General features: G+C 27.7%; 49 protein-coding genes (1 of these 49 running past the window's edge). 39 read left to right on the forward strand and 10 right to left on the reverse strand.

The window, feature by feature from the left end:
- Nucleotides 1–252: 252 nt before the first annotated feature.
- Nucleotides 253–759 carry an ImmA/IrrE family metallo-endopeptidase gene (locus KGF38_RS02315; protein ID WP_074179692.1) on the reverse strand — a complete coding sequence of 169 codons (507 nt, stop codon included), beginning with the start codon at nt 757–759 and terminating at the stop codon, nt 253–255.
- Between the two features lie 76 nt (nt 760–835).
- Complete coding sequence (locus KGF38_RS02320) at nt 836–1,177, reverse strand: helix-turn-helix domain-containing protein (RefSeq protein ID WP_054270708.1); 342 nt, start codon at nt 1,175–1,177, stop codon at nt 836–838.
- 444 nt (nt 1,178–1,621) lie between these two features.
- On the opposite strand from KGF38_RS02320, the gene KGF38_RS02325 reads away from it, so the two are divergent.
- The 20 genes from KGF38_RS02325 to KGF38_RS02420 all read left to right on the forward strand — a co-directional run bounded on the left by KGF38_RS02325 (nt 1,622) and on the right by KGF38_RS02420 (nt 27,232).
- Nucleotides 1,622–2,986, forward strand: coding sequence for a zinc ribbon domain-containing protein (locus tag KGF38_RS02325; protein ID WP_074179735.1), 1,365 nt, complete (start codon nt 1,622–1,624; stop codon nt 2,984–2,986).
- 21 nt (nt 2,987–3,007) lie between these two features.
- Nucleotides 3,008–3,499 (forward strand): zinc ribbon domain-containing protein, encoded by a 492-nt coding sequence (locus tag KGF38_RS02330; RefSeq protein ID WP_074179736.1) that lies wholly within the window; start codon nt 3,008–3,010, stop codon nt 3,497–3,499.
- A gap of 275 nt (nt 3,500–3,774) precedes the next feature.
- Entirely contained in the window at nt 3,775–4,446 is a 672-nt protein-coding gene (locus KGF38_RS02335) for an N-acetylmannosamine-6-phosphate 2-epimerase (protein WP_054270705.1), read from the forward strand.
- A 69-nt stretch (nt 4,447–4,515) separates the two neighbouring features.
- On the forward strand, nt 4,516–5,397 hold the full coding sequence (locus KGF38_RS02340) for an N-acetylneuraminate lyase (protein WP_074179737.1): 882 nt from the start codon (nt 4,516–4,518) through the stop codon (nt 5,395–5,397).
- Nucleotides 5,398–5,429: 32 nt separating this feature from the next.
- Nucleotides 5,430–6,932 (forward strand): sodium:solute symporter, encoded by a 1,503-nt coding sequence (locus KGF38_RS02345; RefSeq protein ID WP_054270703.1) that lies wholly within the window; start codon nt 5,430–5,432, stop codon nt 6,930–6,932.
- 135 nt (nt 6,933–7,067) lie between these two features.
- Complete coding sequence (locus tag KGF38_RS02350; RefSeq protein WP_054270702.1) at nt 7,068–7,520, forward strand: YhcH/YjgK/YiaL family protein; 453 nt, start codon at nt 7,068–7,070, stop codon at nt 7,518–7,520.
- Between the two features lie 160 nt (nt 7,521–7,680).
- Nucleotides 7,681–8,484 carry a sialate O-acetylesterase gene (locus tag KGF38_RS02355; RefSeq protein WP_074179738.1) on the forward strand — a complete coding sequence of 268 codons (804 nt, stop codon included), beginning with the start codon at nt 7,681–7,683 and terminating at the stop codon, nt 8,482–8,484.
- A gap of 57 nt (nt 8,485–8,541) precedes the next feature.
- Complete coding sequence (locus KGF38_RS02360; protein ID WP_074179739.1) at nt 8,542–9,429, forward strand: ROK family protein; 888 nt, start codon at nt 8,542–8,544, stop codon at nt 9,427–9,429.
- 18 nt (nt 9,430–9,447) lie between these two features.
- On the forward strand, nt 9,448–10,293 hold the full coding sequence (locus KGF38_RS02365; RefSeq protein ID WP_054270699.1) for a MurR/RpiR family transcriptional regulator: 846 nt from the start codon (nt 9,448–9,450) through the stop codon (nt 10,291–10,293).
- 66 nt (nt 10,294–10,359) lie between these two features.
- Nucleotides 10,360–11,049, forward strand: a complete 690-nt coding sequence (locus KGF38_RS02370) for a Crp/Fnr family transcriptional regulator (protein ID WP_054270698.1) — start codon at nt 10,360–10,362, stop codon at nt 11,047–11,049.
- Between the two features lie 180 nt (nt 11,050–11,229).
- Entirely contained in the window at nt 11,230–13,869 is a 2,640-nt protein-coding gene (locus KGF38_RS02375; RefSeq protein WP_074179740.1) for a diguanylate cyclase domain-containing protein, read from the forward strand.
- 109 nt (nt 13,870–13,978) lie between these two features.
- Entirely contained in the window at nt 13,979–16,843 is a 2,865-nt protein-coding gene (locus tag KGF38_RS02380) for an EAL domain-containing protein (protein WP_054270696.1), read from the forward strand.
- A gap of 174 nt (nt 16,844–17,017) precedes the next feature.
- A complete protein-coding gene (asrA, locus tag KGF38_RS02385; RefSeq protein ID WP_054270695.1) occupies nt 17,018–18,025 on the forward strand; it encodes an anaerobic sulfite reductase subunit AsrA in 1,008 nt (335 codons plus the stop codon).
- Complete coding sequence (gene asrB, locus KGF38_RS02390) at nt 18,026–18,817, forward strand: anaerobic sulfite reductase subunit AsrB (RefSeq protein WP_054270694.1); 792 nt, start codon at nt 18,026–18,028, stop codon at nt 18,815–18,817. It begins immediately after the preceding gene.
- 12 nt (nt 18,818–18,829) lie between these two features.
- Complete coding sequence (gene asrC, locus KGF38_RS02395; protein WP_054270693.1) at nt 18,830–19,798, forward strand: sulfite reductase subunit C; 969 nt, start codon at nt 18,830–18,832, stop codon at nt 19,796–19,798.
- A gap of 60 nt (nt 19,799–19,858) precedes the next feature.
- Nucleotides 19,859–20,635, forward strand: coding sequence for a formate/nitrite transporter family protein (locus tag KGF38_RS02400; RefSeq protein WP_054270692.1), 777 nt, complete (start codon nt 19,859–19,861; stop codon nt 20,633–20,635).
- 272 nt (nt 20,636–20,907) lie between these two features.
- A complete protein-coding gene (locus tag KGF38_RS02405; protein WP_054270691.1) occupies nt 20,908–22,926 on the forward strand; it encodes an FUSC family protein in 2,019 nt (672 codons plus the stop codon).
- 221 nt (nt 22,927–23,147) lie between these two features.
- Nucleotides 23,148–24,008: an alpha/beta hydrolase gene (locus KGF38_RS02410; RefSeq protein WP_054270690.1), complete on the forward strand. Its 861-nt coding sequence runs from the start codon at nt 23,148–23,150 to the stop codon at nt 24,006–24,008.
- A gap of 96 nt (nt 24,009–24,104) precedes the next feature.
- Nucleotides 24,105–24,974 carry a radical SAM protein gene (locus KGF38_RS02415; protein WP_054270689.1) on the forward strand — a complete coding sequence of 290 codons (870 nt, stop codon included), beginning with the start codon at nt 24,105–24,107 and terminating at the stop codon, nt 24,972–24,974.
- Between the two features lie 257 nt (nt 24,975–25,231).
- Nucleotides 25,232–27,232, forward strand: a complete 2,001-nt coding sequence (locus tag KGF38_RS02420) for an FAD-dependent oxidoreductase (protein WP_074179742.1) — start codon at nt 25,232–25,234, stop codon at nt 27,230–27,232.
- Nucleotides 27,233–27,396: 164 nt separating this feature from the next.
- Here KGF38_RS02420 and KGF38_RS02425 read toward each other — a convergent pair whose 3' ends face one another.
- Nucleotides 27,397–28,029 (reverse strand): CatB-related O-acetyltransferase, encoded by a 633-nt coding sequence (locus KGF38_RS02425; RefSeq protein ID WP_054270687.1) that lies wholly within the window; start codon nt 28,027–28,029, stop codon nt 27,397–27,399.
- Nucleotides 28,030–28,445: 416 nt separating this feature from the next.
- Between KGF38_RS02425 and eis the strand changes: the two genes are divergently transcribed.
- Nucleotides 28,446–29,657 (forward strand): enhanced intracellular survival protein Eis, encoded by a 1,212-nt coding sequence (eis, locus tag KGF38_RS02430; protein WP_074179743.1) that lies wholly within the window; start codon nt 28,446–28,448, stop codon nt 29,655–29,657.
- A gap of 66 nt (nt 29,658–29,723) precedes the next feature.
- Here eis and KGF38_RS02435 read toward each other — a convergent pair whose 3' ends face one another.
- Nucleotides 29,724–30,614 (reverse strand): LysR family transcriptional regulator, encoded by an 891-nt coding sequence (locus tag KGF38_RS02435; protein ID WP_413926743.1) that lies wholly within the window; start codon nt 30,612–30,614, stop codon nt 29,724–29,726.
- A 297-nt stretch (nt 30,615–30,911) separates the two neighbouring features.
- Between KGF38_RS02435 and aroD the strand changes: the two genes are divergently transcribed.
- Nucleotides 30,912–31,679, forward strand: coding sequence for a type I 3-dehydroquinate dehydratase (gene aroD, locus KGF38_RS02440; RefSeq protein ID WP_074179745.1), 768 nt, complete (start codon nt 30,912–30,914; stop codon nt 31,677–31,679).
- 67 nt (nt 31,680–31,746) lie between these two features.
- On the opposite strand, the gene KGF38_RS02445 is transcribed toward aroD, so the two are convergent.
- From KGF38_RS02445 to KGF38_RS02455, 3 genes are all read right to left on the reverse strand, one after another.
- Nucleotides 31,747–32,424, reverse strand: a complete 678-nt coding sequence (locus tag KGF38_RS02445) for a hypothetical protein (RefSeq protein WP_054270683.1) — start codon at nt 32,422–32,424, stop codon at nt 31,747–31,749.
- A gap of 150 nt (nt 32,425–32,574) precedes the next feature.
- Nucleotides 32,575–32,901, reverse strand: coding sequence for a helix-turn-helix domain-containing protein (locus KGF38_RS02450; protein ID WP_227832136.1), 327 nt, complete (start codon nt 32,899–32,901; stop codon nt 32,575–32,577).
- Nucleotides 32,902–32,913: 12 nt separating this feature from the next.
- Entirely contained in the window at nt 32,914–33,252 is a 339-nt protein-coding gene (locus tag KGF38_RS02455) for a helix-turn-helix domain-containing protein (RefSeq protein WP_054270682.1), read from the reverse strand.
- 714 nt (nt 33,253–33,966) lie between these two features.
- On the opposite strand from KGF38_RS02455, the gene KGF38_RS02460 reads away from it, so the two are divergent.
- From KGF38_RS02460 to KGF38_RS02505, 10 genes are all read left to right on the forward strand, one after another.
- Nucleotides 33,967–34,533, forward strand: a complete 567-nt coding sequence (locus tag KGF38_RS02460) for a beta-class carbonic anhydrase (protein ID WP_054270681.1) — start codon at nt 33,967–33,969, stop codon at nt 34,531–34,533.
- A 308-nt stretch (nt 34,534–34,841) separates the two neighbouring features.
- Complete coding sequence (locus tag KGF38_RS02465) at nt 34,842–35,303, forward strand: MarR family winged helix-turn-helix transcriptional regulator (protein ID WP_054270680.1); 462 nt, start codon at nt 34,842–34,844, stop codon at nt 35,301–35,303.
- 67 nt (nt 35,304–35,370) lie between these two features.
- A complete protein-coding gene (locus KGF38_RS02470) occupies nt 35,371–37,617 on the forward strand; it encodes an ABC transporter ATP-binding protein (RefSeq protein ID WP_074179746.1) in 2,247 nt (748 codons plus the stop codon).
- Nucleotides 37,610–39,442 carry an ABC transporter ATP-binding protein gene (locus KGF38_RS02475; protein ID WP_054270678.1) on the forward strand — a complete coding sequence of 611 codons (1,833 nt, stop codon included), beginning with the start codon at nt 37,610–37,612 and terminating at the stop codon, nt 39,440–39,442. The genes KGF38_RS02470 and KGF38_RS02475 overlap by 8 nt, the downstream gene beginning before the upstream one ends.
- 639 nt (nt 39,443–40,081) lie before the next feature.
- The gene (gene hflX, locus KGF38_RS02480) at nt 40,082–41,347 is read left to right on the forward strand and encodes a GTPase HflX (protein ID WP_176702534.1); all 1,266 of its coding nucleotides are present in this window, start codon (nt 40,082–40,084) and stop codon (nt 41,345–41,347) included.
- 670 nt (nt 41,348–42,017) lie between these two features.
- On the forward strand, nt 42,018–42,509 hold the full coding sequence (locus tag KGF38_RS02485; RefSeq protein WP_227832137.1) for a MarR family transcriptional regulator: 492 nt from the start codon (nt 42,018–42,020) through the stop codon (nt 42,507–42,509).
- 50 nt (nt 42,510–42,559) lie between these two features.
- Entirely contained in the window at nt 42,560–43,099 is a 540-nt protein-coding gene (locus KGF38_RS02490; protein ID WP_054270675.1) for a flavodoxin domain-containing protein, read from the forward strand.
- A 290-nt stretch (nt 43,100–43,389) separates the two neighbouring features.
- On the forward strand, nt 43,390–44,754 hold the full coding sequence (locus tag KGF38_RS02495) for an aldehyde dehydrogenase (RefSeq protein ID WP_223152882.1): 1,365 nt from the start codon (nt 43,390–43,392) through the stop codon (nt 44,752–44,754).
- Between the two features lie 149 nt (nt 44,755–44,903).
- Nucleotides 44,904–46,070, forward strand: a complete 1,167-nt coding sequence (locus tag KGF38_RS02500; protein WP_054270673.1) for an AI-2E family transporter — start codon at nt 44,904–44,906, stop codon at nt 46,068–46,070.
- 118 nt (nt 46,071–46,188) lie between these two features.
- Nucleotides 46,189–46,971, forward strand: coding sequence for an alpha/beta hydrolase (locus KGF38_RS02505; protein WP_054270672.1), 783 nt, complete (start codon nt 46,189–46,191; stop codon nt 46,969–46,971).
- Between the two features lie 118 nt (nt 46,972–47,089).
- On the opposite strand, the gene KGF38_RS02510 is transcribed toward KGF38_RS02505, so the two are convergent.
- Together KGF38_RS02510 and KGF38_RS02515 are read right to left on the reverse strand one after the other, a co-directional pair.
- Nucleotides 47,090–47,743 (reverse strand): TetR/AcrR family transcriptional regulator, encoded by a 654-nt coding sequence (locus KGF38_RS02510; protein ID WP_054270671.1) that lies wholly within the window; start codon nt 47,741–47,743, stop codon nt 47,090–47,092.
- A 23-nt stretch (nt 47,744–47,766) separates the two neighbouring features.
- Nucleotides 47,767–49,131 carry a sodium:solute symporter family protein gene (locus tag KGF38_RS02515; protein WP_054270670.1) on the reverse strand — a complete coding sequence of 455 codons (1,365 nt, stop codon included), beginning with the start codon at nt 49,129–49,131 and terminating at the stop codon, nt 47,767–47,769.
- Between the two features lie 659 nt (nt 49,132–49,790).
- Here KGF38_RS02515 and KGF38_RS02520 point away from each other — a divergent pair.
- The 7 genes from KGF38_RS02520 (at nt 49,791) to KGF38_RS02550 (ending at nt 57,252) form a co-directional block, all read left to right on the forward strand.
- Complete coding sequence (locus KGF38_RS02520; RefSeq protein WP_054270669.1) at nt 49,791–51,221, forward strand: MFS transporter; 1,431 nt, start codon at nt 49,791–49,793, stop codon at nt 51,219–51,221.
- A gap of 104 nt (nt 51,222–51,325) precedes the next feature.
- Nucleotides 51,326–52,429, forward strand: coding sequence for a histidinol-phosphate transaminase (gene hisC, locus KGF38_RS02525; RefSeq protein WP_054276961.1), 1,104 nt, complete (start codon nt 51,326–51,328; stop codon nt 52,427–52,429).
- Between the two features lie 32 nt (nt 52,430–52,461).
- A complete protein-coding gene (locus KGF38_RS02530) occupies nt 52,462–52,680 on the forward strand; it encodes an indolepyruvate ferredoxin oxidoreductase subunit alpha (RefSeq protein WP_021385063.1) in 219 nt (72 codons plus the stop codon).
- A 16-nt stretch (nt 52,681–52,696) separates the two neighbouring features.
- On the forward strand, nt 52,697–53,746 hold the full coding sequence (gene vorB / locus KGF38_RS02535) for a 3-methyl-2-oxobutanoate dehydrogenase subunit VorB (RefSeq protein WP_021385064.1): 1,050 nt from the start codon (nt 52,697–52,699) through the stop codon (nt 53,744–53,746).
- A gap of 1 nt (nt 53,747) precedes the next feature.
- On the forward strand, nt 53,748–54,488 hold the full coding sequence (locus KGF38_RS02540) for a thiamine pyrophosphate-dependent enzyme (protein WP_054270667.1): 741 nt from the start codon (nt 53,748–53,750) through the stop codon (nt 54,486–54,488).
- A gap of 2 nt (nt 54,489–54,490) precedes the next feature.
- Nucleotides 54,491–55,030, forward strand: coding sequence for a 2-oxoacid:acceptor oxidoreductase family protein (locus KGF38_RS02545; RefSeq protein ID WP_054270666.1), 540 nt, complete (start codon nt 54,491–54,493; stop codon nt 55,028–55,030).
- A 122-nt stretch (nt 55,031–55,152) separates the two neighbouring features.
- On the forward strand, nt 55,153–57,252 hold the full coding sequence (locus KGF38_RS02550) for an acetate--CoA ligase family protein (RefSeq protein ID WP_227832138.1): 2,100 nt from the start codon (nt 55,153–55,155) through the stop codon (nt 57,250–57,252).
- A gap of 262 nt (nt 57,253–57,514) precedes the next feature.
- Here KGF38_RS02550 and KGF38_RS02555 read toward each other — a convergent pair whose 3' ends face one another.
- On the reverse strand, nt 57,515–57,671 hold the 3' end of the coding sequence (locus KGF38_RS02555; RefSeq protein WP_021385062.1) for a ferritin. The gene runs 359 nt beyond the window's last position; 157 of the gene's 516 nt are visible here — the last part of the coding sequence; its start codon lies off the right edge, out of view; its stop codon occupies nt 57,515–57,517.

Raw genomic sequence — 57,671 nt, forward strand, 5'->3', positions numbered from 1 at the left:
AATTAATATTAAATGAATTTTTCAATTAGTATTTTATTATAATTAAGTTTTATATTTATATAAAAGAGCAGATTAACTGCTCTTTATATATTTTTTTTATGTACAATATTATATGAATCTTTTTTATTCAGTTTATACTATGATATTATATTGATATTCTTACAATTACCTAGTTTTTATATACATTTTATTATAATTATATTTAAATATGTATTTGTTAAATAATAAACTATAAAAGTAGAATAAAAGAGTTTAAAAAATATCCTCATATATGTAGAAATTTGGTAAGCTAGTTAATACTAGGAATCTATTATTTCCTAAGTCTAACATGTTTTTCTTTCTTGATAGAAATTCTAATCTTTTTAATAAGAATTTTACACTAACTTGTAATTCCTCAGCTATTTCATAGACATTTGTGGCATATGAATTAATAACATGTATTATCTCTTCTTCTGCTAAAAGAAATTCACCTGCCCATCTTAGAGCTTTTTCTTCAGTTTTATCTATCAATATTTTATTTTTGTAGCTGTTTTCTGAAGATACATAATCTCCTACACTGGTAAAATGATGTCCTAATTCTTCTGCTAAAATTTCTATTAGTTTAGTCTTATTTTGTTTTAATGAATTAAGTAGTGATATAATTTTTAGCCCTTGTTTGTTTATATACAATCCTTTTATGTCATCTGTTATTTTGTCAGTGTAGTAAATTTCTATTTCTTCATTTTTTGCTAAATCTAAAAGTGCGTCTAGTTTATTCATGGAAATCCCCCTATAAAAAGAATGTATTTTTGAGTTTTGTTATATATAAAGAGCAGGTGTGAACTGCTCTAAATATTTATTTTTTATATTTGCTTATTAAAAATTCTATATAATCATTAAGTTGCTCTTGAGCTTCTTCTGGTAAAACTTTGTTAGGATTAGATTTATGCGTTGCTACAGTATCTATGTGATTTCTAACAAGAGTTCTCCCTAAAAGATAATCAATAGATACATTAAAAAAATCTGCCCAATTTTCTAAAACGTTTATTTCTGGTTTTCTTTTGTTATTTTCATACTGTGATATTGTTGATTTATTAAAACTCGTAAGATAAACTTTATTAAATTTTTCAACAAGTTCCTCTTGAGTTAGATTCATTTCTGTTCTTAAAAGTTTAAACCTCTCACCAAAAGTTGACATAAATAAAACCCCCTTTATAAAAAGTATAGCATAAGTTTATGACAATGTTAACTTATTTCGGAAAAGTTAACAGAAAAGTGCATTTAAATATTGATAAGCTTTGTTTGTATTAAAACATAAACTATGTACTAAATTTATATAGTTATAAGTAACATAATAATAACTATTTATAACTTAATTTTGGAATCAAAAATAAATGGTGGCAAAACCTAACTTGCCATCATCTTGCCACTGAAAATAAAGAATAGAATAAATTTAAATTAAGCATAATAAAACATAAACAACAAAACTGACATTAATAAATTATTGAAATACCAACACTTGTTAAAAAATAACAACAATAAACAAATAAAATAGATAAATATATCCAATTAAGGTATAATTAAGTTTTATATGATATAGTTATATTTGATAATTTACAACAGTAAAACTTGGAGGGAAAAAATGGATGAAAAAAAAATAAATAATATGAATTATTCACATAATAACTATTCCAAAACAACAGGCGAACTAACTAGAAAAATAAAAAATAACAACTTCACACTTAAAAAGAAAGAAGAAAAAATTTGTCCTAGTTGTAGCAAAGAAAATAATTCTAAAGATAATTACTGTAAATTTTGTGGAAATGAGCTTTATGAAGTAGCATCTTTAAAACCATTTGAAACAAAATTAGACTTAAAATCTAAAATAAAAGAGCTTTCACATCATGCAAATACAAGAGGAATATTTTTAACAACCTTTACAAATGTATTTATATTATTTATTATTGCATTGATATTTAAAGCTGTAATAACTATTCAATTTAATGATATTAGTTATTTAATAAATCCAGCACATATAATTCTAGCTCTTAACTTGGGTCAGATTAGTGTATCTATGTCTACTATGATGGGTTCTGGATTTATAAATGCTAATATAGGATTGTTAATATTACTTATAATCCCTATTCTAGGATTAATAATATCAAATTTAATTTTTATGAGAAAAAGATGTAAAGACTCAAAAACTACATTAGCAAATTCATTAGGAGTTGGGATTCTTTATGGATTAATTTTAGCTGTTCTATCTGTTTTTACTAATGTAAAGACTGGTTCACATAGTATGTTAGAGTATGGCTATGCACTAGAATATAGTTATCAGTTTTTTAGTGTTCTTTTAAATGGATTTGTATTAGGATTTATATGTACATATATAACTAATTACAAAAAGAGTTATGAAAAAGAAAATATGTATATGTCTCTTTTTTCAAATTCTATAAAGATATTTATATTAGGATATGTTTTAGTATTGGCAATCCTATTTGTACTAACTGTATCTGATAGTAGCTACTTAAACGAATTAGATATGAGTAGTTACTCAAATGGAGCAAACTTATTTGCTATACTGCCACAAATAGCTAGTTATATGTGGGCTTTTGCAAATGGAATTTCAGTTACTATAATAAATTCAACAGTATCAATATTTAGTTTGGGCTCATCATCTCTATTTGGAGATACTAAATTAATGTTTTATGCAATGGGAGCTTTATCTGCATTAATACTATTGTTAAATGGATATAAATTGAGATTTAAGTATAACACAGATAATATCAAGCCTGTAATAGTGTTTAGTGTGTATTATGCATTTTTAATGGGTATGCTGGCTTTATTTAGCACATTTATACTTGATAGTAATATTAATTTCTTTAATACAACTAGTTATGGTGCAACTTTAATAATGCAATTTAAAGTATTCCAAACTATTATAATTTCATTTATATATAGTTTTGTGATATCTTTAATAGGGTATAAGCTAAACTCAGCTGATTAAATATGATTGGAGGAAATTTCTATGGAAGAAAATACTAAGAATACAGTAGACGATAAGTTTTCTAAAGTTAAGAAAAAATTTGGTAACGGAAAATTTAAAGTTGAATTATATAAAGAGAAATCAAAGATAAATAGAGAGATTGAGGATATTCAAGAAAAGAAAGCAAAGATATTCTTAGAAATGGGAATACTAACATATCAAAAAATTAGAGAAGATTCTCTTGATGATGAAAGTTTTGATAAGTTTTGTGATGAATTACTAGAACTCGATAAGATAATCTATGAAAAAAATATAGAAATTAATGAAATGGAAATCGCAGAAAGTAATGTAACTTGTGAGTGTGGTTATGTTGGAAGTGTAAATGATAAATATTGTGCGGAATGTGGTAAAAAATTTGAGTTAGAAAATGAATCTGGTGATTTTATAGTTTGTGGTTACTGTGAAAGTGAAATAGATTCAGAGTCTGAATTTTGTCCATGCTGTGGTAGAAAAATTATAATGGATTTAGAGTAATATTGGGAAACCTATGTATAGTGTACATGGGTTTTTTTATTGAAATAATTTAAAAGGAGTATTTATAAGAATACTTATATAAAATGAAAATAAACACCAAAAAAATGAAATAAAATTTCTTTTAAATATGAAAAACAAGCTAATACATGGAATAAACTGGTAAAAATATAGAAACAAGAAAAAAATATGAAAAAATATTGCAAAGAAAAAGTTTTCATGTTATTATTAATACATAAATCAAGAAAATAAATTTCAGAAATGAGGTAATTGAAAAAATGCTAGATAAGGTAAAGGGTAAATTAATAGTATCATGCCAAGCTTTAGAAAATGAACCTCTTCATAGCCCTTTTATAATGGGTAGAATGGCTAAGGCTGCTATGGAAGGTGGAGCTGTTGGAATTAGGGCTCAAGGGGTTGATGATATTATTGAAATAAAAAAAGTTACTGGACTTCCTGTTATAGGTATTATAAAGAGAAATTATGAAGATTCAGATATATATATAACACCAACTAAAAAGGAGGTTGATGAGCTTCTGACAACAGGGTGTGAGATGATAGCTTTAGATGCCACTAATAGAGTTAGACCAAATAATGAAGATTTAAAGGAAATTATAAAGTATATAAAAGAAAATGGGGTTTTAGTAATGGCAGATGTTTCAAACTATGATGAGGCTGTTAAAGCTCAAGAGTATGGTGTGGACTGTGTTTCAACTACACTATCTGGGTATACTCCATATACAGAAGTTTTAGAAGGTCCAGACTTTGCACTAATGGAAAGATTAGTTAAAGATTTAGAAATACCTGTAATAGCTGAAGGAAAGGTAAATACTCCTCAAGATTTAAAAAAGGTATTTGAGTTAGGTGTTCATTCATCAGTAGTAGGCTCAGCAATAACAAGACCACAACTAATAACAGAAAAGTTTGTTAAAGCAATTGAAATTAATTAAAAATTAATTTATAAATTAAAAAATTATTATATTTAACTATATTTAAAAACTAAAATTGGAGGTAAGGATATGAGAACAACAGATATGAAGGGAATTTATTCAGCATTATTAGTTTCATTTGATAAGGAAGGAAATATAAATGAAAAAGGGTTAAGACAAATAATTAGACATAACATAGATGTTTGTAAAATAGATGGTCTTTATGTAGGGGGAAGTACAGGAGAAAATTTCATGCTTTCAACTGATGAGAAGAAAAGAATATTTGAAATAGCTAAAGATGAAGTAAAAGAAGAAATAAAATTAATAGCTCAGGTTGGTTCAGTTAATTTAAAAGAAGCTGTGGAACTTGCTAAATTTACAACTGATTTAGGATATGATGCTATAAGTGCTGTTACACCTTTTTATTATAAATTTGATTTTGAAGAAATAAAACACTATTACAATACAATAATAAATTCTGTAGATAATAGATTAATAATATATTCTATACCATTTTTAACTGGTGTTGATATGAGTTTAGAGCAATTTGGAGAATTATTTGAAAATGAAAAAATAATAGGTGTTAAATTTACAGCAGCAGATTTCTATTTATTAGAAAGAATGAGAAAAACTTTCCCAAATAAATTAATATTTGCAGGATTTGATGAAATGATGTTGCCAGCTACAGTTTTAGGAGTAGATGGAGCAATTGGTTCTACATTTAATGTAAACGGTATCAGAGCCAGACAAATATTTGAATTAACTAAAAATGAAAAAATATCAGAAGCACTTGAAGTACAACATGTGACTAATGATTTAATAACAGATATATTAGGAAATGGTCTATATCAAACAATTAAATTACTACTTGAAGAGCAAGGTGTTGAAGCTGGATATTGTAGACAACCTATGAAAGAAGCAACTGATGAAATGAAATCAATAGCAAAAGAAATATACAGAAAGTATTTTTAATAAAATACTTTTAGTATGGGAGGATTAGTAAAATGGTAGGATTTACTTGGATAGATTTTGCAATACTGGTAGTTTACTTATTGGCAGTTTTATTTGCAGGGTTGTTATTTTCAAAAAAGGAAATGAAAGGAAAAGAGTTCTTCAAAGGTGATGGGACTATTCCTTGGTGGGTTACATCAGTATCAATATTTGCCACATTATTAAGTCCAATATCGTTTTTATCATTAGCAGGAAATTCTTATGGTGGAACTTGGATTTTATGGTTTGCACAATTAGGTATGTTTATAGCAATACCTTTGACAATAAAATTTTTCTTGCCTTTGTACAGTAGGCTAGAAATAGATACAGCATATGAATACTTAGAAATGAGATACGAAAGTAAAGGTCTTAGAGTAATTGGAGCTTTAATGTTTATAATATATCAAATAGGACGTATGTCTATCATAATGTATCTTCCATCAGTGGTTCTAGCTGGTCTTACAGGAATACCTGTAAATGTATTGATAGTAGTTATGGGCGTAATAGCAATAATTTATTCATATACAGGTGGATTAAAGGCTGTTTTATGGACCGATTTTATACAAGGGATGGTACTAATAGTAGGTGTTACAGGGACATTGTTCTATTTAATAGCAAGTATAAATGGTGGTTTTGGAACAGTGATGGATACACTTACAAGTGGACATAAATTCTTAGCAACTAATGAAGTTATGTTTGATAAAAATATACTATCTACAAGTGCATTTATAATATTTGTTGGAGCTGGTCTTAATACTTTTTCATCATATGTATCAAGTCAAGATATAGTTCAAAGATTTACTACAACAACTGATATAAAGCAACTTAACAAAATGACATATGGAAATGGTGTTTTATCAATGGGACTTGCAACTGTGTTTTATCTAATTGGAACTTGTTTATTTATATACTATACTCAAAATCCAGATTTAGCTCAAACAGTTCAGCAAGACCAAGTATTTGCATCGTATATAGCTTATGAATTACCAGTAGGTATAACAGGAATACTACTTGCAGCAATATATGCAGCATCTCAATCAACTTTATCAACAGGACTTAACTCAGTTGCTACAAGTTGGACTTTAGATATACAAACTATAATAACAAAAGATATAAGTATGGAAAGACAAACTAAGATAGCACAATATATATCATTAGGTGTAGGTATACTTTCTATAGTCGTTGCAATAATCTTAGCAAATGGAGAAATAAAGTCAGCATATGAATGGTTCAATAGTTTCATGGGACTAGTTTTAGGAGTTCTGGCAGGAGTATTTGTGCTTGGAGCATTTTGTAAAAAGGCAACTAAAATGGGAGCTTATGTTGGATTTATAATATCAGCAATTTTGGTTGTTTATCTAAAATATCGTATGCCAGAAGTAACTTCTTGGGCATATTCTTTAATAACAATAACTACTTCTGTTGTAGTAGGTACAATAGTTAGTGCAATAGAAGCTAAGGTTAAAGCAAAAGTATCTTTACCAAGAGCTGAAACGACTGTTTATTATGAAAAATAATATGATGTTTAAATGATAAATTGTCTTATAGAGTGATTAGATAAATAATTTAGTTACTCTATAGGACTGTAGAATACAATTTATATGTAAAAGTATAAAAAAATGTATTTAAAATTATATAGGGAGACAATGCTTATGATATTTGGAAATATAAATCATAGTAAGACATATTCAACATTACATGAAGATTTACTTAGATGTTTCGAATATGCTAAAGAGAATTCATTAATAGATTATGAAAAAGGTACTTATACAATAGATGGTGATGATATTTTTGTGAATATTGTAGAGTATAAAACTTGCGAAAAAGAAGAAAGATTCTGGGAAGCTCATAAGAAGTATATAGATGTACACTTAATGCTTGATGGATGTGAAAGAATAGACTTAAATTTTATAGAAAATTTAGAGCAAAAACCATATGAAGAAGAGGGAGATTTTTTACCCCTTGATGGTAAAAATAATGGATATGTAGAACTTAGAAAAAATGATTTCTTAGTGTGTTATCCAGAAGATGCTCATATGACAGCAATAAAAGTTTTAGAAAAAGAAAATATCAAAAAAGCTATTTTTAAGGTTTTGGTTAGATAATGAGGATTTATACAACCACTAAGGCTGAAAATAGTGATTTAACTTTCAGCGATTAGTGATATTTCGTAAATTTTAGTTAGATTACTATTTTCAGCCTTAGTTTTTTATAATGAAAATTGGATGTAATCAAAAAGTTAAAATTTTATAGAGGAGTTAAATCATGGAAAATATAGATGTATTTTTATTAATAGGACAAAGTAATGCCAGAGGATTAGGAAATCAAAAAGAGAGTGTTATTCCTAATGAAAATTGTTTTGAATATTTGAGTACTGATGAAATTATAAATATGAGGTGTGAGCTAGAGACTTCAGAAGGTGATGGTACTATAGCACCTGCATTTTCAAATGAATGGAATAAGTTCACTGGAAATAAAGTTTGTTTTATTCATAATGCAAAAGATGGGTCAAGAATAAAAAATTGGAATCATGATAATAACTGGTTTCTAAATGATACTATAGAAAAATTTAATGCAGGATGTAGTACTTTAAGTAAACATTATAATATACAAAGTAAGTATGTTATTTGGATTCAAGGTGAAAGTGATGCAAAATATGGTAGCGATGCCTTATACTATAAAGAAAGCTTAAAAAAGATTGCGTATAGACTTAAAAAAGAATGTATGATTGATAAAATGTTTGTAAGCTTAACTGGTTATTGGCTTGGAGAAGATGAATATTTTATTAGAACTAGACGAATTGCAGCAGCTCAAGAATCTGCTTGTAATGAATGTGATATACTGTGTGTGGGAAGTAAAATTGCTATGCAATTTCATGATAAAGGCTTAACTATTGACGATGTTCATTATAATCAAGAAGGTCTTAATATGCTAGGAGAGGACTTATGTAAAAATATTTATAAGTATCATATAACTAAGGAAAAAAGTGTATTAAGTGATACAATAGATTTATCAGAAGCAAGGAAATATATTTGTGAATTGGAAAAGATAAGTAAAAAATTTGTGTAATATAAGATTTTAAATAGAGTTGTTAATTTATAAAAATAATTTGTATGGAGATATGCTATGAAAAATTACGTTTGTATAGATATTGGAGGTACTTCAATAAAATATGGATTTATTAGGGAAGATGGATTTATAATTGATAAATCAAGTATGGATACTGAAGCAAAGGAAAAAGGTGGAGAAGGAATATTATCTAAAATAAAACAGATAGTGAAAAAATATATAGAAGAAAATGACATAAGTGGTATATGTATATCTACTGCAGGTATGGTTGACCCAATTGAGGGGAAGATATTATTTGCATTAGAAGAGCTAATTCCAAACTATAAAGGTATGGAATTAAAAAAAGAGATAGAAAAAGAATTTAATGTAAAATGTGAAGTTGAAAATGATGTTAATTGTGCTGGACTTGGTGAGATGTGGATTGGAGCAGGAAAGGGTGCAACATCTTCTGTATGCCTGACAATAGGTACTGGAATTGGTGGTTGTGTTATAATAAACAATAAACTAATAAATGGATTTAGTAATAGTGCTGGTGAAGTAGGATATATGAATATAAATGGAAGTTCTTTTCAAGAGTTAGCATCTACTAGTAGTCTAGTTAAAAAAGTAGCAAAAATAAAGAGTTTAAATGAAAATGACTTAAATGGAAAAATAATTTTTGATTTAGCAAAGAATAATGACGAAGATTGTTTAAAAGAGCTCAATAATATGATAAAATCATTAGCAGTTGGAATCGCAAATATATGTTATGTAATAAATCCAGAAGTAGTAATTTTAGGTGGTGGAATTATGGCACAGGAGGAATTTCTAAAACCTAAAATAGACAAAGCATTAAAGGAGGTTCTTATAGATAGAGTTTACAAAAATACTAATGTAGAATTTGCAAATAGACAAAATGATGCAGGAATGCTTGGGGCATTATATAATTTTTTAAATAAAATATAAAGAATAGAAGGGTTTTTAATGAGTATTTTAGAACAATTGGAATCACCAACGTTTAAAGTCACAAAGTCAGATAAATTATTGATAACTTATATAAAAGAGAATATAGAGGATGTATTTTATAAGCCAATATCACAAATAGCGAAAGAAAGTAACATTGGTGAAGCAACTATAACTAGATTTGTAAAAAAGATGAACTTTAGTGGGTTACAAGATTTCAAGGTAACTTTAGCACAAGAGATATCAACCATGAACAAAAAAAATATTATAAATAAAAATATACAAAATGATGAACCAGCTTTGGATACAGCAAAGAAACTTTTAAATTCAAATGTAACTACTTTAGAGAATACTGTAGAGATAATTAATAGTACTGATGTTCACAATTGTGCAAGACTTATAATAAATGCAAAGAAAATTTATTTTATAGGTATTGGATATTCTGGTATAATAGCACAGGATTCAAACTATAAATTTATGAGAATAGGACTTAATTGTGTGAGCTTTGATAGTAGCCATACAATGATAATGATGTCTTCCATAATGGAAGAAGGCGATTTAATTGTAGCGATTTCACATTCTGGTGAAACTGAGGAAATCATAAAAACTGTAAAACTTGCAAGAGATAATAATGCTAAAATTATATCAATTACTGAAAATAAAAACTCTGAATTAAAGGATATTTCAGATGTACACTTATCTTATGTATCAGGAGAAACTGTATTGGAAACTGGTTCAATATCTTCCAAATTAGCACAATTTTTCATTATTGATTTAGTATATACACAGGTAGTAAAAGAACTTTCTAATGAAGCTATTGAAAGAAAAATTAAAACAACAAATGCTATAAAATTGTTTAAAGAATGAATAAAATAAGAAATTTGTAATGTTTTATAGAGCTTTCTTATAAATTTAGGAATGGAGAGATATTACATGTCTAAATTAAAAGATTATAATATTGATAAAGTAATGATTTTTAATAATTTATGTGATAAAACAAAGAATCAACTTAAGGAAAAAGCTAAACTAAAAAGATTACAAAAAAAAGAAATTCTATTTTATGAAAAAGATAGCTTAGACAGTGTTTATGTACTTTTAGATGGAAAAATGTCTATTTTTAAGATAAGTGAAAATGGTGAGAGAAAAGTAATTTTCATATTAAATAGTGGTGAAATTATAAATGATATTACCTTTGATTCTAGTAAAAATTCTACTGTAGGATGTGAGGCATTTGAAAACTCAATTGTAGCTTATTACAGTATAGAAGAATTTTTAGAAATTATGCAAAATGATTTTCAACTTACAAAAGATATTATCTCTTATATGGAAAGAAGAATAAGACGTCTATACAGACAGTTAAAAAATTCTATATCTATAAAAGTAGATAAAAAGCTTGCAGCAAAACTATATAGATTAAGTAAAGAATTTGGAATTTGTTGTGGTGAATGGACTTTACTAAATGTAAACATTACAGTTACATATTTAGCTGACATGCTTGGATGTAAAAGAGAAACTGTTTCTAGAATGGTAAAAGTATTGCAAAAGGAAGAACTTATAAAGATTGATAGTAAAGGCTTTTATGTTAAAGAAATTGAACTATCAAAATACTTTAAAAGCAATTAATTGTAACTAAATAAAGACATTATTAAGAGAATCTATTTATAGATTCTTTTTTATTGTGTAATTCGCCAATATTTGTATTAAGTTTGTTGAAACAGCTGAACTCTGATAGTATAATTAGTTTAACAATAAAAAGTGGATATACATATGTTAACACAGCTTCTAAGAAAAGGATGTATTAAAATGAAAAATAAAAAGTTCATAGGCTATGCTCTAGGTTTTATTTTTATATGTATGTTTGTGATGATTTCGCTTTGGGATTTTACTTGTAATGTTAATTCATTAGTAGAAAAAAATAAAAAAATGCATTTAGAAGAACTAGCATTACAAAGTTCAAACGCTATAAATATCAAACTTAATTCGTTAATCCGATTTATAAATAGTATTTCTAAAACTATTTCAGATTCAGATAGCATGAGGAGAGAAGAATTAATAAAAATATTAAATGATGTATCAAAAGAATCTAATTTTGAAAAAATTTATATTGCATATCCAGATGGTACTGTTTATAAAGATAATAAAAAAGTAGATAATATATCACAACAGAGTTATTTTAAGAAAGCAATGAAAGGTGAGAGTAATATTTCTGAAATTATAAGTTCACCTGCAAGTAATGAAAGTAGTTTTATGGTAGCATCTCCAATATATAAAAATGATGAAGTAATAGGGGTATTGTATGGGTCTTATTATACAAGCAGATTAAGTGAATTTATAGATGGAAATAGTTTTAATGGAGAAGGACATACTTATGTTTTTGAAAAGTCAGGAAAACTTATCTTAAAGTCTACTCAAAGAAAAACTAATGATGACATAGATAATATTAGTGATTTTTTCAATTCAATTTCTTTTGGAGAAGATTATAATTATAAGAAATTTAGCAGAGATATATCAAACAAGAAAAGTGGATTCATAGAATATAAGTTTAATGGAAAAGATAGATATGCTATATATGCTCAAGTTGGCATAAATGATTGGTATACTTTATCTTTTATTCCAAAATCTTTAGTACTGAAAGATATTTCAGAAATAAACAAACTTGCAATTATATTAACACTTAAAAATTTCATATCACTTTTAGTTTTAATTTTAATTGTATTTTATAAGGAAAAAAAGTCAAAAGATAGAATTGTGAAGGCTAATTTAGAAATATCTTCACTTACTAATAATATACCTGGAGGAGTCTTTAAGTGTACAATAGGAGAAAAATATGAATTTGTATTTTTAAGTGATGGTTTTATAGACCTTTTTGAGTACACTAAAGAAGAGATAAAATCCATATTTGACAATAATTTTTATGATGTAATTTACAAAGGTGATATAGATAGAGTAAAGAAAGAGTTTGAATTTCAACTGTTGAAGTCAAAAGTAGTTGAAGTAGAATATAGGATGATTACTAAAAATGGAAATTTTGTATGGGTTGTAAATAAGTGTGAACTTATAAAAGATTCTGATGGAAAAGAGTATTTTTATTGTGTATTAGTTGATATAACAGATTTAAAAAGAACAGAAGAAGATTTGAAAATTAATGAAGAAAGGCTTAGGATTGCTTTATTTAAGACTTCTAATATAGTGTTCGACTATGATGTTAAAACGAAGTCTATACACAATTTTAGTGATGTTTCTTCAATATATGGATTAACGAAAAATGTCAAAAACTCAATAGAATATTTTGTTAATTCAAAAATAATACATAATGACTTTATTGATATTTTTGAGGAATCTTTTAATAAAATCGAAAAAGGTGAAGAAAGTGTAGTGTCTGTGATAAAAATAAAACAAGTTAGTGGCGAATACATATGGAATAGGATGACTTTAACTAATATATTTAGTGAAACAGATATGTCAATTAAAGCAATAGGATTGTTGGAAGATATAAATGAGCAGAAAAAAATTGAAATGCAATATAATCAAGAAGAACAGTATCGAAAAGCTATGTTATCTGAAGCAATTGCAATATATGAAGTTAATTTTTCTCAAGATAAACTTATATCAAATAATATAGATTCTAATAATAATTTAAATTTAAGGATTGATGGCAATTACTCTGATGTAATGAAGAATATTGCTGATGATATAATATTTATTTCAGATAAGGAAAATTTTAAAAATATGTTTCATCTTGAAAATGTTTTGAATTCATATAGCAGAGGAGTAAATGAGTTAAAACTGGAATATCGTAGATATGACAATAATGGAGAGCTTTTGTGGGAGCTATGCACAATGCATTTATTTAAAGAACTTCAATCTAATCAGATTAAAGGGTTTGCATATATTAAAGATATAGACAAGCAGAAAAAAGACGAGATGGAGCTTAAATTTAAAGCTGAACGTGACATCTTAACAGGAATTTATAATAAAGGAACAACAGAAATTTTAATAAAGAGATTTATTAGCTTAGAAAGTACAAAAGACAGTGTACATGCATTTTTTATTATTGATTTAGATGATTTTAAATCTATCAATGACAGTCTAGGTCATATTTTTGGTGATAAAGTTTTGGTTGAAGTTTCAACAAAATTAAATTCTATTTTTAGAGAAGATGATATAATTGGACGTATTGGTGGAGATGAGTTTGTAGTTTTTATGAAAAATATAAAAGATACAAAACACATTGAAAATAAAGCAATTGAGTTATGTAATGCATTTAGAAATTATTATACTGGAGAAAATAAGTCGTATAAAGTTTCTTGTAGTATAGGCATATCTGTTATGCCAAATCATGGAATAACCTTTATTGAGTTGTATAAAAAAGCAGATAAGGCACTTTATTATTCAAAACATCGAGGAAAGGACAGATTTATTATATTTAATGATTCTATTTAAGTTTTCAAATATAAACGATTGTTTATGCACTTTAATTAGATATTACATAAAATTAAATAAAAATAAATTAACTGTCTTCATATGATTTAGTCATAAAAGGAGTGGGACTATGAAGAAAAAATATAGATTTATTATTACTTTGGTTGTTTTTTTACTTTTGTTAAATCCATGCTTGATTTTAGCAGATTCTAATAAAGAAAAAGTGAGAGTGGGATATTGGCCTAGTTATGGAATCTCTGTTACAAAGGATGGTAATTTGTATGGATATACCTATGATTATCTTAATGCAATAGCTAAGATAAATAACTGGGAATTAGAATATATATCTTGTGGATGGAGACAAGGATTAGAAATGCTCAGAGAAGGAAAAATTGATATATTTGGAGCATTGCAAAAGAGTGAAGAGCGTGAAAAATATTATGATTATACAGATTTAAACTTTGGATATGAATATGGAGCATTATATGTAAATGAGAGGAACAATAGCATATCATATAATAATCTAAAAGAAATTGATGGAAAAGTGGTAGGGACTGTATCAGATAATCATTTTAAGAGTGTATTTGATGAATACTGTAAAAAAAATAAAATATCTGTAAAATATAAATATATTGAAAGTTCAAAAGAACTTCAAAAAGAACTTGAAAAAGGAACTATTGATATGTTACTTACAGGTAGTATTAGAGATATGCCAAATACAAAGGTAGCTCTACGCTTTTCATCAGAACCTATATATTATGCAACGACTAAAGGTAATAAGAAGATACTAGATGGTTTAAATTATGCATTAAAAGAGATAAAGCGAGAAGATATATATTATGATGGTAATTTGTTTAATAAACATTATAAAGATACTTCAATAGCTTCAGAAGGATTTTCTTTAGAAGAGAAAGAGTATATAAAGAAACATCCTACAGTAAAAGTTGTATCTGGTACAGATACATCACCATTATCTTTTTATGATAAAAATACAAATTCTTATAAAGGAATATCAATAGATATATTAAAATCAATTTCTAAAAACTCAGGTTTAAAATTTGAATATATAAAAGTAGAAAACTTTTCAGAAGGTTTAAAAATGGTTGAAAATGGTGAGGCAGACATATGTGCAAACATGTTTATGTCGCGGAGCACTGAGTTAGAACACAATATTATGTTTACTGATGGATATCTTGAAACTACTATGTTAGGCATAGCAAAAAGAACTATTAGAATGGATGAAAAAACTAAGGTTGCAATGATAAAATGGACAGGAATAGAGTCATTCGTAAAAGAATATTATCCGAACCAAAATGTTATTTTTTATCCAAATGCTAACAAATGTATAGAAGCCATAAAAAAAGGGGAATGTGATATATTTATTGGAAGTAATTATATATTAAATAATATAATTAATACTGACGAATTTGATGGTCTTATGTTTATGCCCATTGAAAATCAAGTTGTAGATATTGGTATAGGTGTTTCTGGAAAAACAAATTCAACATTATTGTCAATACTTAATAAATCTATTAGTAGAGTTACAGAAGAAGAAGTGGCAATTGCAGTTACAGGAAGTACAAAATATTTAGAACATGAAGTTACAATGTTAGATTTTATACAACATAATATGGTGGTATTTATTTTAATGGTAGCATTTATTGTATTCATAATTTCTGCAATATTTATTTTTAATTATAAAAGACAGGTAGAAAAATTAGAAAATGTAGCTTATGTCGACGAAGTAACAGGCATAAGAAGTTTATTGAAGTTTAAAATCGATGCTAATAAGCTTTTTGAGAAATATGGAGTAGATAAATTTGTTATATATTATATTAATATAGATAAGTTTAAGTATATAAATGATATGTTTGGTTTTGAGTTTGGGGATAATATTCTAAAGTACATAGCAAAGCAAATAGGAAAGAGCCTTTTTAAGGACGAGATATATGCAAGACTATCAGATGATAGATTTATTGTAATGACAAAGAAAAATACCATAGAAAATTTAAGAAAAAGAGCAATAGATTTTTTTGAAACAGTTAGTAAAAATAAAGAAAGAACATTCAAAATAGATATAATACTTAAATGTGGTGTATACTTAATTGATAAAGATGATGTCAATATTGATGTAATGATTGACAGGGCTAAGATAGCCTGCCAAACAATAGAAACTAATTATAAAAGTAAGGTAGCTTTTTATGATGATAAAATAAGGCTTTCTATATTGCGTGAGAAAGAGATTGAAAATAATATGGACAATGCACTCTTGAATGAAGAATTTGTAATTTACTTACAACCTAAATTTAATCTAAAAACAGGTGAAATTATAGGCTCAGAAGCTCTTGTTCGTTGGATGCATCCAACTAAAGGGATTATTCCTCCTAGTGATTTTATTCCTTTATTTGAAAAAAATGGTTTTATAGAAAAACTTGACCTATATGTTTGGGATAAGGTATTTAATGTAATGGCAAGATGGTTAGAAAATGGATTAGAAGTGTTACCAATTTCTATGAACGTTTCAAGAATCCATCTAAGTAATAGAAATATAGTAGCCAGTCTGACGTCTTTAATAAAAAAGTATAATGTACCTACATATCTCATTGAACTTGAGTTGACTGAAAGCTTATTTTTATCTAATATAAGTGTTCTCTTAGATATATTAAATGATTTACATGATATTGGATTTATTGTATCTATGGATGATTTTGGAAGTGGATATTCTTCTCTTAGTCTTTTAAAAAAATTATCAATAGATGTATTGAAGATTGATAGAGAATTTTTAAATGAGACGATTACATCTATACGTGGAGAAAAAATTATAAAGAATACAATTAAATTAGGTAAGGATTTAGATATGATAATTGTCGCTGAAGGAATAGAAACTGAAAGTCAACTGAATTTATTAAAAAATGCAGGTTGTGATATTGGACAAGGATATTACTTTGCAAAACCCATGGATATAGAATCTTTTGAAAAACTTGTATTTAAATGATTAGATTTTTAATTAAAGAATATAAATAATATTAATAGAGTTTACTAAACTCTATTAATATTTTTTTTTATTTTTGAAACTGTGACAATTATCACAGAAGTATAGAAAATAAAGTGTTAAGATTTAAACAAGATAACAAGTAAGTAAAATTAAAATATAAGAAAGGTGATAAAAATGAAATTAAAATTAGATTCATCTAAATTCAATGAAGGTCTGAAGCATCTAAAAAAAGACTACAAAATATTTGCACCAGTTTTAATACCATTTAAAGGTACTTTTTCAGATACTGACATAATAAGATACCAAGAGGTAAACGATTTCGAAGAAATGGAGTTTGCTCAAAAGGCAAATTTCTCACCAAAAGAAGTGATACTCCCTATAAATCAAGTCTTATTTTATTTTACTGAAAAAGAGTTTAAGGAAAGCGATTTAGACGATAAGAAAATTTTGATTTTCTTAAGAGCATGTGACATAAATGGAATAAAGAGACTTGATGAAATATATCTAAATAATGGAGAAGAAAAAGACTATTTTTATAAAAACATTAGGGATAAAGTAAAGTTTGTACTTGTAGGATGCAAAGAAAGCTTTAGAAATTGTTTTTGTGTAAGTATGGATTCTAATAAAACTGATAATTATTCAATTGGACTAAATATAGAAGGAAATACTCTATATTTAGATATAAAAGATAGTGAATTTGAAGTATTTAATGGAGAACCAGCTGAATTTAATGTTAATTATGTAACTGAGAATCTAATTTCTGTAGATGTACCAGAGAATATTGATTCAAATGAAATGATAGGAAATTCAATATGGGATGAGTATGATACAAGATGTATTGGATGTGGTAGATGTAATTTTGTATGCCCAACATGTTCATGCTTTACAATGCAGGATATTTTTTATAAGGAAAATGAAAACGTAGGTGAAAGAAGAAGAGTTTGGGCTTCATGCCAAGTAGATGGATATACAGATATAGCAGGTGGAAATTCTTTTAGAAAAAAACAAGGTGAAAGAATGAGATTTAAAGCTATGCATAAAATAAATGATTTCAAAAAAAGATTTGGATATCATATGTGTGTTGGATGTGGAAGATGTGATGATGCCTGTCCACAATACATATCATTTTCAAAATGTATAGAAAAAATAAATGATTTAGTAACTAGTAAGGAGGAAATATAAATGAATTCATATATACCAGTAAGTGCAAAAATAATAGATATAACTAAACACACTGATAAAGAATGGACTTTTAGAGTAAATTGCGATACAAAAGGTGTATTGCCTGGAAAATTCTATGAGATATCTATACCTAAATATGGTGAAAGTCCAATATCAGTATCAGGGTATGGAGAAGACTATATTGACTTTACAATAAGAAATGTAGGGAAAGTTACTAGTGAGTTGTTTAATTATAAAGAAGGCGATTCTTTTTTTATAAGAGGACCTTATGGAAATGGATTTGATGTATCTCTTTATGAAGGAAGAGAAATTGTAGTAGTGGCAGGAGGAAGTGCTTTAGCTCCTGTAAGAGGAATAGTTGAACATTTTTATAACAATAAAGAAAAATGTGAAAAATTTAAACTAATAGTAGGATTTAAATCACCAAAAGATGTTTTATTTGCAGAAGATTTAAAAAGATGGAGTGAAAAACTTGATATCTTAGTTACTGTAGATGGAGCGGATGAAGGATATAATGGAAACGTAGGATTAGTAACAAAATACATACCAGAATTGGATATAAAAGATATAAATAATACTTCTGCAATTGTAGTTGGACCTCCAATGATGATGAAATTTACAGTAGGAGAATTTTTAAAAAGAGATTTAGATGAAAAGAATATTTGGGTTTCTTATGAAAGAAAAATGTGTTGTGGAATAGGTAAATGTGGACACTGTAAGATGGATGATACTTATATATGTTTAGATGGACCAGTATTTGATTATTCATATGCTAAAAATCTTATTGATTAGGGGGCGGAATTTGTGATAAGAGATTTAAATACTAAAAAAGTAATGAAAAATGCTTATAGAATTACAAAAACAAAATATAAAACTTCTTTAAGAGTTAGAGTACCAGGTGGTCTTATTGACCCTGAAAGTTTAACTATAGTTTCTAAAATTGCAAGTGAATATGGTAATGGTCAGATACACATAACTACAAGACAGGGCTTTGAAATATTAGGGATAGATATGGAAGATATGGAAGAAATAAATAAAATTATACAGCCTGTCATTGAAAAAATGAATATAAATCAAAATGAGAAAAATGCAGGGTATCCAGCAGCAGGAACAAGAAATATAGCCGCATGTATAGGAAACAAGGTCTGTCCAAAAGCGCAATATAATACAACTGAATTTGCTAAAAGAATAGAAAAAGCAATATTCCCAAATGATTTACATTTTAAAGTGGCTTTAACTGGATGTCCAAATGATTGTATAAAAGCTAGAATGAATGACTTTGGAATTATTGGTATGGCTTTACCAGTATATGAAAAAGATAGATGCGTAAATTGTGGAGCATGTGTAAAAAAATGTTCTAAAATATCTGTTGGAGCATTAAAAACAGAAAATAATAAGGTCGTAAGAGATGGAGATAAGTGTATAGGATGTGGAGAATGTGTGCTTAATTGTCCAACAAATGCATGGACTAGAGATGAGAAAAAATACTATAGGTTAGCCATAATGGGCAGAACAGGAAAGAAAAATCCTAGGTTAGCAGAAGATTTTCTTTTATGGGCAGATGAGGATAGCATAATAAAGATAATACTTAATACTTATAAATATGTAGAAAAGTATATAGATAAAGATGCTCCAGGAGGAAAAGAGCATATAGGATATATAATTGATAGAACAGGATTTATGGAGTTTAAAAAGTGGGCACTTGAAGGAGTTCAACTTCCAGAAGTAACTAAGATGCATGAAAATATATACTGGAGTGGTGTTAAATATTAATAAATTAATTAAAATACATGTTTGAGTAAATTAAAAATTAAATAGAAGGAAGAGGGAATTATGCATAAAGAAACTTTGGATAAATTAACTAACGCAGCTATAAATAAAGTAAATTTATTAAATATGAGTAAAGTAAAATATTTAGTATCTTCTGCATTTGCGGGCCTTTATGTAGGAATAGGTATACTTTTAATATTTACTATTGGAGGACTTTTAACTGATGCAGGCTCACCTATGACTAAGATAGTAATGGGATTATCATTTGCAATAGCACTTAGTTTGGTTGTAATGACAGGGACTGAACTATTTACTGGTAATAATATGGTTATGTCTGCTGGTATGTTAAATAAAGGTGTAAGTATAAAAGATACTTCAAAGATATGGATATATAGTTGGGTAGGAAATTTAATTGGAGCTTTGATTTTAGGTCTTATATTTGTAGGAACTGGTCTAGTAGACAAAGGACCTGTAGCTGAATTTTTTGCGAATACGGCAGCAAGTAAAGCTTCCATGCCGTTTATGGCTCTTTTCTTTAGAGGAATTTTATGTAATATTCTAGTATGTGTATCAGTATTATGTTCATTTAGAACTAATAGTGATAGTGCAAAAATAATTATGATATTCTTATGTTTATTTGCTTTTATAACATCAGGTTTTGAACACAGTGTAGCAAATATGACAGTTTATAGTGTTTCATTATTTTCATCAGCAATAAAAACAGTTAGTATTGGAGGAGCTATTTATAATTTAGTAGCTGTTACACTTGGAAATATTGTTGGAGGAGCTTTATTTATGGGGTTGGGTACTTATATATTAGGTAAAGAAAAACTCAAATAAATTTATTGTATAAACAAAATAACTCTTTTAATAGATATAACTTCAGTATTATTAAGAGAGTTATTTTTATTTTTTGAAAAAATATTTGAAAGAGAAATCATATGGGAGCATATGAATTTATATGTATATATACATAATAAAGTGTGTGATGTTATGAATTATATATATATTATGAATTATAAAAGTTAGAATCCTTCCGTAAAAAAGACAATTTTGAATAAGGCAACAAATGTGATAAAATAGGTCTTGTTGAAATTTTTAGGGGGGATATGATGACAAAAAAACTGGTAATATCAAAAACAAAAATGTTTATTTTTATAATAGCATTTATTTCTGTATTTATATATTTATTTGGAAGTAAGAATACACTAATAGGCGTAGGTATAGTAACGGCTATGTTGACACTATTAGAAAGAGATTTAACCATTTCTCCAATTAAAAATTTACTAAAATATTTAGCAATAAATATAATTTTAGGAGTATTATCATTTTTTGCGGTACAAAATATGTATTTAGGAATTTTATTAAATTTTATAGCATTATTTATAATAGGATATGTGTTTAGTTATGACCTAAAAAGAGCAGTATATGTACCTTTTGGTCTAATGTATATATTTATGGTAAGTATACCTGTAGGAATAAGTGAACTTCCTATGAGATTGTCAGCTTTAGCTATTGGCGCAGTTACAATAATGATTGCCCAGTTTGTTATGAACAGAAATAGAATGAAAAACGTTGGTGATAAGGAACTAATATCTATATGTGATGAACTGTTAGAAAAAATTAGTCTTTTAAAAAATATTATTAATGATGATAATTCTATAAATAAATCTCATATTAGAAAAATGGATAGTTGTAATTATAGAATAAACTCTATATCCAAAAGTCTTAAAATGGTTATTTTTGATAACAGAAAAGATGACTTTTATATAAGTATTAAAGGAATAGACATAATAAATATTTTATTTTCATTAGAAAGAATAAATTTAATACTGGACAGATATAAGACAGATAGTAAAGAATTTGAGGATGAAGATATAAAAAATATTATAGAAGAAAGTAACACCAATAGTAAAGCAGACGTATTAACTGTAGGGTTTAAAGAAGTAAACTATATTAAAATGTGCTTAGAAAATAAAGATACAATAAGTGATAAAGAAATATTAGGATTTAGAGATTATGTTATTGCTCAAGATACTAAAAATATAAATTTAAAAGAAATTTATAATGTGTTAGAAAATTTATATGAATTTTTATTAGATTATAAAAAAGTAAAAACAAGAGATGAAAAAAAGGCTGAAAGAAAATCAAAGATACCAAAGGAATTTAAAAGACTATCAATATACAAGAAAAACTTCAATTTAAACTCTATAAGATTTTCTTATGCAGTAAAGATTGCTTTAGCTACATCTATAGCTGGATTTATTATGGACTATTTCCATTTAAGAGATGGGAGATGGATAATGTTAACTGTGTTCTCATTAACACAACCTTATGCAGAAAATTGCATTCAAAGGTCCAGAAAAAGAATAGAAGGTACACTTGTGGGAGCTATAATATTTATTGTTTCATTTTCAATAATAAAAGATAGTACATTAAGGTCATTAATAGTTCTCTTAGCAGGATATATAAACTCTTATGTAGTTGATTACAGGAAATTAATGATGTGTGTAACTGTTTCAGCTCTTGGCTCAGCAGTAGTTATGGGAGACCCTAATGTTTTAACCATAAGTAGGATTTCATATGTGGCATTAGGAGCCATTATTGCATTAATAGTAAATAAGTTTATATTACCATATGATGCTAAAACTGGTTATCAACATGTCATAGACATGTATAAAGGAATAGTTAAAAATATAATTGATGAAGTCAATAATTCTATAGAAAATGTGACTAATACTTATTACATAAAGAATTTATTATTGGTACCATCACTTATTGAAGATAGAATTATGTTGATAAATGCTATATATAAAGATAAATATCAAGAAGATTTTTTAGAAAATCAGAGATTACTAATAAGTAATATGTATAATCTATATATAAATATTAATAAGAATAAAATTAAAGATGAAGATATAGAAAAAATATTGAGAGATACTAATTATATTTCAAATTACAGTGTAGATAAGTATGATGAAGGAAGAATGATAATTTTAGAAAGTATTAAAAATTCTAAGAATATAGGTGACAAAATAATTTGTCTAAATTTGCTACAGACTTTAAATGGTGTCAACGAAATGTATAGAATAAGTGATATCACTAGAGTTTCAATAGAAGAAATAGCATAGATATTGATTTAATTAAACCATGAAATAGTCATATATTTAGAATAAAGTATATGACTATTTATTTTATATAAGATTAAAAAAATAGTATATAAAAAGCAAAAAACATATATTTATGAATTTTGTATGAAAATAGTTAAAATATTGATTTTTTTCATTGGTTGAAAAAACAATTTACTTAGGATAAACTATAATAGTATTCAAATATTATGGGGGTTAGATTTATGAGTAAAGATGTAAAGGTAAAGCGTAATAAGAAATATGATACATTTAGTATAACTATGGAACTTGAGAGACCTTTACTTTATGATGAGGTTGAAAACAAAGATGATAAAAATAATAATAATAAAAAACTTAATATAAAGAATAAAATATTCAAGGGAATAGGTATACTATTTGTATTGATTTTACTTGGTTTTTTCATATGGATAAATAAAACATATGAACCTCAAAAACTAGCAAAAGAAGCTTTGGTTAGTAATAGTAAAGTAGAGGTAACTGTAAATGGAAATATTTCATTTACACCAAAAGGAAGAAAAGTTTCAAAAGGTTTAATTTTCTATCCAGGGGCTAAAGTAGAAATAGAATCTTATGCACCACTTGCTAGAAAAATAGCAGAAAGTGGATATGAGGTAGTAATTGTAAAGATGCCACTTAATATAGCCTTACTTGGAACCAACAAAGCTCAGAAAGTTATGGATTCTTACAACAATATAGAGCATTGGGTAATAGGAGGCCATTCGTTAGGAGGAGTTGCAGCAGCAAATTTTGCACGTGATAATAAATTAATCGATGGAGTTGTATTTTTATCTTCTTATCCAATGGGTGATGAGTTGAAACAGCTAGGCAAAAAAGTTATATCTATATGGGGAAGTAAAGATGGTGTAGTCAATTTTAAAAGTCTTGTAGAATCAAAACAAAAACTTCCTGATGATACAACTTATGTTGAAATTGAAGGTGGAAATCATGCACAATTTGGAGATTATGGAAAACAAAAAGGAGATAACGATGCTATTATAAGTCAAGAAAAGCAACTTAATATTACTGCTAATAGTATTATTAAATTTTTAAAGAATATATCTTAAATTAAAATTTAAAGTCTATAATTATATAAAGTATTATTTTAATTAAATATTAATAATATAATAGAATGAAGATTCGATTACAAGGGGGATTTTAATATGGAATATGATATGCCACTGTATAGACCACCAAGTGAGGCTTATAGTCTTATAATACAAGTCACACTAGGATGTTCTCACAACAAATGTACATTTTGTAGCATGTACAAGTCAAAAAAATTTAAAATAAAGCCATTAGAAGTAATAAAAAATGAAATTGATATATTTAGAAGACATTATAGACATGTAGAAAGAATATTTTTAGCAGATGGAGATGCATTGATAATACCAATGGAGAAATTGAGAGATATAATCTTATATGTAAAAGAAGTTTTTCCAGAATGTGAAAGAATTACTTTATATGGCTCACCTAAATCTATAGAGAAAAAATCTGATGCTGAACTTAAAGAGTTAAGAGAACTTGGTGTTAAGATGATTTATTTAGGACTTGAAAGTGGAAATGATGATGTATTAGAAGATATTAAAAAAGGATTTAATAGTGAACAATTAATAAAAGTTGGTAAAAAAGTTAAAAAAAGTGGTATCAAATTATCATCTACAGTAATAGCAGGTATTGGAGGAACTAAAAAAACACATCAGCATGCAGTTGACACTGGAAAAATGTTAGGAGCAATTTCTCCAGACTATGTTGGTGTACTTAGTTTAATGGTAGAACCTAATACTGAACTTTATGATTTACTTCAGGCAGGAGAATTTACAATATTGGAAGATAAAGCTGTATTACAAGAAATTAAAGAGATGATAAAAAATATAGATGCCAGTGAAAAAATTGTATTTAGAAGTAATCATGCATCTAACTATGTTAACTTAAAAGGTATATTACCTGATGATAAGCAGCGTTTAATTGATGAGATTGATTACTATCTAAGTAATCAAAAATTAAAAAGAGAAGAATATAGAAGGTTGTAGCTTTTACCTATCAATACATATTGATTGATAAGTAAAATGCTAAAATTGTCTAGATTGAAAAAATCATGCTACATTAATAGCCATTTACTATTAATGTAGCATGATTTTTTTGTAAGAAGATATAAGGATGATTCATAGAAAATATCTATTAATAATGATTAAAACATGCACTGGTTTAATATATTTCTTAGCATTATAATAAATACATAAATTTAATTTATAAAAATTACAAATATAAAATGTGTGGAGGAATAGAAATGAAAAAATATCAAAATATCTTTGAGTCATTAACTATAAAAAGGATGAATGTAAAAAATAGAATAGTTATGCCACCAATGGGGACAAATTTTGGTGGTGAAAGTGGAGAATTTAAAGATGAACATATCAAATATTATGAACAAAGAGCAAAAGGGGGAACAGGGCTTATAATAGTAGAAAATGCTTGTGTGGATTTCCCTTTAGGTTCTAATGGAACAACACAGATAAGAATAGACCATGATAGATATATACCTGCTTTATATAAATTAACAGAGACCATACATAAGTATAACACATGTGTAGCAATACAAATTAATCATTCAGGAGCTTCTGCTATGCCAGATAGGATAGATGGTTTAGTTCCTGTATCTTCTTCAAATGTACCTTCAAAAAAAGGAGGAGCAATTCCTAGAGAACTAGATATAGAAGAAATTTTAAATATCGCAAAAAAATATGGAGAAGCAGCTAAGAGGGCTCAAATAGCAGGTTTTGATGCAGTTGAGATACATGCAGGTCATTCATACTTAATAAGTCAATTTTTATCTCCAATTTATAATAAGCGTACTGATGACTTTGGTGGAAATATTGAAAATAGAAGTAGATTTGCAAAACTAGTGATTGATAAAGTTAGAGAAGAGGTAGGTCCATTATTTCCAATATCTTTAAGAATAAGTGCTGATGAATTTATGGAAGAAGGAAATACTCTGGCTGATACTCTAAAAGTTCTAGAATATTTAGATGAAGAAGTGGATATATACAATGTATCAGTAGCATTAAATGATTCTATACAATTTCAAATAGATAAGATGACACTGGAAGATGGATGGCGTTCATACATATCTAAAGCAGTTAAAGAAAAATTTGGTAGACCAACTATAGTAACGGGAAATATACGAAATCCAGAAATAGCATCAAAAATACTTGAAAATGGTGAAGCAGATTTTATAGGTATTGGTAGAGGTCTCATAGCTGATTCTAATTGGGTTGAAAAAGTACAAAATGGAAAAGAAGATTCAATAAGAAAGTGTATTTCATGTAATATAGGATGTGCAGGTAATAGGATTGGCTCCAATAGACCTATTAGATGTACAGTAAATCCCGATTTAATAAATGGAGAAGAATATACACAAAGGAAGGTAAACAAAAAAACAAATGTAGTTATTATAGGAGGAGGAACTGCTGGTCTTGAAGCAGCAGCCACAGCAGCAGAAGTGGGATGTAATGTATTTCTAGTAGAAGAAAAAGAAGAGATAGGAGGACTTGCTAAAGTAATATCGACTTTTCCAGATAAAATGAGAATACACGATTTTCCAAAGTACTTGACACAAAGAGTTAATAAATTAAAAAATTTAATTATATTTAGAAATACAAAAGCTGATATTAAGTTTTTGGAAAATTTAAAGCCTGACATAATTGTAAATGCTACAGGCTCAAGACCATTGATTCCTCCAATAACTGGCTTATTGGATAGAATAGATAGAGAAGGAGAAAATGTAAGTTCCATATTCAAACTATTTGATGATATAGAATCTTTCAAAACGGAAGATTTGAGAGCTAAGAAAGTAGTTGTTATAGGAGGAGGAGCTGTTGGATTAGATGTTGTAGAATTCTTTTCAGAAAATAAGGCTAAAACTTGTATAGTTGAGATGTTGCCAGTAGTAGGAAAAGATTTAGACCCTATAACAAAGGTGACAATGGATAAAATGCTAAAAGATTACAATGTTGATGTATATACAAATACACGATTATTAGAAGTTGGGAAAAATACTTTTAAAGTAAAGAAAGATGAAGAAGAATTTTTACTAGATTTTGATTACGGATTTATATGTTTAGGTATGAGTTCTAATAATTCAATTTTAAGTGATTTAAAGGAGTATTTTGAACCAAGAAATGTGGAAATTTTAAACATAGGAGATAGCAAAATTGCTAGAAGAATAATAGATGGGGTTAGGGAAGGAAGAAATATAATAACAACATTAGAAAAATTAAATCTTTTATAGGTAATAAAAAGTAAAGTAACCTTGTATAAAGTTACTTTACTTTTTGATTATGAATTTTAATACTATTTTATTTTTTTATGTATTAAAGGCAATACAATAGCTCTAAATAATCTCTTATAAAGATAATAACTAAAATTAAGTTTAATATAAATAGTCATCAAATATTAAACTAATTTATCAATATCTCCTGATTGGATATAATCAATATTTGATTGAATTTTTTTGTATGGCCAATTCCACCATTTAATTTCTAATAACTTTGAAATTGTATCATCACTAAATCTTTTTTTTATGACTTTTGCAGGTATGCCTCCAACAATAGAATATGGTGGAACATCATTAGTAACTACTGCTCTTGTTCCAATAATTGCACCATCACCAATATGTACTCCTGACATAATTATGGAATCATATCCTATCCATACATCATTTCCAATTACAATATCGCCTTTATTGTCCCATGCATCTTTTATATGGCAGACATCTAAGCCCCATTCTTCATAAAAGATAGGAAAGGTATAAGTAGACTGTGATTTCATTGTATGATTTCCACTAGTCATTAAAAATTTTGAATTACATGCTATTGAGCAAAACTTACCAATTATTAATTTATCGTTATTTATTGGGTAATGATATAATACATTGTTTTTCTCAAAATCTCTTGGGTCATTATAAAAGTCATTATATATTGTATAATCTCCAACTTCTATATTTTCTTTTGTGATTATATTTTTAAGGTATACAGTTTGATAATCATTACTTCTTGGGTATATTTTATTTGAATTTGGAATAGTCATGTTTAAATCTCTCCTTTATAATATGTTATGTTTGACTATTCCGTTATTGCAATACATCTCTTCACAGAATCACTCCTTAAATAGCATTTATATTTAAATTTAAATCCATATATTTGATATTTAAAAACAGACTTTTGACTATATAACATTTTATAACAATTGTATATTTAATTGATTATATATCAAGACCATAAAACTTGCAACCACTTAGTATAGATTAAATAAAAAATAATTTTTAATTTGAATTATACGAGTATCTTAGAGATACTTAATTTTTAATAGTAATTTGACTATAATATCTTGTGTATGGTAGAATTATGATTATATAAATATTAACTTAGTATTTGTATAAACTTATTATCTATGTTAAGTAAATAGATAGTATTTATATGTACTTATTTTTAGGAGGTTTTATTATGAGTCGACTAGAGAGACTCGAAATGAAGAATGTAGAAACTAAGCATTTACAAGAATTCAATCAATTGTTACGTTATGTATTTCAAGTGACAAACCATGATTTACAACAAGTTGGTTGGGAAGAAAGAGAAATAACACTTGCTAAATTACCTGTATTAAGACAAGCCGATGTGCTTGGTTGGTTTGATGAAGATAAACTAGTATCTCAAATAGCCGTTTATCCATTTAAAATCAACATATTTGGTAAAGAATATGATATGGGTGGTCTCACTGGTGTTGGAACATATCCAGAATATTCTAATCTAGGTCTTATGGATAAATTAATGAGACAAGCATTAGCAGATATGCGAGAAAGAAAACAATCTATATCTTACTTATTTCCATATTCAATTCCATACTATCGTCGTAAGGGATGGGAAATAATATCCGATAAAATATCTTTTGAAATTAAGGATACTCAATTACCAAAAACAAAAGTTGTTTCAGGAGAAGTTAAACGTGCAAGCATAGAACATAAAGATATACGAAGTGTCTATGAACGTTTTTCTAAAATGAACCATGCGTGCATGATTAGAAGTGAACTAGCTTGGGAAGAATACTGGCGTTGGGATTTAGAAGAACTGACTTGTGCTATTTATTATGATAAAAATCATAACGCACAAGGTTATGTATTGTATTGGATTTCTGAAGAAATATTCTATATTAAAGAGATGGTATTTGTAGAAGAAGAAGCACGTACAGGATTATGGAATTTTATAAGTGCTCACTTTTCAATGATAAATAAAGTAGTTGGCAATACATATACAGATGAACCATTGGCATTTTTACTTGAAGATGGAGATATTGAAGAAAATATAAAACCATATTTTATGGGAAGAATTGTTGACATAGAACAATTTATAAGTCAATACCCATTTAAGAGACAAGAAAGTGATGTAAAATTAGTTTTTCAGTTGAAAGACCCTTTACTAGATTGGAATACAGGAGTATTTACACTAAATGTTTCTAAAGATGGGAAAGGTATCTTAACTGTTGGTGGTAATAAGGTTGATTTAATGCTTGATATACAAACACTTACAACTATGTTACTTGGCTATAAAAGACCAACGTATCTTCATAAAATAAAACGGATTATTTGTGATAAAGATATAGTCTGTTTATTAGAAAATCTTATTGAACGTGAAAATCCATACTTCTCAGACTATTTTTAATAAATTTTAAAATTTACCTGGGATTGTGTCATAGTATATGATACAATCCCTTTTCTAGTTCGTTTCTTAGTTTATATCTATTAAATTATTGGTTTTGCTATAATCAATAACAAAATTCTTAAATTCACTAACGGCAGGCGTTAAATATTTATTCTTCATTGTAGCTAAGTATATGTATCTTTCATGGATAGGGTTTGCTATGGATAAAATTTTTACATTAAAGTATTTAAGTGCAAAGATATTTGGAACGACAGCTATTCCATAATTAATGGAGACTAGTCCTGCAACGGCAGTATCTTCTTCTGTCTCACAGATAATTTGAGGTTTTACATTGACCTTTTCAAATAGATTATCAATGATTGGTCTAATCCCACTATCTTCGCTGAAGAATATAAACGGATAATTTTCTGTATCCTTTAAATCTACACTATCATTTGATGCTAAAGGATGGCTATATGGTACTATTACAACCAATTCTTCTTGAAGTATAGCTGTAAAATCTATATTGGATTCATTTGGAACAAAAGAACAAAATGCCAAATCAAATTTCTCATCCTTTAGACCTTGTATAATCTTCTTTGTAGTACCTTGACCAAATGAAAATGAGATATTTTTATTTGACTCTTTTTCTAAAAAAGTGCCAATTATATTTGGAATGAAGTGAGCACCTAATGTGTAAATAAATCCTAGGTCTACAACACCTTTTGATATACTAGTATATTCTCTAAGTTTTTTTTCTCCTCTTTCCAATTCACCTAATGCTTTATCAACATAGGTTAGAAAAAATTTACCATATTTAGTAAGACGAACATTTCTGCCTTGCTTTTCAAATAAAAAAGTACCCAATTCTTTTTCAAGAGCTGATATAGCATGACTTAAGCTTGGTTGAGTTATAGATAATTGAGTAGCTGCTTTTGTATAATGCTCAACTTTAGCTAAAACTCTGAAGTAATGCAAATGATTTAGGTTCATTGATATTCAATCCCTTCATAAGTAATGAAATTCGAGTTATTTCTACATAATTATACCATAATTTGTAGATTAATTCTATCAACATCGAGAATAATATATATTATATAAAATACAATTTAAAGAATATTATGAATATTATAAAGTATCACAGTAAATTTAACTTTAAATATACTTAATATATGAGATTTATTATATATAATGTATATCATTTTTACTGTATAATAAAGTTGTGGAAAAAAGAGAATCTAAAATCCTACAGGATTTTTATGCATGGAGGAGAGTATGAATAAGATAGTTCAAGTAAAAAATATCAATATAGGAGAAGGCATACCTAAGATTTGTGTACCAGTTATAGGGAAAAACAAAGAAGATATTATAAAAGAGGTTAAATTATTAAAAGAAACTTGTTTGGATATTATAGAATGGCGTGTTGATTTTTTTGAGAATGTGGAAAATATTCAGGAAGTTAAGGATATACTTTATGAATTAAAAAGTTACATATCTGATATACCTTTATTATTTACATTTAGAAATGTAGAGGAAGGGGGAGAAAAATCAATATCAAAAGATTATTATATTACATTGAATAAAGAGATTTCTAATACTGGTTTGGTAGATTTAATAGATGTAGAGTTATTTATAGGAGATGAAATTGTAGATGAAATGGTTGGTTTTGCTCATAAAAATGGAGTGAAAGTAATCATCTCTAATCATGACTTTTATAAAACACCAAAAAAAGAAGAAATTATATCTCGTTTATGTAGAATGCAAGAGCTAGGAGCAGATCTGCCTAAAATAGCTGTTATGCCACAAAATAAAAACGATGTGCTAGTGTTACTTGAAGCTACAAATGAAATGGCTAGAGTTTATGCAGATAGACCAATCATAACAATGTCCATGTCAGGAATTGGAGTTATAAGTCGATTATGTGGGGAAATATTCGGTTCTGCATTGACTTTTGGAGCTTCTAAGAATAGTTCAGCGCCAGGGCAAATATCATTTAAAGAGTTGAATTCAGTACTTAGTTTATTACATAATAGTATTAAATGATTTAAAAACGTGAAAAGTAATATCTTATAAATCAACTATGGCATATTTGAAATATGCCATTAAAACACTATAAATTATATATGTAATACAAGAGTATTACTCTGTTTTTTGAGTATTGTACATTACAACATTTGTATCTATCATCATCTATTACACTAGAATGTACAGGATACTTATTTTCATTTAACCAATATTTTTGCATATTCTTAGTCCAAGATTTTGGGAATTTAAATACTTTTTTGTTTATTATAATATCTTCATCTTCAAAAATATTAACTTCTTTTTCAATTTTTATTTTTCTACTATATATTTTATTGATGGATTCTTTATCTAGTTTTACATCTCTATACATATCAGGACAGTAACAACAAACATAATTTCTGTTTTTTCGACGTTTAAATTTCACAACTTTTTCTATGCTAATTTCTAATTTTTCTATATCGTCTTTTATGAATTTAATATCTTCTATATTGTCACTTGAAAAAAGTTCTGTCAATCTTAGAGTATCTACAGTTTCTCTAATTATCTGTTTTTTATAAGAGCAAAGCTCATTTCCCAAAATAAGGTTTAACTTATTAAGTATGTAGTCATTTTTATATTTAAACATCTTGATTTTTTCTAATTCAGTGTTATCTTTAAATTTCAACTTTTCATACCTAAAATTGATTTTGCTAAAAAGAGTATATTCTACATCAATATATTCTTTTGCAATCTTAAATTTATCGCTACCTTCAATCACAATCATAGCCTATCTCCAATCGTTTTATATTAAAATAAGGCCATAGAACATGGTCTAATAGTGCTAATTAGCACTATAAGACAATGTTAACACAAAAAGACAAAAAAAGGTTATTTATTTCAAATAACCTTTTTGTTTATATAAAATATAAAGAATCTATATTCTATTCTTTTTTACTATATCTATAATCTGCAATATCAGATTTAGCTCTCTCGAATTTAAGTCTTTTAACACTTCATTTATATCATTTTCTAAATATGTCTTTCCAATGGGAGTAATATCTTTTATAAGAGTATCTGCAGAGATATTTAATACACTTACAAATTTTATGAATGTTTTAAGACTTGGATTCTTCTTACCACTTTCTATTTGATTTATATACCAAGGTGATACTCCAACCATATTTGCAAACTCTTTTGAAGTTAAATTCGCTTTTTTACGTTCTTCTTTAAGTCTTTTACCTATACAATTCATTACTGTCATTACTTTCCTCACTTATATTTCTTTGTATTTAATAATGCATTTTATTAACTCTAACATTGCGGCTTGTTCCTTTTCAGTTAATTTATTAATCATTTCATAACATTCCAAAGGTATAGAGTTATCAATGCCTTCTGCTGTAATAATATTTGCAAATAACAATTCAAGTGGTATATTCAAAGCAGTAGCGATTTTCATTATAATATTGATGGATGTATTTGTTTCAGCTCTCTCAATCTGACCAATATATGTTGTATGTAAACCTGCTTTTTCTGCTAGAAATTCTTGACTATATCCCATTTTTGTTCTATAGACTTTTATTCTATCTCCTATTATTTTTCCTATATTTGCCAATTATTATCCCTCCACCTTAGATTATATTCATAGTTTAAGTTGTTTTATATAGACTATTTATACTTTTTTAGTCTGAATATAGACTATATATGTTTTTAAACTGAAATATATGCTATTTATTTTGCATAGTCTGTATCTACAATAAACAAATATGGATAAATTACATTTTTAATTAGACAAATATTTTTCATAATTTCATACCCGTACTACAATAATAAAACGAATTAATAATATGTTAATTATAGCATTTTTTATTATAATTACATATTATATATGTAGAATATATTTTGAAAATTTGAATAATTTTGTATTTGACAATGTTAGATGATTGAAATATGTAAAAATTTTTTGATAAGTATTTGAAATATGACTATTATGTTAGTAGATTTGGTATTTTTAAATATAATAAATAGATATAAAATAGAAAAGTGATTATAATAGATGAGAATGTATACAATAGGATTTAATAAAAATATATAATTAAATGGATAATAAAAATATATAATTAAATAAATAATGGAAATATATGGTGTTAGTTTTAATAATAAAAAGATAAGTATACAATTCTTTAGAAATATAAGTTATATGTAATCTTATCTAAGAGTGATAATTTTATAAAAATATTTAATACCCTATAAATTACATTATATGTATATATATTGTAGTTCAATAATGATATAATAATAAAAAAATTTAAAGAGAGTGAGAGTACATATGAGAAAATTAGAAGAAATATTAGACTATAATAAATCATTTGTAGAGAACAAAGAATACGAAAAGTATGCTACATCAAAACATCCAAATAAAAAAATAGTAGTTTTATCTTGTATGGACACAAGATTAACTGAACTTTTGCCTAAAGCTATGAATTTAAAAAATGGAGATGTAAAACTAATAAAAAATGCAGGAGCTACTATAATGCATCCGTTTGGCAGTATTATGAGAAGTATTTTAGTTGCAATTTATGAGTTTGATGTAGATGAGGTTATAGTTGTAGGGCATCATGGATGTGGTATGTGTAATGTTGACACAGATAAACTACTTAGCAAAATTTTAGATAGAGGGATATCTAAAGATGTAATACTTACACTTCGTAGTGCTGGAATTGATACCAAGCAATGGTTACATGGATTTGATTCTGCGGAAGAATCTGTAAAAGATAGTATTAATTTAATAAAAGGACACCCTTTGATTCCTGAAGGAATTATTGTACATGGTCTAATAATATCACCAGAAACCGGAAAATTAGATACTGTTGTAAATGGGTATGAAGACAAATAAAATATTATAGTAGTATATAAGCAATAATACAGTGTTAAATAAAATGTTGTTTCAAGTTTATTTTGGAACAACTTTTTTATTTGAAAATATATGAAAAGGTTTATTTTAAGCTTTCTAATAAAAAAAATTATAAGTAGCTAGCTAATTAAAAAACTTACTATTAATTATTAAAATTATAACTAAACTATACGAAAACATTTAATAAATGAAATTTATATGAATTTTTTATAAATATATTGAAAAAAAGTATATGATATAGTAGAATAACACTTAGCCGACTAAGTAATATAAAAATAAGGAGGGGAAGTATGAATAATAATTCTGAAGAAAAATTGAATGATGTTTTCTTGCAATTAATGCGAATATATTTTATAAGAACTCATTTTTATTTTGATAAATTAGGCTTATATCATGGTCAGCCACAAATACTTTTTTCACTAAAGATGAAGAATGGGCAAAGTCAAAAAGAATTAGCAGATAAAAGAAAAGTAAAAGCATCTACTACTACAGTTATGATAAAAAGAATGGAAAAAGCTGGACTCGTAGAAAGAAAACAAGATGAGAAGGACCAAAGAGTGTCTAGAATTTTTTTGACAGATAAAGGTTTAGAAACATGTAATAAAGTTGAAGAATTTAATCAGGAATTAGAAAGAGAATTCTTTTTAGGATTTAGTGAAGAAGAAAAGATAGTACTTAGAAGACTCCTAATGCAAGTAAGAGATAATTTAAAAGCAGGATGTCATAAACATGAGGATGAAAAATATTTTTAAATTTTAAAATAATATTTTTCAATTTAATGTCATTAGACTAATTAATATTACAGAAGGGAAGAAATGTATGTTTAAATTAATTAAATATTTAAAGAAGTCAGCATTATCAATAGTGGTAATAGTATGTCTATTGGTAGTTCAAGCAGTATGTGACCTTTCTTTACCAGAATACACATCCAATATAGTAAATATAGGTATACAACAAGGTGGAGTAGAAAACTCTGTTCCATCTGTGATTAGAAAGGGAGAGTTAGATAAAATTACTTTATTCATGGATAAAAGTAGTAAGGATAAAGTATTAGATAACTATACTTTATTGAATAAAGAAGATTATAGCAAGTATAAAGATAAGTATCCAGGTCTAAAAGATGAATCTCTTTATGAGTTAAATACTAAAGATGAAGATACTATAGATGATTTAAATTCTATCTTTGGTAAAGCCATTTTAATAGTAGCAGGACTTGAAGGTGATAGTAAAGAAGTAAAAGCGATGAAAGCTCAACTAATGAGCCAACTTCCACCACAAGCTACTCAAGGTGGAGATATCGATATGTTTAAGTTGTTATCTGCAATGCCAAAAGAGCAATTAGAAACATTAACTAAAGAGATGAGTAAAGGTTTTGAAGGTATGCCAGAAAGTATGATAACACAAAGTTCGGTATCATATGTAAAGGCAGAGTATGAGAAAATAGGTATTGATACAGAAAAAACTCAAAATAATTATATATTACTTACTGGTGCTAAAATGCTTGGTATAGCTATGGTTAGTATGGTAGCTACAATAACAGTAGGATTCTTAGCAGCAAGAGTAGCAGCAAGTGTTGGTAGAAATCTAAGAAGTGGAGTTTTTAGAAAAGTTATGTCATTCTCAAATACTGAGATGAATGAATTTTCTACAGCTTCATTAATTACTCGTAGTACAAATGATATTCAACAAATTCAAATGTTGATGGTTATGTTACTTAGAATAGTATTCTATGCACCTATAATGGCTATAGGTGGAATAATAAAAGTTCTAAATACAAATACTTCAATGGCATGGATTATAGCAGTAGCAGTAGTTGCTATTTTATCATTAATAGTAGTATTATTCTCAGTGGTTATGCCTAAGTTTAAACTAGTTCAAAAGCTTGTTGATAAGTTAAACTTAGTCAGCCGTGAAATAATAACTGGTATACCAGTCATTAGAGCTTTTAGTACTGAAAAACATGAAGAAGAAAGATTTGATGAAGCAAATACAAATTTAACTAAAACAAATCTTTTTGTAAATAGAGTTATGACATGTATGATGCCTGCTATGATGCTTATAATGAACCTTATCACAGTTCTTATAGTTTGGAGAGGTGCATATAGTGTTGATTCTGGGGCAATGCAAGTTGGAGATATGATGGCATTTATACAATATACAATGCAGATAATAATGTCATTCTTGATGATATCAATGGTATCTATTATGCTTCCAAGAGCATCTGTTTCAGCTACACGTATAGATGAAGTAATAGTATCAGATATAAGTATTAAAGACCCTCAAAAAACAGAAGTGCAAGAATTTAAAGAAGATAAAAAAGGTCTTGTTGAATTTAAAAATGTTTCATTTATGTATCCAGATGCAGAAGAACCTATATTGACAGATATATCTTTTACAGCAAAACCAGGAGAAACAACTGCATTTATAGGAAGTACTGGTAGTGGTAAGTCGACTCTTATAAACTTAATTCCTCGTTTCTTTGATGTTACAGAAGGAGAAATATTATTTGATGGAGTTAATATAAAAAATGTTTCTCAACATGACTTAAGAGAGAAAATTGGGTATGTACCTCAAAAAGGAATATTATTCTCTGGTACTATAGAGTCCAACTTAAAATATGGTAGAAAAGACGCAACAGATGAAGAAATGAGAACTGCAGCTGAAATAGCTCAAGCTACAGAATTTATTGATTCTAAACCAGAAGCTTTCAAAACTGAAATTTCTCAAGGTGGAACAAACGTATCTGGAGGTCAAAAACAAAGACTTTCTATAGCAAGAGCAATAGCAAAAAATCCAGAAGTGTATATATTTGATGATAGTTTTTCAGCTCTTGACTTAAAGACTGATGCAGCTCTTCGTAAGGCTTTAAAATCGCAAACTGCTGAAAGTACAGTACTAATAGTTGCACAAAGAATTAGCACAATCCTACATGCAGAACAAATAGTTGTTCTAAATGAAGGAAAAATAGTTGGAATAGGAACACATAAAGAGCTTCTAAAAAATTGCGAAGTTTATGAGCAAATAGCTTTATCACAACTTTCAAAGGAGGAGCTAGATAATGAGTAGAATGGGAAGAGGCCCTATGGGAAAATCTATGGGAGCAGGTCAAAAAGCAAATGATTTTAAAGGAACTATGCGAAAACTAATTGCTTATTTATCTAAATTTAAAATATCAATAATTTTGGTAATTGTATTTGCTATTGGAAGTGCATCATTTTCCATAGTAGGTCCAAAAATCTTAGGTAAGGCAACTACAAAGATATTTGAAGGATTAGTGAGCAAAGTTTCTGGAGGTAATGTAGGTATAGATTTTAATGCAATTGGAAAAATCTTAGTATTTTTACTTTGCCTTTACTTGATAAGTGCATTATTCTCTTTTGTACAAGGATTTATAATGAGTGGAATTTCTCAAAAAGTATCCTATAATTTAAGAAAAGAGATTTCAGTAAAATTGGATAGATTGCCAATGAAATATTTTGATACTAAGACACATGGTGAAATATTATCAAGAATTACAAATGATATAGATACTTTAAGCCAAAGTTTAAATCAAAGTATGACACAACTTATAACATCAGTGACAACTATGATAGGTGTTTTGATAATGATGTTATCCATAAGTGGTATTATGACATTGGTAGCAATTTTAATATTGCCAATATCAATGTTTGTAATTTCGAGAATAGTAAAGAAATCACAAAAATACTTTAGGTCTCAACAAGAATATTTAGGAAATGTAAATGGTCAGGTTGAGGAGACTTACAGTGGTCAAACAATAGTAAAAGCATTTAACCGTGAAGAAGAAGTAATAGAAGAGTTTGATAAATTAAATGATAATTTGTATAATTCAGCATGGAAATCTCAATTCTTATCAGGGATAATGCAACCACTTATGATGTTTATTGGAAACTTAGGATATGTAATGGTTTCAATCTTAGGAGGTTGGCTTGCGATTAAGAAAACAATTGAAGTTGGGGACATACAATCATTTATACAATATGTAAGAAACTTTACACAACCTATGACTCAGATTGCACAGGTTGCTAACTTGCTACAATCAACAGCAGCAGCTTCTGAAAGAGTATTTGAGTTTTTAGAAGAGGAAGAAGAAGACCAAATTGTTGAAAATGCAGTTTCAATAGATGGTTTAGAAGGCAAAATTGATTTTGAAAATGTCAACTTTGGATATAATTCAAACAAGACTATAATAAATGATTTTTCTGTAAATGTTAAACCAGGCCAAAAAGTTGCCATTGTTGGGCCTACAGGAGCAGGTAAAACTACAATAGTTAAGCTCTTAATGAGGTTCTATGATGTTAATAGTGGTGCAATACTGATTGATGGTCATAATATTAAAGATTTCAATCGTAGTGAACTCAGAGAAATGTTTGGTATGGTTCTTCAAGATACATGGTTATTTAGTGGTTCCATTATGGAGAATATAAGATATGGTAAATTAAATGCTACAGATGAAGAAGTTATAGAGGCAGCTAAATCTGCACATGTTCATAGATTTATCAAGACATTGCCAGATGGATATAAGATGAAACTAAATGAAGAAGCAAGTAACGTTTCTCAAGGTCAAAAACAATTATTGACTATAGCTCGTGCCATTTTAGCTGACCCTAAAATATTAATATTAGATGAAGCTACAAGTTCTGTTGATACTAGAACAGAAGTATTGATTCAAAAAGCTATGGATAATCTTATGGAAGGTAGAACAAGTTTTGTTATAGCTCATAGATTATCAACTATACGTGATGCTGATATGATTCTTGTTATGAATGAAGGAGATATAGTTGAACAAGGAAATCATGAGGAACTTCTAAAGAAAGGCGGATTCTATGCCAATCTTTATAATTCTCAATTTGAAGAAGATGAAGCAATGTAACAAAAAATTGTTTTAGAACAGATATGTAATTTATTAAGATAAGCTAAATAGATAAGATTATATTTTATAAGTATAGTCTTATCTATTATTTTATGTCTTTACAAAGTATGTATTTTATTATACTATGTAATAAGGAAAATGTTGGAGGTGGTTATCAAAATGTATATTTAATCGTATTCTTTAAATTTTATTATAAATAAAATTTAATTTTAATAGTTGTTGATTGTATAAAAGTGTATATTTCTATTACTTTTATTAATCATGTAAAAAACTACTTAAATTTAAGAATTGGGTTAAATATAATATGATAATTACATGTTAGTCAATTAAATTGGCATATTTTTAATATATATTTAGAATTTTAATCCTTCTTATGATATAAGTAGCTTGTTTGTATTACTTAGATTTGTAAGGAGTTTTTTTATTGAAAAAACTACATAATATAATTGAGAGGGGGTGTATGAAAGTGATTTTTTCTATAAGATTGAGAAAATAATGCACGATTATGGTTATTATAATGTTAAATTAGAAGTGTCATTTAAGGATAAAATAAAGGTATAATTCTTAATGAATTTAATTATAGAGCCATAATCTCGTGCTATATATTAAATAAAAATAGCAGATAAGGAGAATATGGATATGGCGAAAAAAGGAATAATAGTAGGACTAAACATAAATAATAAATCTGAGGATTTTAATGAACTGATGATTGAACTTAAAAACTTGTGTTCAGCATGTGATATTGATGTTGTGGGAAGTATAATTCAAAATGCAAAGCAAGTCAATAGAGCATATTACATTGGTACAGGTAAAGTCGATGAGTTATTAGACTTAATAAAGAAAGAAAATACAGATATAGTAGTATTTTACAATGAACTTTCTACATCACAACTCAAAAACCTTGAAGAAAAATTTAATTGCGAAATTATAGATAGGACAGCATTAATACTTGATATATTTGCACAGAGGGCAAAAACTAGAGAAGCTAAACTTCAAGTAGAAGTTGCTAGTTTAAAATATATGTTACCAAGGCTTATAGGTTCAAATGAAAATTTAGGACGCCAAAGTGGTGGTGTTGGTACTAAAAATAGGGGTTCTGGTGAGAAAAAGTTAGAACTTGACCGTAGAAGAATAGAAGAAAAGATAACTTTTCTAAATAAAGAGCTTGATGATTTAAAATTTCAAAGAGAAACCCAAAGAAGTATGAGGAGAAAATCAAATCTCCCAAATGTTGCTTTAGTTGGGTACACAAATGCTGGGAAATCTTCAATTATGAATAAATTAGTGGACACATTTAAAAATTCTGAAGAAAAGAAAGTTTTTGAGAAAGATATGCTATTTGCTACGTTAGAGACTTCTGTTAGGAATATAGTTCTTTCAAATAACAAAGAGTTTTTATTATCTGATACTGTTGGGTTTGTAAGCAATCTTCCACATGACTTAGTAAAGGCATTTAGGTCAACTTTAGAAGAAGCATGTGAAGCAGATATATTATTACATGTTGTTGATATTTCAAATCCAAGCTACAAAAATCATATTAAAGTAACTGAAGATACTTTAAAACAGATAGGTGCTGATTGTATACCTATGATAAATGTATATAATAAAGTTGATTTAATAGGTGAAGAAGTTTTAAATAATATTGTAGACGATATAGATGGAATCTTTGTTTCAGTAAAAAAAGATATAAATATGGACAAAATGATAAAATGTATTTGTGATAGTATATTTAAGGATTATATAAGATGTAAGATTTTAATCCCATACAGTGAGGGTTATATAGCATCTTATTTTAATGATAATGCAAGCATAATAAGTACAGAATATACCGAAGAAGGAACCGTTTTAGATGTTGAATGTAGTGATATAGAGTTTAATAAGTACAGAAAATATGTTTTAGAGTAGATTTTAAAAAATTAATATAACTTAAAATGTATTTAATGCAAATAGTTTAAATATGAGTTAAATTATACTCATAAAATATAAATATATAAAAAGGGTTCTTAAGAACCCTTTTTATATATGATAATTGTTCTATGAAAAATCAAAACTTACATTATGATTATAGAAAATACAGGTGTATTTTACTATTCATATATAACATACATATTTTTTTGAATGATTCATATGCAATATAACTATTAAATTAGTGTATTTGTCATCAATATGAGAAAGTGATAGTAATTAATATATATTATAATATGTATATTCAATACATTTTTTGGAAATTATATTTATGATGTACTGTGGAAAATATGAAAGAAAAGAATATAATAACATATTATTTGATTAAACAAAGTATTGAGAAAAAGGCAATCTATAACCTAAATAATAACAATATTACTGTGTTTACACAAAAAAATTGTACAACATTTTAGATTGTAAAGTAAAGAATTAAAATAACTAATTACAATAGCAAGTTGTAATTAAAATTCCGTGATATAATGAATAAAGAAGCAACAAATATAAAATTATTGACATAATAGTAATTAGTTACTATAATAAAAAGTAACTAATTACTATTTGTAAATAGTGATGGAAAGTTTGAGGATTAGCATATAGAGAGGGACAAAAAATGGATATAGAAACTTTAATGAAAAAAATTGTGGTGGATGATGAGAGTAGGAAACAAGCTATATTTGCAAATCTATTTGTAATGCAAAATAAACTTCAAACTGCATGTGACAAGTTAGACCCAGAACTTACAATGAAACAATGGTTACTTTTAGCACTTGCAGAATCTATAGATGAGACTGTGACATTGACTAAGCTTGGAGAGCTTATGGGATGCTCACGACAAAATGTAAAGAAATTAGCTGTTGCTTTAGAAAAAAAGGGGTTTGTACAAATTGAAAAAAATGAAAAAGATTCAAGAGCTACTTACCTTTTAATGAAGGATAGAGTAGAAGAGTATTCAGAAAGAGTAAGAGATATGCAAATTAAAGTATTAGAGCTTTTATTTAAAGATTTTACAGAAAAAGAGGTAGAACAATTATTTTCTGGAATTATGAAATTAAGCAGAGGAATTGAGTATGTAAGAGATTATGTAGAAGACAATAATTTATAAGATAGAAAAGTAAAAAATCAACTTGGTATGGCATCAAAAGGAGATAATTTATGAAAAATACAGTAGTTATTTACAAAAGTAAATATGGAGCAACAAAAAAATATGCTAAATGGCTTTCAGAATTATTGATTTGTGACAGTTTTGAGATTAAAGATATAAACATAGAAAAAATTATGAAATACGATACTATTATCTTAGGAGGAGGTCTTTATGCTTGTAATATAGCAGGGATTTCTTTTCTAAAGAAGCATTATGAAGAATTAAAAGGAAAAAATCTAATAGTTTTTGGTGTAGGAGCATCCCCATATAGTGATGAAGTATTAAAAAAATTAAGAGAAGCTAACCTTAAAGATGAATTAGATGAAATTCCTTGTTTTTATTGCCGTGGAGAATGGAATGAAACAAAAATGTCATGGTTAGATAGTGTACTTTGTGGTTTTTTAAAAAAAGCTATAGCCAAACAAGAGCGTAAAGGACTTAAACCAGCAGAAGCGCCATTGTTGTCAGGAGAAAGTTTTGAATGGTGTGATAAAGAATACTTAAAGCCAATACTTGAATATTTAGACAATATTAAAAGTATAAATTTATAAGTATCTTTAAATATGAGATGTTATAAAAATACATTATAGAATATTTACAAAATAATTTTATGAATGATAACCTATAATTTGATTGTTCATTATAGTGTTATAATTTAAAAATCATTCAATTTTAAAATATGATTACTAGCCTACTTATTTAATTAAAGGGGCTTTTTTTATTGATAAATTTATGTTATATTTATGTGAATTTCTTAGAATATAAATTGGTAAAATAAAAGTATATAGAATTTTATCTACAATATAAAATAGAAAAATTCTTCAAGAGGGGATTTTAAATAATGGATATAAATAAGTTAGTGATGCTTCAAAGGCAATATTATAATACAGGAAAAACAAGAGATATATCATTTCGCCTAGAAAAGTTAAAAAGATTGAAGTCAGTTGTATTAGAAAATGAAGAAAAAATACTTTTGGCATTAAAGAAAGATTTAAATAAGTCAAATTTTGAAGGTTTTATGACAGAAGTAGGTATGTTTTATAGTGAACTTGATTTTGCTATAAAAAATATAAGAAAATGGGGTAAGACAAAAAGAGTTAAATCAAGTATGGTTAACTTTCCATCTGTATCTAAGATTATTCCACAACCTTATGGTGTTACACTTATAATGTCACCTTGGAATTATCCGTTTCAATTAGCACTTATACCATTAGTATGGTCAGTGGCAGCAGGTAATTGTGTTATATTAAAGACATCTGAATATTCTGTGTCAACATCTGGTATAGTTAAAGAGATAATTGAAAAGATTTTTTCAAAAGAGTACGTTGCAGTTGTTCAAGGTGGTCAAGAAGAAAGTGAAAAATTATTATTAGAAAGGTTTGATTATATATTTTTTACAGGAAGCACTAATGTTGGCAAAATAGTAATGAAATCAGCATCAGAGTATTTGACTCCTACAACTTTAGAACTTGGAGGAAAAAGCCCTTGTATTATTTTAAAAGATGCAGATATAGACCTTACTGCAAAAAGGCTTACATGGGGAAAACTAATAAATGCAGGGCAAACTTGTGTAGCACCAGATTATGTATTAGTACATGAAGATAGGAAAGATGAATTAATAGAAAAAATAAAATACTATATTATTAAGTATTTTGGAGATAATCCATGTAATAATGAACAATTTCCTAAAATTATAAATGAAAGACATTTTAATCGCATAGTATCTCTTATCGATATAGATAAAGTAGTATATGGTGGAGATTATAATAATGAGAAATTAAAAATAGAGCCAACTATAGTAAATGATGTTACTTGGGATGACAATATAATGAAGGAAGAAATATTTGGACCTATATTTCCTATTTTAATTTATAAAGACTTGGATGAAGTTGTACAAGAAATTATACAAAGACCAAATCCATTGGCACTTTATATTTTTACAAAAGATAAGAAGCTAGAAAATAAAATTTTAGAAATGATTCCAGCAGGTGGATGTTGTATCAATGATACAATTACACATATAGCTACAAATTACTTGCCATTTGGTGGAGTTGGTGAGAGCGGAATGGGTTCATATCATGGAAAAGCTGGGTTTGATACATTTACTCACTATAAGAGTGTCTTAAAGAAATTAAAATTAGATATTCCTATCAGATATGCACCATATAATGATAAATTAATTAAGATTCTAAAAAAAATAATGTAGATTATATTGTAAAAAGATGAATATAAATAAAATTGAGAACTTGTATTCTAATTATACTTTATAGAATTTAAAATTTTAATTTGGTATATTTGTTATAAAAGTAGTGATTTTGTGATAAAATTTAGTTATATAGAAATAAGGAGGAAAAAATGAAAATTAATTGGAATACAAAGTACACAACAATAGCAATTTATACATTTATAATAGCTGCTTGTAGTATTATATTTTATCTAGTATCATCACAAATCGATGTGTTTTCTAATAATTTAGATGCTATATTTACAACTTTACAGCCTTTTATAATAGGATTTGCTATTGCATATCTTCTTAATTTTATTTTGAAATTTTATGAAGATAGAGTTTTTATAAAAAGTGAGAAATTAAAAAACCTAAAACAAAAATCAAAAAGAGGACTGGGTCTTTTATTAACATATGCAACAGCCGCATTGATACTTTACTTATTTATGTATTTCGTGTTGCCTCAAGTAATTGAGAGTATTGTTGGACTAGCAAATGATATACCTATGTATGTAAATAATGCAACTAAGCTTATTGATAAATTAATGACTGATTTAAATCTTGATGAACAATATTTTAATTTAGCAGTAGATAAATGGAATGAATTTGTTGCATATATTATAAAATTTGTAACTGATTTAATACCGATATTAGGAAATATGTTAAAGAATGTAGCTTCTAGTATATGGAATATTGTTTTAGGATTAATTGTTTCAGTGTATTTACTAATCGATAAAGAAAAATTCTATGGATTAAGTAAAAAAATAACTTATGCAGTATTTACAGAAACACAAGCTGCGAGAATTTTAGAATTGACTCATAGAAGTAATTATACATTTGGAAGATTTCTAGGTGGGAAGATATTAGACTCATTTATTATAGGTATTCTAACATTTGTAATACTTACAATAGTTAAAATGCCATATACATTATTAATATCAGTTATAATTGGTATTACAAATATAATACCTTTCTTTGGACCTTTATTTGGAGCTATACCATCAACACTAATAGTATTGTTTGTATCTCCTATAAAAGCTTTATGGTTATTGTTAATTATATTAATAATACAACAAATAGATGGAAATATTATAGGGCCTAAAATACTTGGAGATTCAATTGGTATATCTGCATTTTGGATTTTATTCTCATTGTTGGTTGCAGGAAAATTATTAGGGTTTGTTGGAATGGTTATAGGAGTTCCAATGTTTGCTGTAATTTATTCTATAATTAAAGATGTTGTTGAAGGTAAATTGGATAAAAAGGGATTACCAACAGATACCTCCGATTATATGTAGCCAAAACAGATATTATGTGTAATTAAAAATATATAAATTAAGAAATCTTTAAAGCACTGAGAAGCTTAAACTCTTGGTGCTTTTTAGATATAAAATCATTATAGAAGAGGTGTTTTTTGTGGCGTTTATAGAATGTAAATTTAAATCTAAATATACAGGAGGAGAAACTGATGTAATTGTAGTTTTACCTGTAGCAAATGGAAAAGAACTTTTTAGTGGTAAAGAGATATATGACTTTGAGGGTAAGTTTAAAACATTATACTTATTTCATGGTTTAGAAGATGACCAAAGTTCATGGATTAGATATACTAATGTGGAACATTATGCTAAAAATAAAAATATAGCTCTTGTAATACCAAGAGTAGAAACTAGTTTTTATACAGATATGGTGTATGGGCACAAGTATTTTACTTTTGTAAGTGAGGAATTACCTAAGTTTGTTAGAGCTATATTTCCTTTATCAGACAAGAGAGAAGATAATTTTGTAGCTGGCATGTCTATGGGTGGATATGGTGCGTTAAAGTTAGCACTTTCAAAACCAAAAGAATTTTCAGCAGTTGCAAGTTTTTCTGGTTCACCTGACATGATTCATGAGTTAGAAAATCAACAAATAGAAACTAATGCAGATATTCTATTTCATGATTTTGGAAGACCAGAGGATGCTAGAAATAGTGATAACGATTTACTTTACATACTTAAGAAACTTAAAGAAAGAAATGAAGATATTCCTAAAATTTATCAATTCTGTGGTGATAGGGATTTTTTATATGAAAATAATCAGACATTTAAGAAATATGCAGAGTCTTTAAATGTAGATGTTATATATGAAGAGTGTGTTGGAGGTCATGAGTGGCGTCTCTGGAATTTATGGATAAAGAAGTTTATAGATATGATTGTGTAGGTACTTATGGTATTAAGAAAAAATATTAAAAAATATCTTTAAATATAATAAAGACTGAAATCCTAAAATCTAATTATGATTCTAATATTTCAGTCTCTAAAAGTTCAATAAAGTTTTATTAAGTTCTTATACGAGTTATTATTGGTGTGAAGTTATCAACTATATCTATATAGTATTTACTCAATTCTTCTAAAATATCTTCACATAAATCAGTGCTATGACCAAGGTTAATGAGGAATTGTTTTGTAAAATATCTTATTACAGCTTGAGAAGATATATCATACTTGTGTGAAATATAAACCCTAATTATCTCAGGTTTCATGGCAAGTATACCAATACAAGAAAGTATTAACTCGTCATGTTCTATAGATTCTTTATCATTAACATATCTCTTCATTACCATTTCAGTTACACTTCGTTGATAGCTTAAAATAGCTTCTTCATAAGCTATATCTAAATAAAAATTCCTATACGCTTCATTTTTTAGAAGAAAACAAAGGTCAGCATTCATGGCAAGAAAGAACATCATCATAGTACCTTCTTCATGATAATTATAGATTAAAGACTGCATTTCGTCTCTTATATCTTCATATATTATAGCCCCTATTTCGCTTTTACTTGAGAAGTAATAACTTATTAGACCTAAATTTATATTAGCTCTTTCTGCAATTTGCCTAGTTGTCGTTTTATGATAACCTTGTTCAAAAAATAATTCTCTAGCAGCACTTACAATACTAGCTTTTGTCTCTTTTCCTTTTTCTGATTTTGACATATTTACTGTATATACCTCTCTTTTCAATCTTTTTTTGAAAATTTGCTAACTATAAATATTGTAATAGAACCACCTATTATAGGAATTAAAATTCTGTCAAAGACAGTAAGAATGCCAACCATATTTAATAATGCCAATATCATACTTACTATAACAGCATAGATAGCACCTTTTTTTGTAGCACCTTTCCAGCAAAGGCCAATTACAAATGGTGCAAATATTACACCTGTACATAATGGTGCTGGCCAAAATAATAATTCTAATAAACTATCAAATTTAAGTGCTATAATTGCACCTGCTACAGCTGTTAAAGCTGAAGCAATTTGAGAATATTTTAAAGTATTTTTCAAATCATTAAATTCTATATCAGGATGTAATAATTTGTTGTAAATATCTCTTGATATGATAGCACTCATTGAAGTCATTAATGAATCTGCAGTAGACATTATGGCAGCTAATATAGCAGCTAAGAATAGTACAGAAATTAAAGGTGGTAAAGTTGTTGATATCATTTGAGGTAAAACCTGGACAGATGATATGTTTGGAAATAAACTACCACCAATAGCTCCAATTATTCCTATAGGAAAAGCAAGAAACAATAGTATAAATCCTGCAATTATACTACTTTTAACTGCATTTTTAGCATTATCAGCACATTGATATCTTAAAAAACTTTCATAAGAAAATATTGAGCCTAAAACTAATGGTAAAACTGTATACATAAAATCACTAATCGATTTATTTCCTGGAAAGAATGGTTCTTTTACCATTGATTGTAACATAAGTAAAGGGTTGTCGCCAACTAATTTTAAGCTTATATAAGCCACTATTGGTAAAAATACTATACAAATAGCAAGTTGAATAAAAGCTGATACTGCAACTCCCCACATTCCTGATGTATAAGTATATATAATGATTACTATGACTCCTATAATTACTGCTACATCATAAGGGATGCCAAATGCAGTAGATACAGAACCAAAAGATATTAATTGACTGCCCATGATGGCTAATATTGATATTGGTGTCACAAGACTTTGATAAGTTCTTAAAAATACACTATGACCATATCTAGTTTCAATATAGTCTGCAGGTGTTATATCACAAGATAAACTCCTTAACTTTCCTGCAAAAAATGCGTTTATAAAACAAGCCAAAGCCGCACCTATAGTAGAGTACATACCAACCCATAACCCTCTTTCAGCTCCCCATTGAACTCCACCTACTAAGCATCCTCCTCCAAAAGATGTAGCAGCGATAGTTGCGGCGAGTATGGGTAAAGGAAGATTTCTACCTGCAATTAGGAAATCAGATGCCGTTTTAACTTTTTTAGAAAAATAAAAACCAATCCATATGTACACTGCACACGTAGCAATTAAAAGTAACATAGTTTCTTCTCCTTTATAAAATATTTTAATAAAATTTATAAAATATATTTTAAATATATTTTATGTAAAAGTAGCACAATATTTATTTTTATTAGTTTTGGATTAGTATAGTTATAATAACTTATAGTACTATGTAGAATTACATAAAAAGAAAAAATTGAAAATTCTGAAATTGATACTTATAATGATGTTTGTCTGATAGATTCTTTTTGTAATTGTAACATGCTTTTATTTTTAAATCAATAGTACATGTATAAAAATAAAAGAAATTTAAAAGAGAAAAAAATATTTTTAATATCTAGATGTAGTATAAAAAAATCTTGAATAAATTATTCTTGAATAAATTTATTGAAATTTAAAATTATCAAAAATTTGATAAAATAATTTGAAATATATGTTTTTATGATGTTTTAAAACAGCAAAACAATAAAAAACAAACTTAAATTAAGTTGAATCAGCTTTTTAGTTAATTTTAAAGGCGAAAAATAAAAATAAAAAAGTGTTTGACAATTATGAATTTTGAGAATATAATTAAATTAAAATTATACACATATAAAAAAATAAACTGAATCAAAAAGAAAAAGGAAAAGATTCAGAATATAAAATATTATACGTGAATAATAAAAAAAGTAATTAAATTTTATAAGGGAGGGGTAGATGTGAGTAGTCAAGAAAGCAAACCAAAAGGAAACCTTATATCAAATTTTAGAGATGATATGAGAGACCCTAAGAAAAGAGCAATATACACATATTCAAGTTCTATAAACCTAGCATACAATTTTATAGGTTATTTTGTATCAACAGTAACAAATATCTTTTTAACTGATGTAGCAAAGCTTGGTGTAATTATGGCAGGTGGTATGCAAATTGTACAATCTTTCATAAAAATTGCTGTAGCTCCTATAACAGGTACAGTATTTGACAAGCAACCATTTAAAAAAGGAAAATATTACCCATGGCTTAGATATACACCCGCAGCATTGGCATTGACATATGGGATATTTTTCATAGTTCCATTGATGAAAATAAGTCCAGCATTACTTTTACCTTTAATGACCGCTTTATTATTAATAGCATCTTGTGCTCAACAAGTAGTTTTTACTATAATTTATGCTATTTACCCTGTAGTAGCTAAAACACCTAAAGATAGAGTTATAGGTTCAACTACTACAAACATATTTAAAGAAGTCGGTAAATTTTTAGTAGGTTTTTCATATCCGTTATTATTAGTTTTATTTGCAGATGTATTAGGTGGAGAAGGAATGGGTTATCTAGGTACCTATTTATTCTTTGCAGCAGGATGTCTTTTAGTATTTTGGTTTTCTTCAACAGAGATAATAAAATCTGGTGCAGAAGATGAGGTTCTTCAAAAAGAAGAAAAACCAAAGATTAAAGCAAGTGAGATGGCAAAAGCTCTATTTACTAATGTTCCACTTATGATGGCATTTTGTCTAGAATTTCTTATATGTATAAGATCTATAGGTCTAGGGCCTTTAGCTCCATATTATTTTAAATATGTAATAGAAGATGAACGTGGGTTAGCCGTATTTTTATCAATAATGCCTTTAGTAAGTGTAGCGTTCATGTTCTTCGCACCAATATTTATAAAAATATGTAGAGAACAAAAACTAGCTTCAATAATTTCTTTTTCTATATGTGCAATATGTCACTTATTAGTTGCATGGACTCCTTGGGGAAAAACTACTTTAGGTGTAACTATGTTACTGGCAATTGGTGGTGGTTTTGCAAATGTAGTATCAATAATAAACCTTAACTTCTTTGCTGGTTCTTGTGACTATGGACATTGGAAATCAGGAAAAGATTTACCTGGTTTAAGTATGTCATTATATCCAGTTGCAATACAAGTGGGCGTGTTACTTGCAACTACTATAAGAACAGTTTTGATGAATTCAATGGGATATCAAGCTGATATGGTAGTTACAGAAGCAGTTAAAAGTGGCTTCATAAACATGATTTCTTATTCTATGGCAATACCTTTAATAATAGCTGTTGTTATAGCCATCTTATATCCAGTAAGTGATAAGAAACTAAATCAAATAAGAGAAGAATTAAATCAAAGAAATGCTTAGTTAAAAGAGATTTAAATAGATGATTAATTTTAAAATATTAAAGTAAGTAGACGCGATGGCGTTTATATAAATGAAAATACATATACAGAGGGGGCTTTTAAAAAATGATAGAAAAATTATTGAGAAATACAGTAAAAGAATTACATCAATACGTTCCAGGTGAACCAATAGAAAAAGTTAAAGAGAAATATGGTGTAAAAGAAATAATAAAACTAGCTTCAAATGAAAATCCTCTAGGTCCATCACCAAAAGCAATGGAAGCTATGATTGAAATGTTAAAACAAGGTCAACTTTATCCAGAACCAGAAGCTAATGAACTTAGAAGAAAATTAGCTGACAAGCTAGATTTAAAACCAGAAAACTTTATTGTTGCTAATGGTGCGGATAACGTTATCACATTAATAGGTGAAGCTTTTATAAATAGAGGAGATGAGGTTATATACTGTGACCCAACATTCCCATCATATAGAACTGCAACTGTAAAAAATGAAGGAATACCAGTAGAAGTACCTTTAACAAAAGATTATAAGTATGATTTACAAGGTATATTAGATAAAATTACAGATAAAACAAAATTAATATGTGTATGTAATCCTAATAATCCAACAGGAACAATTGTGGATGATAAAGAGTTGGAAGCATTTTTAAAGAAAGTCCCTGAAAACATTATAACTATATTAGATGAAGCATATATAGAATTTTTAACAGTACCTAATTATGTAGATGGACTTAAGTATGTAAGGGAAAATTACAATGTTATAGTAACAAGGACTTTCTCTAAAATATACGGTCTTGCAGGTCTTAGAGTAGGGTATGGTATTGCTAAAGATGAGATAATAAGAACTTTATTTACAGTAAAAGAGCCTTTCTCTGCAAATCGTGTTGCCATAAGTGGAGCAACAGCAGCACTTGATGATGATGAATTTATAAAAGAAACATATGACTTGAATAGAGCAGGAATGGCTTATTTTAAAGAAGAGTTTACAAAAATGGGATTTGATGTTGTTGATTCACAATCAAACTTCCTTTATGTAGACATGAAGACAGATGTACCAAAGCTATTTGAAGATTTGAAAAAAAGAGGGTTTGTAATAAGACCAAGTGCTACACATGCACGTGTAAGTATTGGAACTATGGAAGAAAACCAAAAATTTGTAGCAGTTTTGAAGGAAATATTAAATTTTAAAGAAGAACCAAGCATTGGATAATAGGTAGAAATATTACGAAATGGGGTGTAGATATGAGCTTAAAAATAAACGCAGAGAGATGTAAAAGTTGTGAATACTGCGTTATATCTTGTAAAAAAGGAGCATTAAAAATATCAGATAACATAAATAAAGAAGGATATGCTCATGTAGAAGTTGATGAAAGTAAATGCATACTTTGTGGAATTTGCTATCAAGTGTGTCCAGATAATGTTTTTGAAATAATTAAAGAAGAAGCATGTCAAGAGGCTTAGAAGGAGTTGGAATAATATGAAGAAGATGTGGAAGGGGAACCACGCCATTGCAGAAGCAGCTCTAAGAGGTGGTTGTGAGTTTTATGCAGGATATCCAATTACACCACAAACAGAGGTAATGGAATTTTTATCACATAGAATGTCTGAACTTGGAAGAACTTTTATACAATCTGAAAATGAAATGGCTGCTATATATATGGTATATGGAGCATATGCAAGTGGAATGAGGTCTATGACAAGTTCCTCAGGACCAGGAATATCTCTAAAACAAGAAGGAATTTCATATTTATGTGCAAATCACTATCCTTGTGTAATCGTAAATGTACAAAGATGGGGACCTGGACTTGGTTCACTGGATTCAGCACAGACAGACTACTTAAGAGATACTAGAGGGGGAGGAAATGGAGATTACCATTTAATTGTTTATGCACCAAACAGTATCCAAGAAACTGTGGATTTAATGTACAATTCGTTTGATGTAGCAGAGAAATATAGAGTACCTGTTGAAATTTTGACAGAAGCAGCTTTAGGTCAAATGATGGAACCAGTAGAATTTCCAGAGTTCAAGAAGAGAGAAGAAGATTTAGGTTGGACTTATGATGGAAGTAATAGAGACCATGCAAAAGTTGCAGATAACCAAAAACCAGCTTTTTGTATGGAAAAACGTATGAGAATAACTGAAAATGAACAGCAATGGGAAGATTATCAAGTCGAAGATGCGGAATATGTGTTTGTAGCGTTCGGTATACCATCAAGAACAACTATGAATGCTGTTAGAAGACTTAGAGAACAAGGTGAAAAAGTTGGAATAATAAGACCAATAACAGTGTGGCCTTTCCCATATAAGGCATTTGAAAAGGTAAATAAGAATGTAAAAGGATTTATATCAGTAGAGTCAACAGATACAGGTCAGTTAGTAGAAGATGTTGCTTTAGCATCAAAAAAAGTATGTAAAGAAAATGTACCTGTTTATGGACTATTCAGTGGAAATCATATACCAAAAACACTGCAAGTAATGGACACTTATAGCAAAATAAAATCTGGCGAAATCAAGGAGGTGTTCTAATATGGCTACAGAAAAATTAACACCTAGCGTTGTTTCAATACCAAACAAATTTTGCCCAGGTTGTGGTCATGGAATAGTAAACCGTATAATAGCAGAAGTAATAGAAGAACATGGATATGAAAAAAATCATGTATTAACTTTAGGAGTTGGTTGTGTTTGTAATATGAATTTTAGCTGGAATGGAGATAAGATGCAAACTGCACATGGTAGAGCTTCATCCACAGCTATAGGAATTAAAGTAGCACTTCCAGAAACATTAGTAATGACTTATCAAGGTGATGGAGATGCTTATGTTATAGGTCTTTCTGAAACTTTAAATACCGCATATAGAAATCATAATGTTACTGTATTTGTAATAAATAACAATAACTTTGCGATGACTGGTGGGCAAATGTCATGGACTACTATGCCAGGTCAAGTTACAACAACAAGTGTAAATGGAAGAGATATAAACACTACTGGTAGTCCATTAAAAGTTCCTGAAATGATGGCAGACTTCTTTGATGTAGCATATGTAGCAAGAGGTTCAGTTCATAGTCCAAAGGAAATAATTAATCTAAAAAAATATATAAAAAATGCAATAGAAGCTCAATTGAATGGAGAGGGGTATTCATTAGTTGAAATATTAGCACCTTGTCCAACTAACTGGGGTGTATCATTAGAGAAATCTATCAAGTGGATGGAAGAAGAAATAGTGCCATATTACACTCTTGGCGAATTTAAGCAAAGGGATGGTGAATAGTTATGGAAAAAGAGTTAGTATTTGCAGGGTTTGGTGGTCAAGGAGTTTTAACTCTTGGTCTAATTGTAGCTGAGTCAGCACTTGAATTAGGAAAACAGGTAACTTGGATGCCTGCATATGGTCCAACTATGAGAGGTGGAAAAGCATATAGTGTAGTAAAGTTTTCTGATGAGAGTATAGGTGGACCTGATATGGAAGAAATAGATGTTTTAGTAGCAATGAATAAGCCATCTTTAGATTATATAAACTTAGTCAAGGAAGGTGGAACAGTAGTTATTAATACATCTGTAATAGATGATAATATAGCATTAAGAGAAGATATAAATGTAGTTAAAATAAATTGTCAAGAATTAGCTCAAAAAGTAAACAATCCCAAGGCAGCAAATATAGTAGTACTTGGAGCATTAATTGCTAAAACTGGATTACTTGAAAAAGAATTAGCTTTAAAAACTATGTGTGATTTCTTTGAAGAGAAAGGAAAAGGTAAATTCAATATTCAAAATAAAGCAGCATTCATGGAAGGCTATAATAACGCCATTTAATAAATTACCCTTATCTTAAATGATTTATCTCAAGATTTAATAATCTTTAGTGCCAAGATAAGTTTCATCTTGAGATAAAATTCATTTAAAATCACAACTATAAAATATAGGAGAGTGAATTTATGAGCTTGGAAAAACTTATTAGACCAAAGAGCATTGCTATAGTAGGAGTTACTGATAAGCTTGGTTTTGGTAGAAGTGCAGCACTTAGTATAGTAAAAAGTAAAGATACAGATAGAGTATATTATGTAAATCCTAAAAGAGATGAATTGTTTGGAAGAAAGTGCTATAAAACGATACAAGAAGTACCAGAAGTGGTAGATTGTGTAGTAGTATGTACACCTAGAAATATAGTTCCATCTGTATTAAAAGATTCTGGAGAATTGGGAACAAAAGCAGCTGTAGTATATGCTAGTGGATTTGCAGAAGAAGGAACAGAAGAAGGAATAGATTTAGAAAATCAACTTATAGAAATATCAAATACATATGATATGAAAATATTAGGTCCAAATTGTATGGGATTATTAAATTGTATAGATAAAGTTAATCTATGGGCAGGTGGTTCTAAATGGGATTTAGATACTAAAAAACCTGGGATAGGAATTGTAGGTCAAAGTGGATTTATAACTGCAGAGATTGTTTCAAGTGATTATTTTAATATATCTTATGGTTTCTCAACGGGAAATGGAAATATAGTTACATTAGAAGATGCTGTTGACTTCCTTGTAGATGATAATTACGCATCAGTAATAGCCATCTATCTTGAAGGCTTAAAAAATCCTCAAAAATTTATAGACTCTCTAAAAAGAGCTGCACAAAAGAGAAAACCAGTAATAATATTAAAATCAGGAAGGTCAGAAAAAGGAGCTATTTCTGCTGCTTCTCATACAGGAAACTTAGCTGGCTCGAGTAAGGCTTTTGAAAGTATTTTTGAAAAATATGGAGTGATTTCGGTAGAGAACTTGGAACAATTTATGTGTTTAGCACAGGCTTTTAGTGTTCTAGATGGTAACTTGCCTACAAATTCTAATTTCGCAGCAATAAACTTCTCAGGAGGAGAAAATACTATTTGTGCAGATTTAGCAGAAGAAAATGGTGTAGACCTTGCAGAGATATCTTCTGAAACGAAAGAAGAAATGAAAAATTATCTTCCAGGATTTGCGACACCTAAAAATCCATTAGATGCTACAACTGCGTTATTCCATGAAAAGGATATGATAGTAGGTCTATTACATACATTTGAAAAAGATGATAGTGTTGGATTTACTATGGTAGGTGCAAATATAAGAGATGAAGAAAATGAAATGCATGAGACACTTTGTCAAGCTGTAAGTGAAGCAAGAGAACAAGGGTTAAGGAAGCCTGTGTTTGCAGTTCCAACACTTGAAGGAAATAGATATCTAAATTATAGAACTAGATTAGAAGATAATCAAGTACCTATAATGTCATCAGTTGGAACTACGTTTACTTGTTTTAATAAAATGGCTAAATTTGTAGATTATGATTATTCAAAGAGAACTTTAGAGTTTGAGGCTATTAAGAAAAGAGAATCAAATAATGTAGTAGCTCTATCAGAGTTAGATAGTAAGATTGAGATGAAGAAATATGGAGTACCAGTGCCAGGGCAAGGTAATGCAAAAAGTATTGATGAATTAGATGAAATTTTGAAATATATTAACTATCCTGTTGTTTTAAAAATAAATTCTTCCGAAATATTGCATAAATCTGATGTTGGAGGAGTTAAAGTAGGAATTAAAAATAGAGATGAGGCAATAAATGCATATAATGAGATTTTAGCCAATGTAAAAAAAGAAAAACCAAATGCTAAAATTGATGGTATATTAGTTCAAGAAATGGTGGAAAGTGGTATAGAAATTATTATTGGTATTACTAATGATGACCAATTTGGTCCAATGTTACTAGTTGGTCTAGGAGGAGTATTTGTAGAAGTATTTAAGGATACTACTTTATATCCATTACCTATAAATCATGATGAAGCTATGATGATGCTTAGAAAATTGAAGTCATTTAAGCTTTTAGATGGATATAGAGGAAGCGAACCTTGTGATGTTGAAGCCCTTGCAGATATGATGGTTAAGTTAGGAAAATATGCCTATGAAAATAAAGATGAAGTTAAGGAAATAGATTTAAATCCAGTGTTTGTATACCCTAAAGGAAAAGGTGTATGTGCAGTAGATGCTTTAATAGTTAAATATAAATAGCTCATAAGTTTTGGTATTCAACCATAATCAAAGTACTGGCTGAAAATCACATTTATAAATTGAGTAGTGTGATTTTCAGTCACCCCAAATTTTAAATTTAAGTATCTTAAAGTGAAAATAGATTTTTAAAAATTATAAAATAGAACTGTATAAACAATAAAATACTACATATAAAACGAATAATAAAAGGTGTCTTAATGTAAATAATCAATGTTGATTTTCATTAAGACACCTACTTTATTATATTAAAAGGTTTTAAATACTATATTGTTACAGGTGGATTTGTTGGGGCTGCATATGTACGATTAGCAAATTCCTGGTCAACAAAGAATAGACCACCTTCTCCAGCAAGTTTAACACGTTTTATATTGTCTTCACAATTTGTTTCTTCCTCTGCTTGTTCAGATATAAACCAAAGT

The organism is Clostridioides sp. ZZV14-6387 (genome assembly GCF_020657835.1).
Lineage (GTDB): Bacteria > Bacillota > Clostridia > Peptostreptococcales > Peptostreptococcaceae > Clostridioides > Clostridioides difficile_A.

Bases quoted from the DNA above. Each gene is read 5' to 3' on its own strand.
- KGF38_RS02365 (WP_054270699.1), top strand. From the start codon at position 9,448: ATGAGTATTTTAGAACAATTGGAATCACCAACGTTTAAAGTCACAAAG.
- KGF38_RS02380 (WP_054270696.1), top strand. From the start codon at position 13,979: ATGAAGAAAAAATATAGATTTATTATTACTTTGGTTGTTTTTTTACTT.
- KGF38_RS02410 (WP_054270690.1), top strand. From the start codon at position 23,148: ATGAGTAAAGATGTAAAGGTAAAGCGTAATAAGAAATATGATACATTT.
- KGF38_RS02315 (WP_074179692.1), bottom strand. From the start codon at position 759: ATGAATAAACTAGACGCACTTTTAGATTTAGCAAAAAATGAAGAAATA.
- KGF38_RS02405 (WP_054270691.1), top strand. From the start codon at position 20,908: ATGACAAAAAAACTGGTAATATCAAAAACAAAAATGTTTATTTTTATA.
- KGF38_RS02350 (WP_054270702.1), top strand. From the start codon at position 7,068: ATGATATTTGGAAATATAAATCATAGTAAGACATATTCAACATTACAT.
- hflX (WP_176702534.1), top strand. From the start codon at position 40,082: ATGGCGAAAAAAGGAATAATAGTAGGACTAAACATAAATAATAAATCT.
- KGF38_RS02460 (WP_054270681.1), top strand. From the start codon at position 33,967: ATGAGAAAATTAGAAGAAATATTAGACTATAATAAATCATTTGTAGAG.
- KGF38_RS02450 (WP_227832136.1), bottom strand. From the start codon at position 32,901: ATGACAGTAATGAATTGTATAGGTAAAAGACTTAAAGAAGAACGTAAA.
- KGF38_RS02540 (WP_054270667.1), top strand. From the start codon at position 53,748: ATGGCTACAGAAAAATTAACACCTAGCGTTGTTTCAATACCAAACAAA.
- asrB (WP_054270694.1), top strand. From the start codon at position 18,026: ATGAATTCATATATACCAGTAAGTGCAAAAATAATAGATATAACTAAA.
- asrA (WP_054270695.1), top strand. From the start codon at position 17,018: ATGAAATTAAAATTAGATTCATCTAAATTCAATGAAGGTCTGAAGCAT.
- KGF38_RS02345 (WP_054270703.1), top strand. From the start codon at position 5,430: ATGGTAGGATTTACTTGGATAGATTTTGCAATACTGGTAGTTTACTTA.
- KGF38_RS02445 (WP_054270683.1), bottom strand. From the start codon at position 32,424: ATGATTGTGATTGAAGGTAGCGATAAATTTAAGATTGCAAAAGAATAT.
- KGF38_RS02465 (WP_054270680.1), top strand. From the start codon at position 34,842: ATGAATAATAATTCTGAAGAAAAATTGAATGATGTTTTCTTGCAATTA.
- KGF38_RS02370 (WP_054270698.1), top strand. From the start codon at position 10,360: ATGTCTAAATTAAAAGATTATAATATTGATAAAGTAATGATTTTTAAT.
- KGF38_RS02530 (WP_021385063.1), top strand. From the start codon at position 52,462: ATGAGCTTAAAAATAAACGCAGAGAGATGTAAAAGTTGTGAATACTGC.
- KGF38_RS02340 (WP_074179737.1), top strand. From the start codon at position 4,516: ATGAGAACAACAGATATGAAGGGAATTTATTCAGCATTATTAGTTTCA.
- KGF38_RS02470 (WP_074179746.1), top strand. From the start codon at position 35,371: ATGTTTAAATTAATTAAATATTTAAAGAAGTCAGCATTATCAATAGTG.
- KGF38_RS02550 (WP_227832138.1), top strand. From the start codon at position 55,153: ATGAGCTTGGAAAAACTTATTAGACCAAAGAGCATTGCTATAGTAGGA.
- eis (WP_074179743.1), top strand. From the start codon at position 28,446: ATGAGTCGACTAGAGAGACTCGAAATGAAGAATGTAGAAACTAAGCAT.
- vorB (WP_021385064.1), top strand. From the start codon at position 52,697: ATGAAGAAGATGTGGAAGGGGAACCACGCCATTGCAGAAGCAGCTCTA.
- KGF38_RS02500 (WP_054270673.1), top strand. From the start codon at position 44,904: ATGAAAATTAATTGGAATACAAAGTACACAACAATAGCAATTTATACA.
- KGF38_RS02355 (WP_074179738.1), top strand. From the start codon at position 7,681: ATGGAAAATATAGATGTATTTTTATTAATAGGACAAAGTAATGCCAGA.
- hisC (WP_054276961.1), top strand. From the start codon at position 51,326: ATGATAGAAAAATTATTGAGAAATACAGTAAAAGAATTACATCAATAC.
- KGF38_RS02400 (WP_054270692.1), top strand. From the start codon at position 19,859: ATGCATAAAGAAACTTTGGATAAATTAACTAACGCAGCTATAAATAAA.
- KGF38_RS02360 (WP_074179739.1), top strand. From the start codon at position 8,542: ATGAAAAATTACGTTTGTATAGATATTGGAGGTACTTCAATAAAATAT.
- KGF38_RS02415 (WP_054270689.1), top strand. From the start codon at position 24,105: ATGGAATATGATATGCCACTGTATAGACCACCAAGTGAGGCTTATAGT.
- KGF38_RS02420 (WP_074179742.1), top strand. From the start codon at position 25,232: ATGAAAAAATATCAAAATATCTTTGAGTCATTAACTATAAAAAGGATG.
- KGF38_RS02485 (WP_227832137.1), top strand. From the start codon at position 42,018: ATGGATATAGAAACTTTAATGAAAAAAATTGTGGTGGATGATGAGAGT.
- KGF38_RS02475 (WP_054270678.1), top strand. From the start codon at position 37,610: ATGAGTAGAATGGGAAGAGGCCCTATGGGAAAATCTATGGGAGCAGGT.
- KGF38_RS02330 (WP_074179736.1), top strand. From the start codon at position 3,008: ATGGAAGAAAATACTAAGAATACAGTAGACGATAAGTTTTCTAAAGTT.
- KGF38_RS02375 (WP_074179740.1), top strand. From the start codon at position 11,230: ATGAAAAATAAAAAGTTCATAGGCTATGCTCTAGGTTTTATTTTTATA.
- aroD (WP_074179745.1), top strand. From the start codon at position 30,912: ATGAATAAGATAGTTCAAGTAAAAAATATCAATATAGGAGAAGGCATA.
- KGF38_RS02425 (WP_054270687.1), bottom strand. From the start codon at position 28,029: ATGACTATTCCAAATTCAAATAAAATATACCCAAGAAGTAATGATTAT.
- KGF38_RS02490 (WP_054270675.1), top strand. From the start codon at position 42,560: ATGAAAAATACAGTAGTTATTTACAAAAGTAAATATGGAGCAACAAAA.
- KGF38_RS02545 (WP_054270666.1), top strand. From the start codon at position 54,491: ATGGAAAAAGAGTTAGTATTTGCAGGGTTTGGTGGTCAAGGAGTTTTA.
- KGF38_RS02335 (WP_054270705.1), top strand. From the start codon at position 3,775: ATGCTAGATAAGGTAAAGGGTAAATTAATAGTATCATGCCAAGCTTTA.
- KGF38_RS02495 (WP_223152882.1), top strand. From the start codon at position 43,390: ATGGATATAAATAAGTTAGTGATGCTTCAAAGGCAATATTATAATACA.
- KGF38_RS02325 (WP_074179735.1), top strand. From the start codon at position 1,622: ATGGATGAAAAAAAAATAAATAATATGAATTATTCACATAATAACTAT.
- KGF38_RS02515 (WP_054270670.1), bottom strand. From the start codon at position 49,131: ATGTTACTTTTAATTGCTACGTGTGCAGTGTACATATGGATTGGTTTT.
- KGF38_RS02320 (WP_054270708.1), bottom strand. From the start codon at position 1,177: ATGTCAACTTTTGGTGAGAGGTTTAAACTTTTAAGAACAGAAATGAAT.
- KGF38_RS02510 (WP_054270671.1), bottom strand. From the start codon at position 47,743: ATGTCAAAATCAGAAAAAGGAAAAGAGACAAAAGCTAGTATTGTAAGT.